Origin of the sequence: Lacrimispora sp. 38-1 (assembly GCF_049890855.1) — a bacterium.
GTDB lineage: Bacteria > Bacillota > Clostridia > Lachnospirales > Lachnospiraceae > Lacrimispora.
In genome coordinates, this window is the sequence record NZ_JBANEW010000051.1 from 1 (window position 1) to 56,966 (window position 56,966).

The 56,966-nt window shown below is 44.5% G+C and carries 61 protein-coding genes and 1 pseudogene (1 of these 62 running past the window's edge); 14 read left to right on the plus strand and 48 right to left on the minus strand.

The features are described 5' to 3' along the window. Positions 1 to 39: 39 nt before the first annotated feature. The 5 genes and pseudogenes from V7D18_RS11015 to V7D18_RS11035 form a co-directional block, all read right to left on the minus strand. Positions 40 to 506: pseudogene (locus V7D18_RS11015) on the minus strand (MptD family putative ECF transporter S component). Positions 507 to 556: 50 nt separating this feature from the next. Further along, positions 557 to 1,888, minus strand: coding sequence for an MATE family efflux transporter (locus tag V7D18_RS11020; protein ID WP_426154290.1), 1,332 nt, complete (start codon positions 1,886 to 1,888; stop codon positions 557 to 559). A gap of 250 nt (positions 1,889 to 2,138) precedes the next feature. After that, complete coding sequence (locus tag V7D18_RS11025; RefSeq protein WP_426154292.1) at positions 2,139 to 3,125, minus strand: helix-turn-helix domain-containing protein; 987 nt, start codon at positions 3,123 to 3,125, stop codon at positions 2,139 to 2,141. A 16-nt stretch (positions 3,126 to 3,141) separates the two neighbouring features. Next, on the minus strand, positions 3,142 to 3,933 hold the full coding sequence (locus V7D18_RS11030) for a class I SAM-dependent methyltransferase (RefSeq protein WP_426154294.1): 792 nt from the start codon (positions 3,931 to 3,933) through the stop codon (positions 3,142 to 3,144). Positions 3,934 to 4,222: 289 nt separating this feature from the next. After that, entirely contained in the window at positions 4,223 to 4,714 is a 492-nt protein-coding gene (locus V7D18_RS11035; RefSeq protein ID WP_426154296.1) for a metal-dependent transcriptional regulator, read from the minus strand. Positions 4,715 to 5,142: 428 nt separating this feature from the next. Between V7D18_RS11035 and V7D18_RS11040 the strand changes: the two genes are divergently transcribed. From V7D18_RS11040 to V7D18_RS11075, 8 genes are all read left to right on the plus strand, one after another. Next, positions 5,143 to 5,799, plus strand: coding sequence for a metal-dependent transcriptional regulator (locus tag V7D18_RS11040; protein ID WP_426154298.1), 657 nt, complete (start codon positions 5,143 to 5,145; stop codon positions 5,797 to 5,799). Positions 5,800 to 5,827: 28 nt separating this feature from the next. Beyond that, positions 5,828 to 6,766 carry a metal ABC transporter solute-binding protein, Zn/Mn family gene (locus tag V7D18_RS11045; RefSeq protein ID WP_426154299.1) on the plus strand — a complete coding sequence of 313 codons (939 nt, stop codon included), beginning with the start codon at positions 5,828 to 5,830 and terminating at the stop codon, positions 6,764 to 6,766. Positions 6,767 to 6,779: 13 nt separating this feature from the next. Then, positions 6,780 to 7,532: a metal ABC transporter ATP-binding protein gene (locus V7D18_RS11050; protein WP_426154301.1), complete on the plus strand. Its 753-nt coding sequence runs from the start codon at positions 6,780 to 6,782 to the stop codon at positions 7,530 to 7,532. Between the two features lies 1 nt (position 7,533). Next, positions 7,534 to 8,457 carry a metal ABC transporter permease gene (locus tag V7D18_RS11055; protein ID WP_426154303.1) on the plus strand — a complete coding sequence of 308 codons (924 nt, stop codon included), beginning with the start codon at positions 7,534 to 7,536 and terminating at the stop codon, positions 8,455 to 8,457. Next, positions 8,441 to 9,559, plus strand: coding sequence for a metal ABC transporter permease (locus V7D18_RS11060; RefSeq protein WP_426154305.1), 1,119 nt, complete (start codon positions 8,441 to 8,443; stop codon positions 9,557 to 9,559). Before V7D18_RS11055 ends, V7D18_RS11060 begins: the two co-directional genes overlap by 17 nt. Positions 9,560 to 9,786: 227 nt before the next feature. Beyond that, positions 9,787 to 10,284: a hypothetical protein gene (locus V7D18_RS11065; protein WP_426154307.1), complete on the plus strand. Its 498-nt coding sequence runs from the start codon at positions 9,787 to 9,789 to the stop codon at positions 10,282 to 10,284. Positions 10,285 to 10,406: 122 nt separating this feature from the next. After that, positions 10,407 to 10,532, plus strand: coding sequence for a hypothetical protein (locus V7D18_RS11070; RefSeq protein WP_426154309.1), 126 nt, complete (start codon positions 10,407 to 10,409; stop codon positions 10,530 to 10,532). An 86-nt stretch (positions 10,533 to 10,618) separates the two neighbouring features. Beyond that, positions 10,619 to 11,107 carry a hypothetical protein gene (locus V7D18_RS11075; RefSeq protein ID WP_426154311.1) on the plus strand — a complete coding sequence of 163 codons (489 nt, stop codon included), beginning with the start codon at positions 10,619 to 10,621 and terminating at the stop codon, positions 11,105 to 11,107. A gap of 83 nt (positions 11,108 to 11,190) precedes the next feature. Here V7D18_RS11075 and V7D18_RS11080 read toward each other — a convergent pair whose 3' ends face one another. The 6 genes from V7D18_RS11080 to V7D18_RS11105 are packed head-to-tail and all read right to left on the minus strand — an operon-like array spanning position 11,191 to position 18,360. Continuing rightward, a complete protein-coding gene (locus V7D18_RS11080; protein ID WP_426154313.1) occupies positions 11,191 to 15,177 on the minus strand; it encodes an acyl-CoA dehydratase activase in 3,987 nt (1,328 codons plus the stop codon). A 29-nt stretch (positions 15,178 to 15,206) separates the two neighbouring features. Next, a complete protein-coding gene (locus V7D18_RS11085) occupies positions 15,207 to 15,548 on the minus strand; it encodes a cupin domain-containing protein (protein ID WP_426154315.1) in 342 nt (113 codons plus the stop codon). Between the two features lie 14 nt (positions 15,549 to 15,562). Continuing rightward, positions 15,563 to 15,895: a cupin domain-containing protein gene (locus tag V7D18_RS11090; protein WP_426154317.1), complete on the minus strand. Its 333-nt coding sequence runs from the start codon at positions 15,893 to 15,895 to the stop codon at positions 15,563 to 15,565. A 12-nt stretch (positions 15,896 to 15,907) separates the two neighbouring features. Further along, positions 15,908 to 16,594, minus strand: a complete 687-nt coding sequence (locus V7D18_RS11095; protein WP_426154319.1) for an ABC transporter ATP-binding protein — start codon at positions 16,592 to 16,594, stop codon at positions 15,908 to 15,910. Continuing rightward, positions 16,581 to 17,345, minus strand: coding sequence for an ABC transporter permease (locus tag V7D18_RS11100; RefSeq protein WP_426154321.1), 765 nt, complete (start codon positions 17,343 to 17,345; stop codon positions 16,581 to 16,583). The genes V7D18_RS11095 and V7D18_RS11100 overlap by 14 nt, the downstream gene beginning before the upstream one ends. Continuing rightward, positions 17,332 to 18,360, minus strand: coding sequence for an ABC transporter substrate-binding protein (locus V7D18_RS11105; RefSeq protein ID WP_426154323.1), 1,029 nt, complete (start codon positions 18,358 to 18,360; stop codon positions 17,332 to 17,334). The genes V7D18_RS11100 and V7D18_RS11105 overlap by 14 nt, the downstream gene beginning before the upstream one ends. A gap of 148 nt (positions 18,361 to 18,508) precedes the next feature. Between V7D18_RS11105 and V7D18_RS11110 the strand changes: the two genes are divergently transcribed. Next, complete coding sequence (locus V7D18_RS11110; protein ID WP_426154325.1) at positions 18,509 to 19,177, plus strand: Crp/Fnr family transcriptional regulator; 669 nt, start codon at positions 18,509 to 18,511, stop codon at positions 19,175 to 19,177. A gap of 179 nt (positions 19,178 to 19,356) precedes the next feature. Here V7D18_RS11110 and V7D18_RS11115 read toward each other — a convergent pair whose 3' ends face one another. From V7D18_RS11115 to V7D18_RS11125, 3 genes are all read right to left on the minus strand, one after another. After that, positions 19,357 to 21,093: an ABC transporter ATP-binding protein gene (locus tag V7D18_RS11115; protein ID WP_426154327.1), complete on the minus strand. Its 1,737-nt coding sequence runs from the start codon at positions 21,091 to 21,093 to the stop codon at positions 19,357 to 19,359. After that, positions 21,090 to 22,841 carry an ABC transporter ATP-binding protein gene (locus V7D18_RS11120; RefSeq protein WP_426154328.1) on the minus strand — a complete coding sequence of 584 codons (1,752 nt, stop codon included), beginning with the start codon at positions 22,839 to 22,841 and terminating at the stop codon, positions 21,090 to 21,092. The genes V7D18_RS11115 and V7D18_RS11120 overlap by 4 nt, the downstream gene beginning before the upstream one ends. Before the next feature lie 81 nt (positions 22,842 to 22,922). Further along, a complete protein-coding gene (locus tag V7D18_RS11125; RefSeq protein ID WP_426154330.1) occupies positions 22,923 to 23,546 on the minus strand; it encodes a TetR/AcrR family transcriptional regulator in 624 nt (207 codons plus the stop codon). Between the two features lie 642 nt (positions 23,547 to 24,188). Here V7D18_RS11125 and V7D18_RS11130 point away from each other — a divergent pair. Next, positions 24,189 to 24,770, plus strand: a complete 582-nt coding sequence (locus tag V7D18_RS11130; protein WP_426154331.1) for a nitroreductase family protein — start codon at positions 24,189 to 24,191, stop codon at positions 24,768 to 24,770. 108 nt (positions 24,771 to 24,878) lie between these two features. Here V7D18_RS11130 and V7D18_RS11135 read toward each other — a convergent pair whose 3' ends face one another. The 7 genes from V7D18_RS11135 to V7D18_RS11165 all read right to left on the minus strand — a co-directional run bounded on the left by V7D18_RS11135 (position 24,879) and on the right by V7D18_RS11165 (position 31,747). After that, positions 24,879 to 25,883: a hypothetical protein gene (locus V7D18_RS11135; protein ID WP_426154333.1), complete on the minus strand. Its 1,005-nt coding sequence runs from the start codon at positions 25,881 to 25,883 to the stop codon at positions 24,879 to 24,881. A gap of 22 nt (positions 25,884 to 25,905) precedes the next feature. Continuing rightward, positions 25,906 to 26,730, minus strand: coding sequence for a C39 family peptidase (locus V7D18_RS11140; RefSeq protein WP_426154335.1), 825 nt, complete (start codon positions 26,728 to 26,730; stop codon positions 25,906 to 25,908). 74 nt (positions 26,731 to 26,804) lie between these two features. Continuing rightward, positions 26,805 to 28,637, minus strand: coding sequence for a VirB4 family type IV secretion system protein (locus V7D18_RS11145; RefSeq protein WP_426154337.1), 1,833 nt, complete (start codon positions 28,635 to 28,637; stop codon positions 26,805 to 26,807). After that, positions 28,630 to 29,325, minus strand: coding sequence for a hypothetical protein (locus V7D18_RS11150; protein WP_426154339.1), 696 nt, complete (start codon positions 29,323 to 29,325; stop codon positions 28,630 to 28,632). Before V7D18_RS11150 ends, V7D18_RS11145 begins: the two co-directional genes overlap by 8 nt. Next, positions 29,326 to 29,970, minus strand: coding sequence for a hypothetical protein (locus V7D18_RS11155; RefSeq protein WP_426154341.1), 645 nt, complete (start codon positions 29,968 to 29,970; stop codon positions 29,326 to 29,328). A gap of 8 nt (positions 29,971 to 29,978) precedes the next feature. Further along, a complete protein-coding gene (locus tag V7D18_RS11160; protein WP_426154343.1) occupies positions 29,979 to 30,350 on the minus strand; it encodes a hypothetical protein in 372 nt (123 codons plus the stop codon). A gap of 251 nt (positions 30,351 to 30,601) precedes the next feature. Next, positions 30,602 to 31,747, minus strand: a complete 1,146-nt coding sequence (locus V7D18_RS11165; RefSeq protein ID WP_426154439.1) for a reverse transcriptase domain-containing protein — start codon at positions 31,745 to 31,747, stop codon at positions 30,602 to 30,604. 143 nt (positions 31,748 to 31,890) lie between these two features. On the opposite strand from V7D18_RS11165, the gene V7D18_RS11170 reads away from it, so the two are divergent. From V7D18_RS11170 to V7D18_RS11180, 3 genes are read left to right on the plus strand one after another with little or no spacing between them, the layout of a single operon-like run. Further along, on the plus strand, positions 31,891 to 33,126 hold the full coding sequence (locus V7D18_RS11170) for a site-specific integrase (RefSeq protein WP_426154345.1): 1,236 nt from the start codon (positions 31,891 to 31,893) through the stop codon (positions 33,124 to 33,126). Continuing rightward, positions 33,119 to 34,099 (plus strand): tyrosine-type recombinase/integrase, encoded by a 981-nt coding sequence (locus V7D18_RS11175; RefSeq protein WP_426154347.1) that lies wholly within the window; start codon positions 33,119 to 33,121, stop codon positions 34,097 to 34,099. Before V7D18_RS11170 ends, V7D18_RS11175 begins: the two co-directional genes overlap by 8 nt. Continuing rightward, positions 34,086 to 35,093, plus strand: a complete 1,008-nt coding sequence (locus V7D18_RS11180; protein ID WP_426154349.1) for a site-specific integrase — start codon at positions 34,086 to 34,088, stop codon at positions 35,091 to 35,093. Before V7D18_RS11175 ends, V7D18_RS11180 begins: the two co-directional genes overlap by 14 nt. 116 nt (positions 35,094 to 35,209) lie before the next feature. Here V7D18_RS11180 and V7D18_RS11185 read toward each other — a convergent pair whose 3' ends face one another. The 25 genes from V7D18_RS11185 to V7D18_RS11305 form a co-directional block, all read right to left on the minus strand. Further along, entirely contained in the window at positions 35,210 to 36,043 is an 834-nt protein-coding gene (locus tag V7D18_RS11185) for a reverse transcriptase domain-containing protein (RefSeq protein ID WP_426154351.1), read from the minus strand. Between the two features lie 645 nt (positions 36,044 to 36,688). Next, positions 36,689 to 37,801, minus strand: a complete 1,113-nt coding sequence (locus tag V7D18_RS11190; protein ID WP_426154352.1) for a hypothetical protein — start codon at positions 37,799 to 37,801, stop codon at positions 36,689 to 36,691. Positions 37,802 to 37,977: 176 nt separating this feature from the next. Beyond that, positions 37,978 to 38,523: a DUF6550 family protein gene (locus tag V7D18_RS11195; protein ID WP_426154354.1), complete on the minus strand. Its 546-nt coding sequence runs from the start codon at positions 38,521 to 38,523 to the stop codon at positions 37,978 to 37,980. Between the two features lie 143 nt (positions 38,524 to 38,666). After that, the gene (locus V7D18_RS11200; RefSeq protein ID WP_426154356.1) at positions 38,667 to 39,203 is read right to left on the minus strand and encodes a hypothetical protein; all 537 of its coding nucleotides are present in this window, start codon (positions 39,201 to 39,203) and stop codon (positions 38,667 to 38,669) included. Between the two features lie 12 nt (positions 39,204 to 39,215). Then, positions 39,216 to 39,617 carry a DUF4320 family protein gene (locus tag V7D18_RS11205; RefSeq protein WP_426154358.1) on the minus strand — a complete coding sequence of 134 codons (402 nt, stop codon included), beginning with the start codon at positions 39,615 to 39,617 and terminating at the stop codon, positions 39,216 to 39,218. Between the two features lie 11 nt (positions 39,618 to 39,628). After that, positions 39,629 to 40,495 (minus strand): secretion protein F, encoded by an 867-nt coding sequence (locus tag V7D18_RS11210; protein ID WP_426154440.1) that lies wholly within the window; start codon positions 40,493 to 40,495, stop codon positions 39,629 to 39,631. A 23-nt stretch (positions 40,496 to 40,518) separates the two neighbouring features. After that, positions 40,519 to 41,451, minus strand: coding sequence for a type II secretion system F family protein (locus V7D18_RS11215; RefSeq protein ID WP_426154360.1), 933 nt, complete (start codon positions 41,449 to 41,451; stop codon positions 40,519 to 40,521). 3 nt (positions 41,452 to 41,454) lie between these two features. Further along, complete coding sequence (locus V7D18_RS11220) at positions 41,455 to 42,324, minus strand: hypothetical protein (RefSeq protein WP_426154362.1); 870 nt, start codon at positions 42,322 to 42,324, stop codon at positions 41,455 to 41,457. 15 nt (positions 42,325 to 42,339) lie between these two features. Continuing rightward, positions 42,340 to 43,695, minus strand: coding sequence for an ATPase, T2SS/T4P/T4SS family (locus V7D18_RS11225; RefSeq protein ID WP_426154364.1), 1,356 nt, complete (start codon positions 43,693 to 43,695; stop codon positions 42,340 to 42,342). Next, on the minus strand, positions 43,680 to 44,153 hold the full coding sequence (locus V7D18_RS11230) for an XF1762 family protein (RefSeq protein WP_426154366.1): 474 nt from the start codon (positions 44,151 to 44,153) through the stop codon (positions 43,680 to 43,682). Before V7D18_RS11230 ends, V7D18_RS11225 begins: the two co-directional genes overlap by 16 nt. Further along, positions 44,153 to 45,025, minus strand: a complete 873-nt coding sequence (locus V7D18_RS11235) for a hypothetical protein (protein ID WP_426154367.1) — start codon at positions 45,023 to 45,025, stop codon at positions 44,153 to 44,155. The genes V7D18_RS11230 and V7D18_RS11235 overlap by 1 nt, the downstream gene beginning before the upstream one ends. A gap of 18 nt (positions 45,026 to 45,043) precedes the next feature. After that, positions 45,044 to 45,895 (minus strand): Flp pilus assembly protein CpaB, encoded by an 852-nt coding sequence (gene cpaB / locus V7D18_RS11240; protein ID WP_426154369.1) that lies wholly within the window; start codon positions 45,893 to 45,895, stop codon positions 45,044 to 45,046. 22 nt (positions 45,896 to 45,917) lie between these two features. Next, positions 45,918 to 46,520 (minus strand): prepilin peptidase, encoded by a 603-nt coding sequence (locus V7D18_RS11245; RefSeq protein ID WP_426154371.1) that lies wholly within the window; start codon positions 46,518 to 46,520, stop codon positions 45,918 to 45,920. 1 nt (position 46,521) lies between these two features. Further along, positions 46,522 to 47,097: an MT-A70 family methyltransferase gene (locus V7D18_RS11250; RefSeq protein WP_426154372.1), complete on the minus strand. Its 576-nt coding sequence runs from the start codon at positions 47,095 to 47,097 to the stop codon at positions 46,522 to 46,524. Beyond that, a complete protein-coding gene (gene dcm, locus V7D18_RS11255; protein ID WP_426154373.1) occupies positions 47,094 to 48,797 on the minus strand; it encodes a DNA (cytosine-5-)-methyltransferase in 1,704 nt (567 codons plus the stop codon). Before dcm ends, V7D18_RS11250 begins: the two co-directional genes overlap by 4 nt. 14 nt (positions 48,798 to 48,811) lie before the next feature. Beyond that, positions 48,812 to 49,135 (minus strand): hypothetical protein, encoded by a 324-nt coding sequence (locus tag V7D18_RS11260; protein ID WP_426154374.1) that lies wholly within the window; start codon positions 49,133 to 49,135, stop codon positions 48,812 to 48,814. Between the two features lie 13 nt (positions 49,136 to 49,148). Further along, entirely contained in the window at positions 49,149 to 49,361 is a 213-nt protein-coding gene (locus tag V7D18_RS11265) for a mercury transporter (protein WP_426154375.1), read from the minus strand. A gap of 13 nt (positions 49,362 to 49,374) precedes the next feature. Further along, positions 49,375 to 50,220 carry a conjugal transfer protein TrbL family protein gene (locus V7D18_RS11270; RefSeq protein ID WP_426154376.1) on the minus strand — a complete coding sequence of 282 codons (846 nt, stop codon included), beginning with the start codon at positions 50,218 to 50,220 and terminating at the stop codon, positions 49,375 to 49,377. Positions 50,221 to 50,277: 57 nt separating this feature from the next. Next, a complete protein-coding gene (locus V7D18_RS11275) occupies positions 50,278 to 50,553 on the minus strand; it encodes a SpoVG family protein (protein ID WP_426154377.1) in 276 nt (91 codons plus the stop codon). Between the two features lie 81 nt (positions 50,554 to 50,634). Then, complete coding sequence (locus tag V7D18_RS11280; protein ID WP_426154441.1) at positions 50,635 to 50,838, minus strand: DUF6133 family protein; 204 nt, start codon at positions 50,836 to 50,838, stop codon at positions 50,635 to 50,637. 170 nt (positions 50,839 to 51,008) lie between these two features. Further along, the gene (locus V7D18_RS11285; protein ID WP_426154442.1) at positions 51,009 to 51,368 is read right to left on the minus strand and encodes an Mbov_0395 family pilin-like conjugal transfer protein; all 360 of its coding nucleotides are present in this window, start codon (positions 51,366 to 51,368) and stop codon (positions 51,009 to 51,011) included. Then, entirely contained in the window at positions 51,358 to 53,622 is a 2,265-nt protein-coding gene (locus tag V7D18_RS11290; protein WP_426154378.1) for a VirD4-like conjugal transfer protein, CD1115 family, read from the minus strand. Before V7D18_RS11290 ends, V7D18_RS11285 begins: the two co-directional genes overlap by 11 nt. Continuing rightward, positions 53,619 to 54,296 carry a hypothetical protein gene (locus tag V7D18_RS11295; RefSeq protein WP_426154443.1) on the minus strand — a complete coding sequence of 226 codons (678 nt, stop codon included), beginning with the start codon at positions 54,294 to 54,296 and terminating at the stop codon, positions 53,619 to 53,621. The genes V7D18_RS11290 and V7D18_RS11295 overlap by 4 nt, the downstream gene beginning before the upstream one ends. A gap of 77 nt (positions 54,297 to 54,373) precedes the next feature. Beyond that, on the minus strand, positions 54,374 to 54,820 hold the full coding sequence (locus V7D18_RS11300) for a hypothetical protein (RefSeq protein ID WP_426154379.1): 447 nt from the start codon (positions 54,818 to 54,820) through the stop codon (positions 54,374 to 54,376). 12 nt (positions 54,821 to 54,832) lie between these two features. Beyond that, entirely contained in the window at positions 54,833 to 55,675 is an 843-nt protein-coding gene (locus V7D18_RS11305; RefSeq protein WP_426154380.1) for a hypothetical protein, read from the minus strand. Between the two features lie 143 nt (positions 55,676 to 55,818). Between V7D18_RS11305 and V7D18_RS11310 the strand changes: the two genes are divergently transcribed. After that, positions 55,819 to 56,127 carry a helix-turn-helix domain-containing protein gene (locus tag V7D18_RS11310; protein WP_426154381.1) on the plus strand — a complete coding sequence of 103 codons (309 nt, stop codon included), beginning with the start codon at positions 55,819 to 55,821 and terminating at the stop codon, positions 56,125 to 56,127. 28 nt (positions 56,128 to 56,155) lie between these two features. Here the strand turns inward: V7D18_RS11310 and V7D18_RS11315 are convergent, their stop codons facing one another. Then, positions 56,156 to 56,839 carry a hypothetical protein gene (locus V7D18_RS11315; RefSeq protein WP_426154382.1) on the minus strand — a complete coding sequence of 228 codons (684 nt, stop codon included), beginning with the start codon at positions 56,837 to 56,839 and terminating at the stop codon, positions 56,156 to 56,158. An 11-nt stretch (positions 56,840 to 56,850) separates the two neighbouring features. After that, positions 56,851 to 56,966, minus strand: partial view of a hypothetical protein gene (locus V7D18_RS11320; protein WP_426154383.1) — the 3' end only. The gene runs 556 nt beyond the window's last position; 116 of the gene's 672 nt are visible here — the last part of the coding sequence; its start codon lies beyond the right edge, outside the window — the gene reads right to left on this strand; its stop codon occupies positions 56,851 to 56,853.

A 56,966-nucleotide genomic window follows, 5' to 3' on the forward strand; every position in this document is an offset into this window, starting at 1 on the left:
TTATTTATTCTTTTGTATTAATGTATTTTTCTGCCATAATTATACAATCCCTGCTTTCATAAAATGCTTATGTAATACTTTTTTGCCTATCATTCCTCCAAGCAAACCGCCTAAGAGAGCTCCTGCAATCACAACTGGCAAAACCCAGTTAGAGGTAATCATTTCAATTATTTTTGAATAAGTTATGCCTCCTGCTGCTTTCATTTTATCCAAAACCCAATCTCTGTATAACCAAATTGTTAACATTGCACCCATAGACCAGAAATCATAGCCATAAGTATTCCAATTAGAAATGCCATACTAATAATCATTCCTTTTTTCTTGACCTTTGTAACAAAAAGCATATAAATTGTACCACATACAATTCCAATAAAGGCAGGCATAAATAATATTAAAACAGGGATTATTTTAACGACTGCTCCCGTTATAAACATAGCCACAAAATAAAGAGCGGTAAATAGCCCGATATTAATATAATCTTTTATTTGAAGCGAATTGTTTTCCATAAAGACCTCTCTTTTCTCATTATTTTTTCATAAAGTATTTTTTGCCGAAGCTAATCCCATGACAGCATTGATTTCTTTAACCTAATACCAAAATATACTGTTAGCAGTATTGTAAGCAGATCAGCAATCGGCTGAGAATAAATAACTCCGTTTAAACCTAATAATGTTGGTAAAATTAGTACAATCGGTATTAAAAATATACCCTGTCTTCCAAGACTTAATATTAAGCTCTCCCTTCCTTTTCCCAAAGCTATAAATAGTCCGATATAAATTGTTTGAAAACCAAAAGCAGGAAACACAATACTGTATACTCTTAAGGCATGAACACCTATCTGAAGAACGTTCGCTTCCTTCGTAAATATTGATACGATTGGATTCGCAAATACGATTTCAATAATAGTCAAAAGTAAGCAAAAGCAAAATGTCCAATTTAATGACTTACGTAGTATCACTTTTAACCGCTCATACTTTTTTGCACCATAATAATACCCTGCAATCGGCTGAAACCCTTTTGAAAATCCTATTATTATATAGCTTCCTATGGCAAAGATTCTATTTACTATACCCATAGCCGCCACTGCTGCGTCTCCATATGGCAACGCTGAGGAATTGATTAATCCAATCGATACTCCTGACAATATCTGTACAACAAGATTTGGAGTTCCTATTTTGACGATATCAAATAAAATCTGTTTTGATAGTCTAAAATATCGAAAAGATATTTTAATAATGCTTTTGCTGCTATAAAAAAAACGGAGTAATAATATTGTAGAAAGAATTTGTGATATTACCGTTGCAATTGCCGCCCCACCAATTCCCATATGAAATGTGTATATAAAGATAGGATCTAAAATAATGTTTAACACAGCTCCTATTAATAAGGTGTTCATACTTGTCTTATTAGCCCCTTCTGCCCTGGCCAAATGGTTCAATGCGATATTGATAACATTAAATACAGACCCTGGAATAAAAAAGTACATATATTCTTTTGCAAAAGGCAATATCGTATCGGTCGCTCCAAAAAATCTTAAAATTTCTTCTAAAAAAATCATGCAGGGAATGATTGCAATTAGACCCAGAAATGTGCTTCCCCAAAATGCAATTGCAGACATCACATTAGCCTGCTTAATATCACTTTCGCCTAACAGTCTGGATACAAAAGATGCAGCACCACTTCCTAAAATCAAGCCTATGCCTATGGTAATCATAGATATTGGGAATGCAACCGATAATGCTCCCATTGCGCTCGTTCCCAGTCCACCAACAAATATAGCATCTACAAAATTATAAACAGCAGTTATTAGAAATCCTACAATTGCAGGTATACCAAATTTCAATAATATTTTAGAAACGCTTTCTTCACTCATTAATTTTTCATTCATATAAAGTCTCCTCTTGTATTATAATAAGACAGATTATCTTTTTCCTGTTGTCAGTCAAAGCGGATATTTGCAATCCGCATACGCTACTTGCTTGATAAGGTTAAATAAGCTTCTGGTAAAAGATAAATCAAGAACTAGTTCCGGCTCTTTTTTCGAAAAAAGAAAGCTATAACACTACTTAGTTAGTTTGTTCTAACCATATAGTATTATAGCCTACTACCTTCTGCTCATCTACTCCATTTATTTCATTTTAATCCAAAACAGGAAGCGAATGATTTTTCCTGTAATAAATCGGTGTAACTCCCATGACATCACAGAATGCTTTGGAAAATTTACTTGCATTCTGGTAACCGACCATTATGGAAATATCTCCTATTGTATAATCTTCTTTTTGTAATAAATCTGCAGCTTTTTTAATCCGAAATTCTTTTACAAAAGCATAATATGTTTTTCCATATATTTCCTTGAAGCATTCTGAAAACGCCTTAGCACTGATCTGGTATTGGATAGCTATTTCTTCTATCTTTACATGTAGTTCTATATTTGAAGTTACTTCGTGTTTAATATGTTTCACTTTGTTTACCATTTGTTTATCATAATATTTTTTATTTGTTTGCAATTCCATATCACTATTCATTAACAACAAGATAAGTTCAGCAAATTTCACGATAGCCTTCTCTCTGAAAAATTCCTGATTGGATTGGTTTATTTCCTGAATAATACTTTTTATTTCAGAATGATTTGCTAAAACAAAATATCCTGCGTGCTCTTCTAATTTAATAAGCAATTTACTACTTGTCATTTTCGTGCTTGGAAATATTACCTGCAAAAAATGATCTAATTTCTCTTTCGTTGTAATAATCGAAATGCCGATATAATTGCCGAGTGGAAAACAGTGTTTATACTGTTTGCTTTTTAAAAGGGCAACAATAAAATCTTCAGCTCCAATATAAAAAACTTTACTTTTCTTATAATGTAATTCACACCTTCCGGAAATACAATAATTTATCTGTATAAAGCCGTCTCTTTCTAACGGATATAATTCCGGTCTGTTCAGTACTAAATCATGATATACTAGCCATATTCCATCAAAAATTTCATATTGTGTTGTTTTACCAATTATATAATTCCTATTATAAAAATAAATGATGCCACCATCTATCACCTGTGTGCATTCAATCATATCGTCATAAGAAAGGGAATATTTTGTATCTGCAAAAAAAAGCTTTTTATCCATTATGTTTTCACCTTTTTCATTGTAACACCAGCTTTACTATCTTGTTATTTTTATTTCGAATAAACGGAATATTTCCTGCTATCCGAAACATAACTCCTCTGCTTTTAAGTTCATCAAAAAGATTCCATTCTTTCACAAAATGCAGTCCTTCACAAAGCTTTTCCATAGCTTTTCCCGAACGAGTCCCCCACCTGAATACGGCATCTGTATGCTTTATCGTATCATGTTGTTTTGAACAACCTGCAATAAAAGGATGCATGATTTCAACCAGTATCGTACAATTAGGAAAATGATTTTTTATCATACAAAACAACTGTATCACTTCGGGTTCTGTGAAATACATAAGCAGTCCTTCCATAATTATCAGCACTTTTTTATCTTCTATATAAATATCATCGTTCCAGCTTATATCAAGCGCAGATTTTCCTATAAAATGCACATTCTTATTTTCATAAATCAGTTTTTTTCTAAGAGCTATCACTTCGGGAAAATCAATGTTATACCACTGTACCTGATTATACCTGATTCGATAGTACCTCGTATCCAGTCCACAGCCAATGGAAATGCACACCACATCTGGATATTCATTTACAAACTTCTGCGTTTCACGATCCAGTATCATTGTCCGGGCAATCACCCCTTCCTTGCTCATCTTCCGATCAAATTTGCTAAAATCATATTCTATTTTTGATACCATCTCCACAGCTTTTACATCTTTTATTCTCGGATTTTTACTTTTTGTTTCAAAAGCCCGTGCAGCTAATGGAATTAATAAAGTTTCCTGTACACCCTTTAATTCTATCTTCATTTGAATACCTTCTTTTCATATTTTTGGTTAGTTCTCGCTAACCATTATATAACAAACAAGCGCATTCGTCCATAATGACCGAGTGCGCTTATTTAATTTCATTATAAATGTTCTTTTATAAACTGTATTGCTGACTTAATATGTCAAGTTATAACTTCTCTAACTAATCGTTATTATATATTAAAGAATAAAAACTTGTAGCAACGCTCCTATTAATCAGAATAAAAAGTGCAGTCAGCTATTTACCTGTTCGCCCGGTTTGGTGGTCATCAAATAGTAGAGCTGCTTTTTAGATCTCAGGAAAAACAACTGTATCCCTGAATTTCTTAAACTGTTTTTCAATATCCGGATTTTGCGTAAAAAACTCAAGCAGTGCCTTTATTTCCAATACTGTCAAAGTGCTCAGCGTGTGTTCAACCAACTCAGCTTCTTCCAAAGGGTTGGGGCTTCCCACCATAATAAAAAAGCGCTCCACAGTATTATGGCGTTCCAGCAGATAAGCGCCGGCTGTTCTTCCCTCTCCGGTCAGCAGAATACTCTCAAAGCTGTCGTATTCCAGATAGCCAAGCCCAACAAGCCTCGCAACCATCTTCGACGCAGATGACGGGCGGACATGCAGCCGCTCCGAAAGCTTGTTCACGCGGGTATAATTTTCTTCCAGGCATAATCGGTATGCCATTTCAAGATAGTCCTCGAGAGCAGGCGTGAGCCCGCTCTTGTTTTGTTTTTTCAACTGATATCCGCGAACGGTATGGAATTCGTGTGTGGGAAACTGGCTCATAGTCATTCGTCCTCTTCTTTCCAGATTTTATATATTATATTCGTAACACTTTCCTCTTAGGCATCATAAATTAGTCAAGGGAAACGTTATTTCCCGCCCCTAACAAAGTGATATGGTAAAACAGTTAATTTCATAAAACTACTTGCACTTCTTGACATTTAGGCATATAATATAATAAAGTTTAGGTATCCCTAAACTTTGAGGCAAGTACAAATACAAAGGGAGAAAATCATGGATGCTTATACGAAACGGCTTTTTCGCCGTAAGATACCTACTTTGATTGTAACTGCTCTCGTCCTATTGATTGGATGGCTTGCGAAGACGTTCGCAGGATAAAAGCACTTGATAGCCGGGCTGCTCTTCACACAACATTTTCGCTGCCCACATCAAATCATGTAGCAAGTATACCTAAAACGGAGGAAAATAAAATGACGCCAAATAAAGAAGATTATTTAAAAGCCATCTACAAACTTGGAGGAATGGAAGAATTGGTGAACAATAAGCAAATTGCAGAGGCTTTGCAGATTTCACCCGCTTCTGTTACAGAGATGCTGGGAAAACTAAAACGGGAGGGCTTGATTCATTATGAGGCATATAAAGGCTCCCGCCTGACACCTGAAGGAATGCGTGCTGCCATTTCGCTGGTGCGGGGACACCGACTCTGGGAGGTGTTTCTAATGCGTCATCTCGGTTACTCGTGGAGTGAAGCGCATGAGGACGCAGAGCTGCTGGAACACATCACTCCCCCGCGTCTGACGGCCCGGCTGGATAAATTTCTGAATTATCCGGCGTACTGTCCTCATGGAAGCGCGATTCCTCATCCCAATGGCCAGATTGACCGCGCTCCGCTGCAAACATTGAACCTGCTTCCCGTCGACACAGCTTCCCATATCCGGCGCGTAACGGAAGAAAAGGAATTGCTGGACTATCTGCAGGAAACCGGAATCACCATCGGGAGTCCGGTATGCGTTATGAAAGCCGCGGCATATGAAGGGCCCTTAACGCTTGACCTTGAAGGGAAGCGTGTTCAAATCAGTTATAAGGCCGCCTGTCAAATCTATGTAGACGAGACAGCAGGGTTATAACACCAAATATATTTTTAGGAGGTTTCTCATGAATCAAAAAATCAAAGGCCTTTTAGGCACAATCTTAAGTTTAACATTACTGCTTGCGGGCTGCTCTGCTCCTGCGGCAAACATTGATTCTTCAAAAGATAAAATAAATGTCGTTGCTACCACCACCATGCTGGCTGATCTATCTACAGTAATCGGCGGAGAACGGGTTGCGGTGGACGGTCTGATGGGACCGGGTATCGACCCCCATTTATATCAGGCCAGCGCGGGTGACGTTGCCCTAATGCAGAAAGCAGATGTAGTGGTTTACAACGGCCTGCATCTGGAAGGCAAAATGGGTGAAATTTTTGAAAATCTAACCGAGCAGGGATCTACTGTCATTTGCATTGAAGATGGACTGGACGAATCCCAACTCCTTGCGTGGGAAGATAACAGCTCGGTGCATGATCCGCATATCTGGTTCGATGTTTCTTTGTGGAAGGCTGCTGCTAAAACCGTTGCGGATGGATTAGCCCAAGCCGACCCCGATGGAAAAGCAGATTATGAAGCCAGTTTGGACGCCTACCTGAAAGAGCTGGATGAGACGGATACATACATCCGCAACCGGGCGGCAGAGCTGCCCGAAGCACAGCGCGTACTGGTCACAGCTCACGATGCGTTTCAATACTTTGGCAAAGCTTATGGCTTTGAGGTGCGGGGTCTGCAGGGCATCAGTACTGATGCAGAAGCCGGTACTGCGGATGTAAGCGATCTGGCCAATTTCATTGTAGAACGGCAGATCAAAGCAATCTTTGTGGAATCCTCCGTGCCGCCGAAAACCATTGAAGCCTTGCAGGCTGCGGTAAAAGCGAAGGGCTTTGATGTTGCCATTGGTGGCGAGCTTTATTCCGACTCCCTTGGCGACGCGGATTCCGGAGCCGATACTTACCTCCTGACCGTCAAGGCAAATATTGACACAATAGTGGATGCTTTAAAGTGATGGGAGGAGCCATATGGAGAGAGAACAAAACTATGCGGTGGAGGTAGAGGATCTTACCGTAGCTTATGACGCCAAACCGGTTCTTTGGGATATTGATCTGAAAATTCCCAAAGGGAAACTGATGGCGGTGGTCGGCCCCAACGGAGCCGGCAAAACGACCTTAATCAAAGCCATGCTGGGGCTTTTGAAGCCTGTCACCGGAGCGGTTCGCTTTATGGATGGAGGCGGTGACGTACGAACGCTAAAAAAACGTATCGGCTATGTACCCCAAAGCGGCAGCGTTGACTGGGATTTCCCCGCTACCGTTCAGGATGTGGTGCTGATGGGCTGTTACGGCAAGCTGGGGTGGATTCGTCGCCCCCGTAAATCGGATATAGAGCTTACGAATCAGACATTGGCTAAGGTTGGTATGCAGGAATATGCTTCCCGCCAGATCAGCCAGCTCTCCGGCGGCCAGCAGCAGCGGGTATTCCTTGCCCGCGCTCTGGCCCAGGAGGCAGATGTCTACTTTATGGATGAACCGTTCAAGGGTGTGGACGCACAGACGGAACGAGCAATTGTTGCACTGCTAAAAGAGCTGAAGGAGCAGGGTAAAACCGTTGTGGTGGTTCACCATGATTTACAGACCGTGCCGGACTATTTCGACTGGGTGACCCTGATCAACCTGCATGTGGTTGCTAGTGGACCGGTGGAGGAAGTATTCCACGAGGAAAATCTGAAGAAAACCTATCACAGCTCCGGCGCACTTCTAAGGAGCGTGGTATGACATGAACAGCGTAATCGCCTTATTCTCAGACTACACCTTTCAAACGGTAGCCCTCGGCTCCGCTCTTTTGGGGCTGATCAGTGGGGTACTTGGCTGCTTCGCAGTACTTCGCAAGCAAAGCCTTTTGGGGGACGGCGTATCTCACTCCGCCCTGCCCGGCGTGGTCATGGCCTTTGTTCTGCTGGGCAATAAAAATACAGAGATACTTTTATTGGGCGCTCTTGTTTCCGGCCTGCTGGCAACGCTTTTTATTATCAGTATAGTGCGTCATACCCGTATTAAGTTTGACAGCGCGCTGGCACTTACGATGTCGGTATTCTTTGGTCTTGGCCTTGTACTACTCACCTATGTGCAGAAAATACCCAACTCCAATCAGGCTGGACTCAAGCGTTTCATATTCGGGCAGGCTTCCACGCTTTTGCAGCGGGATATCATTCTGATGAGTGTCTGCGGTCTGGTATTGCTAGCGTTAGTACTGCTTTTCTGGAAGGAATTCAAACTTTTCACCTTTGACTGCGATTTTGCCCAAAGCCTTGGCTTTTCTCCCAAGAAGCTCAATCTGCTATTGTCGTTTATGATTGTGCTGGCAATTATCATTGGGTTACAGACGGTAGGCGTCATCCTGATGAGCGCGATGCTGATTACTCCCGCTGTGGCGGCCCGCCAGTGGACAAATAAACTGTGGGTGATGGTAATACTTTCCGCCCTGTTCGGCGCAGTGTCCGGTGTCGCGGGAACCGCCGCCAGCTCTCTCGTTTCAAAGCTGCCGACCGGTCCGGCAATTGTGGTATGTGTCAGTGCTATTGTATTGATTAGCGTGCTGTTTGCACCCGGCAGAGGCATATTGCATAGGTTGTACCGGCACAGAAGAAATAAAATTCTATACAAATTGGAAGGAGGTGCACCAGATGGCTCCACAAATTGAGATTCAAATCATTGCTATTATTGTGGCAGTAGCCTGCGCTCTTCCGGGAGTGTTCCTTGTGCTCCGGAAGATGTCCATGATGTCCGACTCCATCACCCATACGATTCTGCTTGGCATCGTGTTGGCCTTCTTTGTCACCCATGACCTCTCCTCCCCTCTCCTAATTGCGGGTGCGGCAGTGATGGGAGTTGTTACCGTTTGGCTGACAGAACTGCTTAGCCGAACACGGCTGTTGGCAGAGGATGCCGCTATTGGGGTGGTATTCCCATTACTCTTTTCCGTGGCCATTATTCTGATTACCCGCTATGCCGGCTCGGTGCACCTGGATACTGACTCCGTGCTTTTGGGTGAACTGGCTTTCGCACCCTTTGACCGTATGATCGTAGGCGGAGCAGATATTGGCGCCAGGGCCATTTATACCACTGGGATACTTTTACTTATCAATCTGGCTGCCATCATCATCTTCTTTAAGGAATTAAAGGTGGCAACCTTCGATCCCATACTGGCCGCCGTACTGGGCTTCTCTCCCGCTTTGATGCACTATGGGCTGATGACTCTGGTATCGCTTACAACCGTAGGCGCATTTCAGGCGGTCGGCTCGGTTCTTGTAGTGGCTTTTATGATTGGACCGCCTGTGACAGCATATCTGCTAACCAACGATCTCAAACGTATGTTGATTCTAAGCGGCGCTATCGGAGCAATCAATGGAATCCTCGGATATCAGGCCGCAGCTGTTTTGGACGTTTCAATCGCGGGAAGCATGGCAGTAATGACGGGGATTGTTTTTCTCGTAGTATTCATCTTCTCACCGCACCGAGGCCTTATCCATACTCTGCGTAAACGCAGAAATCAGAAAATTGAATTTGCCAAGGCGACACTTCTGTTCCATTTATCCAATCATGAGGACAGCGAAGAAGAATCGGCAGAAGCAGGCGTTAATACTATACAAATGCATCTTCACTGGAGCATTGACTTTACTGCTAAAATCATTAAATCACTGGAACGTGAGGGGTATATTCAACTCTTTGATGGTTTGGCAAAGCTAACAGATGAGGGACGAGATGCCAGCATACGTAACTACAATGCACTTTTTTCAAAATAACGTGTTTCTTATAAAATCCAATGGTGTTCCCCTCTGTTTTGGATAATGCCATTGGATTATCATAATCGGTTTTTCTGTTTAGGCGCATTGGAATTACGTCGCTTTTTCTGCCTTATATCGCTATAATATTATCGTCAAAACGAATGATGATTGACAGTATTGATTATTATATCTAAGCTAATGGTTAGTTTAAGCTAATTAAATATTGGAATAAGGAGGGTTTATAGATGATATTATTTATTCAATGCTTGATACTATGTATCCTATTTACGATTCTGATTCTGCCTGCACAATATCGAAATCCACTGTCTCAATTTGCGTCATATCCAATTGCGATAAAGAAACGCGTTTATGAATTACCGCAGTATAAAGATTTTATAACTTCCGTGGAACACAAGAATTGGAAACGAAAAATATTGGGCACATTGCTGATTGCGGTGCTTTTAGCTGTATTGGTATATTTTTCAGGGAAAGGGACGTTTGAAACGGCATTCTTTCATGTATTCGTATTATTTATAGTGGTAAATTTGTACGACTTAATTGTTTTTGATTTAATTATTTTTTGTCATAGTAAAAAACTAATGATTCCAGGTACTGAAGATATGAAAGAAGAATATCGAAATCCAATGCACCACATTATAGGAGCGTTAAAAGGATGTGCAATAGGTACCCTTGTTGCATTCATATCAGCTTCACTCGTTTTCATTATTGGGTTATTCCGATAAAAGAATTCCAGTTTATTTGTAGAAGTATGAACGTAATTTACATCATTAGAATCCCAATTTATCGAAAACACAGATAATATCTCTTCAATGATAAATTTTAAAACAAAGGAAGGTGCCGCGAAATGAATATCATAATTGATGAAAAAGACCATATCAGTTTTTTCGCTGATTATCATTCACCTGAACGGCACAGCCATTTTGCAAAGCATTTGATTTTTCAGGTGACGGATTCTTTCATTGTACTGTAAACGATAATTGCTTTCAATGCACTGGGGTTTGCATTGGTTCCGGAGCAGTTCATACCGTCGAACATAAAAACGGAGACTTGTTCGTGATGTTAATAGAAGAAACAAGTTTTCTTTCACAAATACTAGAATATCGTTATCTGTCGGAGAAATCTTATGCTGTTATCAATGAAAACCCTTTAAAGGATACTAAACAGATTGAAGAGGCGGATTCCAAAGTGCTTAGTTTATGTGCTCCGGACATACAGATGAAAATTAATTACGATGAAAGAATCGTTAAGGCTCTGTTTGAAATAGATTCCTACGAAAGCATTGACAACCATACAATATCAAAACTTTGCTCCGCTGTTCATCTATCACAGAGCAGATTGTCTCATCTTTTTCGTGATCAGGTAAAGACGTATTCTTCAATATTATATTTTCAGTTATATCTATCATTAATAACTCCTTTCAAAAGTCATCATTTACTAAATATTCTCATGACATGGAACATTATAGGCAGCAAAGTAATACCTTCTTTAAAATATAAGTTAGTTTTTGCTAACCATTATACAACAAACAAGCGCATTCGTCCATAATGACCGAGTGCGCTTATTTAATTTCATTTTCTTTTCCGGAGATGATGTCAAATCCAAGTATATTTTTTCTTTTGCACTTTTTATTAATGGCTGTCCATATAAAAGAGAAATGAGTCTAATCTCTCTTTTAAAGCGGCCTCATTTGAGCCTTCAAAGCTTAAAGTAAATGTTTTAATTTCTCTTTTTACACCTGCTAATTCTAATATGGTCTGCGTGTTTTCATACATAGATGCTATTTCTATGTAAGCTTTATATTGACCCTTCAACAGCGTCCTGGCAATACGGTATCTTCCATTTGCACCCGCAAACTTCGGCAGGATTTGGTTTCCCACTTCGAATAAATGATCACATTCTCTCGCAAACGGACTATTTTCGCCCATTGCTTCTGAAATCTTTTCCATCCATGCTTTGAACTTAATAAGCTTTTTCTTTTCTATTTTTGTCTCATACCGGTAAGACCAAAGATAATACATATATTCTGAAAAAGGCATATATAAAACATTTCGGTCTTCTTCCATTTTTTCAAATAAACCGTAATTTAGAAACGGATGAAACAGTATATAAGGTTCTCCAACTAGCATAATGGCTTTTTCTCTTGTTTTTGCATAAATACCTTTTACTAATTCCTGCAGGAATTCTACAGATAGCTCTTTGACATCTAAAATGCTTTTTAAAACACTTTCACGGTTGCTTTTATTTGCAAAAAGTACAATATCACCTGCCAATAAACATAAAAACAGTTCTTCTGCAAATGCTGACGAAAACGGCAGTGTTTCCATTGTCGGTGCTACAATTCTTATCTGCTTCTTTTCTTTATCCTCTATCATATCGTGAATTACTCTGGCATACATCCCATCAGCCTCTGATCCTTCTGTCTGCGGAATCAGGAACTGGGCATTTTCTGCAGTTTGTGCTTGACGCAGAACATCTCCTGCAAGAGCTGCAAAGGATAAATACTCCTTCGATACTGTTTTGCTTTTTCCAAGAGCCAGGGTCTTTTTATCTGTCACTGGCAGTACCTTCGCCTGATAACCCTTTTTACAGAGCCTGTCTGCCACAATCATGCTATAGGGCGGAAGGTATGGCAGATAAAGAATTTTGTCCTTCTCTGCTGTCTTCTGTATAAAAACTTTCTGCTTTGGAAGGTTTATAAAATAATCCCTGCCATTTGCAGAAACCGGCTTCCTGCTGTCCAAGCTGTTTAAAAAGGCCTCTATACGTGTAATAACCCCAACCTTAGAGAAATGTTCATCTACTTCCATACTCAAATAAGGTTTATCTCCCATTTCCGTTCTGAATAGATGGGATAGCATGGTATCTGGTACACAGCCATGATTGGTCAGATAGACTGCGTATAGATTTGGGTGGTTGCGAATCAGCTTTGCTCCCGAAATAATGTGTTGTCCAAAAGGCCAGTACAAGTTTTCATATTCTCCCGAAATATCCATACTGTGGGCCGGTAAATGGGAAAGGGTGATTACTTTATATCCTCTTTTTAACAGTTCTTTCGGGATCTCCATGTTGAGCACAGGATCTTCAATGCCGTAGGTTCTGGTTATTAAAACCAGTACCTTTTCGTCCGGCTTTAAACCTGCAAGCAGCTCTTCTCCTAATTTTTCCACCTGAGCGGTATGTTTTCTAACTGCCATTGCGCCTTCTAAAAGTGCTTTGCCGCATCTTAATTTGCTTTTTCCGAGAGATATGCCTACTTCTACCATTGCCGCTGCCATTGCCTGTTGTCCAAAATCCAGAGAGAAGGACGGATTTAAAAGCCTGATCCCCTTCTCGTTAAGCTTCATGCTGTCAAATACCAGCTTTGGAGCCGTCTGCATATAGACACAGCCGTAATTATGATAGACGTGAGAGCACTCATGCTTCATGGTAAGGATGCTTGGAAGAAAAATATAATCCACCCTTTTGTCTGCCAGCTCTGCCATGTGTCCATAAATCAATTTGACCGGATAACAGGTTTCTGCCTGTGCATGCTTTTGTGACAGGGCAATGGTCCCTTCGTTGGTTTCTGAAGATAGAAGCACGTTAAATCCCAATGCTTCAAAATAGGTACGAATCATTGGAAACAACTTATGTACTACAAGTACATAGGGAACTCCTATCGTTTCTTTTTTAGAATCCTTTTCTCTTGTATAATCTCCAAAAAACAGTTTTTTAGATTGGTCATAAAAATTCATATTCTGAGCTATATGCTCATGATTCTTACTAATATTCTCTTTGCTGTCTTCCTCTTCCGATACGGTAAATCCTTTGAACTGAGTGTTCTTATCTCCTATTTCCTGTGCAGCCAGTAAAGAAACGCCGTAGGCTCCGCTTACGCTAAAGTACGGAGAAACCGTAATCCTTTTACCATATACCGCCTGAAAAGCAGCCACTACCGCAGGGTTATAACAGACCCCTCCCTGCAATACGATATGTTCACCAATTGGCTTATTTCCCACGACTTTAAATAGGTAGTTATGTATCACTGAGTGGCATAAACCTGCTAAAATGTCAGCTGTCTCTACTCCTTTTGATAAACAATCAGAAATGTTGCTTTCAATAAAAACAGTACAACGCTCTCCTAAATCCACCGGCTGCTTTGCCGACAGCGCTATCTTTCCATACTCTGTTAATGGTACATGTAGTCTTCCTGCCTGCTCTTCTATAAAGGATCCTGTTCCCGCTGCACAGATTTTATTCATCTGAAAATCAACTGCTTCTCCATTTTTCATGGAAATGTATTTTGAATCCTGACCGCCAATTTCAAAGACAGTATCTACTTTGGGATCTGCATAAACAGCTGCCCTTGCCTGTGCAGTTATCTCATCTTTAATTATATCAGCTCCGACCATCTGACCAATCAAATACCGGCCGGAACCTGTTACACCAACTGCATCAATAGCAATCCTGTCTCCATATTTCTTTTGGATATTAGCAAGTCCCTCTTTCACAGCTTCTTTTGGATTGCCTTTCGTACGTAAATATTGAAAATCTACGATTTGCCCCATTTTATCTATTAATACAAGATTCGTACTTGTAGAGCCGACATCAATTCCCAACGAGCAATGGGTTTTATCAATCACCTTCCTGCAAATGGGATCACTCAAAATTGTTCCTTCCAAAAGTGACAGCCGCTGCAGCCGTAGCAGACCTTCAGCAAGAATTTTTTTATTATTCTGACTTTTTAAGGTTTCTTCCAACTCATTTATAGAAATAGTATACCTATTTTCAAAAGCTATGGCAGCGGCTCCAATAGCCTGTATGTAATTCGTATCCTCCGATACAAAAAGCTCCCCATCTGTAAGTTCAAAAATCTCTTTTACAGCACGGATTACTCCCTGGTTTTTTGTAACACCTCCGCACAAAGCCAATGGTTTTTCTACCGGCATATTTTTTACGATGGTAGCCTTAAAATTTTTAATCGTGGCATAGCAAAGTCCTAACAAAATATCCGGGGTACCCACTCCTTCCTGCTGCCTATGAATAATATCTGTTTTTGCAAAAACAGAGCATCTTCCCGAAAGGCGCGGAACGGATTCTGCTTGTTCTATCAATTTAGAATACTCTTCTATATCTAGTCCAAGACGATACATTTGATCTTCGAAAAAAGAACCGGTACCGCCTGCACAACCTTCATTGACCGCGAAAGCAGGTGCACCGGTACCAGATAATCCGGTCAAATACCTTGCATTTTGCGACCCTATTTCTATTGCCGATTTGATATCCGGACATAGCATTTTTAAACCCTTGTCAATGGCAGGAACATCGCTTACTTTTTTATAATTTTCATGAAGCACTGCAACATCGATTCCTGTAAAGGCTCCATAAGCAATTTTTTCTTTGGAAAATTCCTTTTCTATCTCCGATAGAATTTCCTCCAAAACAGAAATCGGGCTGCCATAATGCGTAATACACTTTTTGTATTCTATTTCCTTTTTTTCTGAGAGAACCACGACTTTTACAGAGGTGTTGCCCAAATCAATTCCAATACTTTGCATAGAAACCTCTTTCTGCTGCGAACCCTCGAATCTGGGCAACAGCACAAATTTGCCGTGTGGAAAATCTTTATTTTCCACACTATCTCCTAACCACATAATTTAGAAAATTATGTTTTTTTTACAACCGTTAGCAGCATTTTAAAGCGGGTAACAGCTTTTACCGCATGAGGAATTTCAGCCGGCATAACAATTCCTTCCCCTGACTTAACCAGGAATTGCTTTCCATCAATAATAATTTCCGCTTCACCTTCAAGAATCACTGCCATTGCATCTCCCGAAGCAGCATGAGTGCTTACTCCTTCTCCTTCATCAAAAGCAAATACGGTAATGCCTGCTCCTGCTTGCTGGGCAAGTGTCAAACTGGCAACCTTTCCTTTTTCATATTCCACCAGGCTTCCAAGATTGAATGGTACTGCATGTTCTATATTTTTTATGAATACTTCTGACATAAATTTATTCTCCTTTAATCGTTTACTGTGATTTGCAATAGTTTAAAAGAACCCTTCCCGCCGACCGCATGAACAGTGCGTGCCGGAACCATCAGGGTATCTCCTTGTTTTAGGTGGTGCTTTTCTTCCTTTTGGGTAATAAAAGTTTCTCCCTCGATTACCAGGTACATAGTATCTCCGTAATATTCTTCCTCACTGACCGTTTCCTGGTCAGCGAACGTAAATAATGAGATTTGCAGATGGTCACTTTGCGATAAATTCATGCTGACAATTTGATTTTTCTTCGGTGTAATCAAGGAAGCCAGTTCCTTAGCTGCTTTCGTTGGTAGATTTCTAAGACATGCCATTATTCTCTTCTCCTATTCCATTATAAGTGACAGAATTTCTTTTCTAATATCATGTAAACCCAAGTCCATGGGATCTCTTCCTTCCTCACCAGGCAAAACATATTCTTTTACTACCGAACCCGGTCTGCCTGAAAGCACTAAAATTTTACTTGCCAGGGTTAATGCTTCTTCGATTTCATGGGTAATAAGCAGTACACTTTGTTTGTTGGATTTCCAAATCTTTAAAAGCATTTGCATCATTTCTCTTCTAAGGCTATAATCCAGTCCCTGAAAAGGTTCATCCATCATCAGCAGCTCTCCCTGGTAATAAAAAGCTCTTGCAATACCACAGCGTTTTTTCATACCACCGGATAATTGTTTCGGATAATAGGTCTCAAAACCCTTTAATCCAACCGCTTCAATAAGTTCCTGTATTCTGACCCTATCCTCCTCTTCCCGTACAAGAGAAATATTCTCCCATACATTTCTCCAGGGGAGAAGCCGGTCATCCTGAAATACGCAGGCTATCGTACGCTCTGCTCCGGATATAACTCCCATATCCGCCTTCTCTAACCCAGAGATAATGTTTAGCAGGGTTGATTTTCCACAGCCGGAAGGTCCTATAATAGCCACAATTTCCTTATCCCCTACTTCAAAATTAATGTTTTCAAGGACGATTAGTTCCTGAAAGTTTTTTGATATCTCTTTAACACTTAGCATCCCTTTTATCCCTCCTGAAAAAAAGCATAGACAACAAAAAGTCAGACAGATAAAATAGTATGACTATGACAACAGACCATGCAATGATATTTTCCGGCTCAATATTTAGTCTCGCCAGCTTTATCATCCCTCCGATTCCATCACTGGTAGTTAGTACCTCCCCCATTACTGCTATTTTCCATCCGGTTCCTAACGCAATCTGAAAAGCAGAATTAAAAAAGGGTGCAATCGATGGAAGTGTTACATGTCTTAGTTTTTTAATTTCTGAAAAGTGGTATACAACCGCCATTTGCAGAAGATTTCTATCTATTTTTTCAATTCCCTGACAGATGCTGATCCCAATGATAGGTATGCTGGAAATAACAACGATAAAAACAACCGGTTTCCCATTAAATCCAAACCATACCAATGCCAGTACAACCCATGATACCGGTGGAATTGTCTGTAAAATACCCAGCATTGGTATTAAAATTCCCTTCACATGAGAAAAATACCCCATGATAACACCAATCAGCATTCCAAGGGAAACACCAATGGCAAGACCAATAACCAGTCTTACCATTGTGATTCCAACCGTCCTGTACAAGGTTCCTGCCGCACATATTTCCACCAGCTCTAAAGCAACGCTTTTTATGGTTGGCACAACAAGCGGAGAAAAGAAAAGTGTAAGCGTTTTCCATGCAGACAAAACCAGAAAGATTGCAATCAGTTTATCCGTAAGTTTATTTTTCCTGCCTTTATTCTGCATCATAGTACATAGCTTCATCAGGTACCTTTCCACCAATCATTTCAGGGTTAAAACCATTTAAAAGATTATAAAACATATCCAGTTCTTCTTTGGAATCTACTGCTGTTTGAAACGACAGTCCCATCGTTGGCAGAGCTTTTTCTATTAATGCTGCCTTTAATCCCAGATATTTTTCTGCAAGCGCTCCTGCTTCTGCCGGATTTTCATTTACCCATGCAGCTGCTTCTTCATATGCCTTCTGGAAAGACAGCGTAAGCTCCGGATTTTCATTAATAAAGGTTTGTGTCGTGCCAAATCCGGCATTTGGTATTTTAGTTTCCGTATGATTGACTCTTTGCCATTCTTTTTCAAAGCTATAAGCGACTCTTACATTCGTATTTTCTAGCATCACTTTGGTTACCTGTGGCTCAATCAAGGTTGCATACTCGGCTTCTCCTGATGCAAGCATAGTGGCCACTTCTGAAGTAGATGCGTAAATAATTGTCACATCTTCACCAACCGTTAATCCGGCTTCTGTTAAGAAATATTGTGTTAAGGCATCCGGAGGTGAGGATTGTAAAGGAACATACAAGGTTTTTCCTTTTAAATCACTCCAGGTACTAAATTCCGGATCCGAAGTCATAAAGTAAGTTACACCCCAGGTATTCACATTCATCAACCGAACATCTAACCCTTTGTTATATAATTTTGAAATAACGGTCAGCGGGAATGCAAAGAAATCGTGATTTCCATCCTGAACCATGGCAATCAATGTCTCCGGCTCATCCCAAATATCAATTTCGATGACAACATTGTCTCCCAATGCATTGGTATCCATCATACGAAGAACCGGTAAGGCAGGTGGCGCTGTTGGTACACCTATCTTTAAGGTAATTGGTTCATTTTGATTAACTGACTCCGTGCTAACCTCGCTAATATCTGTAGCATCGGATGTGTTTTCCACTTGTTTACTACTTGTACAAGCCACTAGAGAAACGCTTAAAAATGTTGCAAGCAAGCATAATAATAATTTTTTCATTGCAAAATCTCCTCTTTAAGAATATAATCTCATTAGTTAGAAGCAACTAACTGTCTTATAAAAATTTAAGTTAGCTTTTGCTAACCTCTATTTATTTATATCATACAAATCCAAATAATTCAGTTGCTATTGCAACGAAAGGAGAAAAATGAATGATTATATTCCTCTTTTAATAAAAATGCCTCTTTTTAGGAATATTCCTTCTGATAAATATGATAATGTTTTTTCTTGTCTTCATGCTCGGGTCAGGGATTTCGAAAAAGGGGAAACCATCTGTGGAATGAATGAACCTGTACATAATGCCGGGATAGTATTATCTGGAAAAGTTAATATTTCTTTACTAAACAAAGCAGGCTCTGAACATAGTATACGCCAATTCAACGAAGGAACTTTATTTGGTGAAGCTCTGGCTTGTGTACCTGAGGAATACAGCACTGTTCAAATTGTATCCGTTGAAGCAAGCAAAATACTTTTTCTTTGCTTTTCACAGCTTTTTTCTGAAAAAGCAAAAGCCTGCCCTTACGCCTCACAGGTAGCGCTAAATTTATTACATGAGGTTGCTAAAAAAAATATTTTTCTCAATAAGAAAGTAGAAATTCTAGCACAAAAAAAGATTAGGGATAAAATCAGTATCTATTTTCAATTAATGTCAGAACATAGTGCTTCTATTACTGTTCCCTTAAATCGGCAGGAAATGGCTAGTTTTTTAGGGATAGACCGAAGCGCCCTGTCAAGGGAGCTTTCTTTCATGAGAGAGGAAGGACTGATTGAATTTAGAAAGAATGAATTTGTGCTTCTTAAATCCAGTCTTATATAGCCAATAGATTACTTCAATTAATCTCGTTAGATCTGTACAGATTTAAATAGTTTTTTATGTGGGAGTAAAGGAGTTTGCAAATAGAAGCCTTAAAACTTGCTAAATAAAGTCAGCAAACACAATATTTTTTGTTGGCTGACTTTATTTGTATAGCTATTGATTTCGTTACAAGCTGACTATCAATTGATAACTCCCCAGGAAACTGCCTCTTTCCTTTCACTGACAAATCGCTTATAGATTCCTTCTTCCTTGATTAATTCTTCATGTTTTCCCTTCTGTACGATACGTCCGTCATCGACTACCAGTATCTGGTCGGCATGACGTACCGTCTTTAAACGGTGGGCAATCATGATAATCGTCTTATTCCTGGTCAGTTCTTCGATTGCCCTCTGTAGGTGATCCTCATTTTCAGGATCTACATTGGCTGTTGCTTCGTCAAAGATAATGATAGGTGCATCCTTTAAAATTGCCCTGGCTATGGATACTCTCTGTTTTTCGCCACCTGACAGAGCGAAGCCATTTTCCCCGATTAACGTATCATAATCCTGCGGCAGAGACATGATAAACTCATGACAGCAGGCCTTCTTTGCCGCCGCAATCACTTCCTGTCTGGTTGCCTTCGGATTTCCAAAACGAATGTTATTCTCAATGGTATCTTGAAACAGATATACACTTTGAAAAACCATACTCATCTGATTCATCAGGGATTCCAAAGTATATTCCCGTATATCCGTTCCTCCGATCGAGATTCTTCCCTTATCTACATCCCAGAATCTTGCAATGAGGTTACAAATCGTCGTCTTTCCGGAGCCACTCGGTCCAATAATTGCTGTCATGGTCTTATCCTTCATGCTGATACTGATATCCTTTAAAATCTGACGCTGATCATATGAAAAATCAACATGCTCTAAAGTGATACCATGTGACATTGGTGAAAGTTCTTTTCCCTTTTCATCCATAACCGGCGTATTGTCCATCTGATTTGCCTGTTCAATGGAGCTTCCGCAAACACGAAGAATTGCTATTCCGTGTCCTGCAGACTCGATCTGTTCGAAGATAATAAAGGATACCACAATAAACATAAGCGCATAGGTAAGCTCCATGGTTCCCTCAAAATAAAATAATAATGCTGCTGCCATCATGATAATACTGAAAATTCTTAACACAGATTCCTGCATAATGTTATAGGGGGTTATTAACTGTTCCATACCAAGATTCGTCGTTTTACTATTTTCAATGGCCCGGTCAATCTTCTTGTTATCTATTTTCGTTAGATTAAACGACTTTACAATACTCATTCCCTGTATTGTTTCTAATACATTTTCTACAAGCTCTGCCTGCGCCTTCTGTCTCTTTGGCGCAGTATTTCTTGACTTTTTCTCCATGGAAGAAGTTACCATACAAAACAGTATGACTCCTATCGCAGCAATCAAGCCCATTCTCCAGTCAAAGATCAACATATAAGTGGTAAATACCACAGTTGTGATAAATCCACTTAAAGTCAGTACCATAACCATTGGTGCAGTCATCTCCACATCCCCAAGGACAGTTGTACAGATACCTGTAATGTTTCCAAGACTGCTTTGATTAAAATAACCCATTGGAATCAGTTTCATCTTGCTGCCAATATAAACTCTTTTATTTGCAGCCATAAAGTATCCTGCATGGGTCTGTTGAAGCTGTGAAAAGTAGTTTGTAACAATCTTTCCGGCAATGCTGACGATCATCAGCCCCAGAATATACCATATTTCTTTTTTATCACCATTTCCTGATACCAGAGTCTTTATCGTCAGGAAAATTGCCCCAACCTGCAGCATATGGAATATTGCATTCACGAATCCAACAATAACGGATTTTTTGATGTTCTTTTGTTCTTCTCCTGCAAACTGCCAGATCTTTTTAAATATCTCTATCATGCCTGTTCACCGTCCTTTACTCCGATATGGGCTTCCCACATTTTCTGATACAGCGTTGATTCTGCAAGCAGCTCCGTATGGGTTCCTCTTGCACTGATTTTTCCCTGATCCACCAACAGAATATGATCTGCATTGATTATAGTTGATAGTCTATGAGCTATCATAATTAATGTTTTCCCTTGTACCAGTTTAGAAATTGCTTTCTGAATGATTGCTTCATTCTCAGGATCAATATAAGCAGTCGCCTCATCCAAAATTACAATGGGTGCATTTTTCAGCATGGCTCTGGCAATGGCAATTCTTTGTCTTTCTCCGCCGGATAAGTGTGCTCCCCCGCCTCCTACCATTGTATCGTAGCCATGCTCCAGCCTGCGGATGAATTCATCACAGCCAGCTTTTTTCGCAGCCTCTTCGACCTCTCTGTCCGTAGCATTTTCCCTGCCCATACGGATATTTTCCCGAATGGTGTCGTCAAACAGAAAGTTATCCTGAGATACGTAAGCGATATGATCTGAAATCTGGGCAAGCGGAATCTGCTTGATATCCTTTCCTCCGATTCGAATACTTCCTTTTTCCACATCCCAGAATCCGGCAATCAGCTTTGTAACCGTTGACTTACCACTACCGCTTGGTCCTACAAACGCATTCATGGTTCCCTGCTTGATTGTAAAACTAATATCACTTAATACATTACCCTTTTCCTTTTCATAAGCAAAGGAGACATGTTCCATTTCAATATCCGTTCCTTCCAGTTTTACATACTCTTTCGGATGATGCTGCTCTTTTGCCTTAAGGATTGTCTCTATGGATTCTATGATTGTTCCTGTCTGCGCAAGAGAATCAATAAAGCTAGAAGCAGCTATGATTGGTCCCACAATACCCATAGACATAATCACGACCATAATAAATGCTGAGGAAGATATGCTTCCACTTAAATAAAATGCCAATCCCGCAGGTAACACACCAACCAGAACAGAAGGGCAAATGTTTTTATAGCAGGCCATGCCAAACTGAGAACTTTTCATCCAGTTATAAAAAAATCCGGCATTTGCATTGACTGAATCCACATATCCAGCATAAGCTTCTTTTCCCTGATTAAATGCCTTTATCACTTCAATTCCATTTACATATTCCACAATGGAATCATTCATTTTCTTGCCAATCTGTACGGATTCCTGATACTTTTTCGGGTATGTCTTCATGGTACTCATCATGAAAATCATTCCTATCGGTAATGTTAAGATGGAAATCAATGCAAGTCTCCAGTCAATCCCAAAAAGCGCAATCAGCAGCACGAGCGGAGCAAGGATATTCGATGTCATCTCCGGAAGCAGATGTGCAAGCGTCTTTTCCATGCTCTCAATCTGATCCACCAGAATACTCTTCCACCGTCCTATGGATTGTTCCTGTAATGTTCCCATAGAAAGATTCGATAGCTTATGTACACATTTATTTCTGACCTCTGCCAATACGGAAAACGTAGCAATATGGGACTGTGCGGTGGAAAAGGTGGTCAATAATACCTTTCCTAAACTTCCAACCAGGGCCAGGATAAGCCAGGGAATACATCTGTCCATATCCGCTGTCCCATCAAGCAGCATAATAATGATTTTTCCTGCACAAAAGTACGGAATAAATCCTGACGCAACACCAAGTACGGCCAATCCGATCGATACCTTTAATCTGGTATGCTGGGACTTTGCCAATGCCCATATTCTTTTTAAAGGGCTTTCTTTTTTCTGTTCCATATATCCTCCTTTTAGGTTAGTTAATGCTAACCTATAGCTTAAAAAAATTGCGGGCCTTACCCGCATTTTTACATGCTGATCTTATTCATGCCAGCCATAGATTTTTGAAAAGCCTGCATAGTAAAACTCTCTGAGCTGTTTTGCATAAAGCATGCCATCCTCTTTTTTCATATCATGACGCACCATTTCAAAAATACCTGAGTAATAAGCGCTGGTTACAATGTGGAGAAATTCCTTGCTGATATTGCCGTCTCTGATTGCATCATCTCCCGTACACTCCATAAATTTTACTGTGTAATCCATTTCAATTTCCACCATTTCATTTAAAAAATCGGAAAATTCAGTACCCTCAGCGCACTCAAGAAGCAGTTTAAAGATATCGTAATGCTCATATATATACACTACCAGCTGCTCTGCTCCTTTTCCACTGTTCTCAAACATCTTCTGTCTCTGATATTCTGCGTCCTTATGATGGAACTCTTCCTGAACACCCAAAAACCAGCTTCTCAGTCCCTCTACTACCGGAGAAACTATGGCATGAAACAGTCCTTCTTTATTATGAAAACGGGTATAGATAGAACCAGTGCTGGTACCTGCTGCCAATGCTATTGTGCGCAAAGATGCATCCTTGAAGCCTTTACTTAAAAATTCTTTTTTTGCGCATTCATACACTTTCTCATAAACTCCCTCAATCTGTTTTGCCATAACGTTCCTCCTTTCGATTTAAAACAGCGTTTCATAACACTGTTTTAAATGTATAACTATCTTACTGAATTGTCAATAGCTATATAAGAAATTTTTTATTATTGATAATTTATTTCATCTTACACCATTGCTATATAATCTGGCGAAAGATACCAGGAATGCATAAATGCCGGTTTTGTACTCCTAAATGTCATCGATAACCACTTATCTGCAAGATATGATGATATTGTAACATTTTGAGCAGTTTAAGGAAACTTTGTTTCCTGCCACTAACTAAATAAAAATTTGAGCACCGATGTCCGGCTAAGAAAGCTGTTCTGAGAGCAAGGGAATTGGTAAAGCGAGGAGCGGATACAATTGGTTACCCCTGTCCATTCGCAAAGAAAATGAAAGAACTTATTGTGAACGATTTGCCAGATGGCATCAGATTAATTGATTATACTCATTAAGATAAACATAATAGAAACTTACAGGTTCCGATTTTATGAGCAGCCAGACTCTCTTAAGGCCAGACTTGCTCTGCCTTTATTTACATACCCAAAATAGACTATACCATATTTGCATAAGGACGATGGAAAGCAATGGTACCTTGCGGTATAATGGTAAAAAACAGAAATTTGATTGCAAGAAAGGATGACAAAAATGTTACCAGCCATAATAAATAGACGCAGTATTCGGAAATATAAAAGTATAGATGTACCTAAACCCATGATAGAGGAAATTTTACAGTCGGGAATGCTCGCGCCATCCTCGAAGAATCGTCAGCCATGGAAATTCATTGTAGTGACTGGCAGTGCAAAGAAGGATATGCTTGCAGTTATGGGTAGAGGATTAGAGCGGGAAAAAGAATACCCGCTTCTTCCGGAAAGTGCACAGTATCTCAGCAGTGCGGAAAATACCTTAGAAATCATGGAACAGGCACCCATTATTATTTTTATTTCTAATTCGGTTGGAATAGATATTCATGCTTCCTTGAATCCCGAAGAACGCATTAATGAAATCTGTAATGCTCAATCAATAGGTGCAGCAATTGAGAACATGGTGCTTACAGCTACCGAACTTGGGCTGGGCAGCTTATGGATTTGCGATACTTATTTCGCATATAAGGAACTTTGCGCTTCGCTAAACGTTGATGGAGAACTTTTTGCAGCAATGGCCGTAGGATATGCAGACGAAACCCCTTTTGCCAGGCCAAGGAAAGATGTTATTGAGTGGCGTGATTGAATTGGATGATTATAAAATGTTCAAAGAGAAGGTCGAACCGTCATGAATGATCCCAGCCTGTTCTTTCACAAAAAAGTGTAATAAACAGCATAGCCCTACGTCGGGGCGTTATGCCCCAGCGATGTACTTTGTCATCATAGCTTTATATTGATTAGCATTGCACATACCGTCCGTAGGTTCAGGCTGATATTCTAAAAACAGCATCTTATGAAAATCACTCTGTATAATAGCAGCATAGTCGCTTCTTACTTTTTCATGAGTAAACGGACAAAGCACATAAGCGTCTGTGGTTTCCAGTCTTTTGAGCAGAAGCATGGAGTGCGGAAGCTCATAGGATTTTGTGCCACACACCAAAATTAGCAGATTGGCGTTTTTCGCCGTTTCATCCAGGTCAGGCAGATACCCAAGGTCGTGAATAATAAAATTTGCGGGTTCATCGGAAAGTTCAGTACGATAATGTACTCCATCCAGCAGCCAGCCGTTTCCGTCCGGTTCCATATCATAGTCGGCCGCCATAGCGTACAGGATACCACCTTCGTTTTCCTCTATGCAATACACTGTGGCTCCGACAGACGCAAGCCACGCCGAAAGCCCGAAAGCCACCGTAGTAGCTCCCATTCTCGGCTGTGAAGAAATAACAGCAACAGAAACGTTTTCACAGTCAAATCGATATTTTTGAATACCGTTTGTTTGTTTTACTCGTTCCTTGGGATGATACCGCGTCATACCCTTCTCACTCAGGCATTCGGTAATCTCCCTCTGAATCGCTTCTATCTCCGCAGCACAGACGATATTGCCCACGCCGCTGTCCAGCAACGCTCGAAATAAAGAGCTGTCCTGCGGCAACCCCTCATAAATGACTGTAATGCGAGGGCTGTACATGGTCAGAAATTCTTCGATGGCTTCGGCAAATTCTTCATCGCTGTCTCCGAAAGCAATGCGATCCAGAACCACCTCTGAAAAGTGGGAGAAATTGCGCATATCGTAGATGATAAATTGTTTGAGGACAAAGCTGCCCACCATTTTTTTGATAGGCATTTCGCTGTTCGTATCATACCAGCCAGTGAAATCCAATAGGTTTGTGTGCTGTGTAGATGAAAGATATAAAATCATGTCGTTTTCCTCCTGTTAGCTGTTAGTTTCCTATCGCCCAAAAAGGGCCTCCTGCGGAAACGCCTTTCCGAGCTTCATTCATAATCAGCGACAACTCCCACTCCTGCTGGCTGCGCTTGTGGCTGGCAGGGTCGGCTACAAGAATTTTCCCCTCACTGGTGACACCCCGCAGGACGATAAAGTGTCCGCTTGAGGTAAAATTCCCCTTACTCATAATGGCAACCACCAGCTTGCCGGAGGAAAGGGCGTCCACAATTTCCTGCGCCGACAAATTCCCTTCGCAGGACAATCCGTAGCCTTCAGCGGCAGCCGGTATCAAGCTGTGGTAGGAGCCGTTTCCCTCACAGCGATGTCCATTTGCCACAGACCACTTGGAAAGCTCTATAGGATCATGGACCTCACCGGTCAGGGTGGATATGACGATGGACATGGCGGTGGGGCCGCAGCCCGCCTCCCCAATGGTGCTGGACTGTCCGTACATGACATTAGCCCAGCGTTCGTCAAGCTGGTTGTAATAGGTAACTTCTATGCCGCCGTCCGTGAACACCACACCGTCATAGCTCTGTCCGCTTCCTTCAATGTAGTCCTGTTCATAAATGCCGAGAGTCTGGTTATATCCATAATTGATCTGCAAGTCCTCAATGGCATCCAGTTCATCACCCATTGCCCACTCTGCGAAAACGGATAATGGGCTTGTCAGGAAATAAAGAATCAGGGAAATCAGCAAAAGCAAAGCAACTGCCGGGCCTAAAATAATAATGAGCAGGCGTTTTCGCGCCTGCTCATCCGTTGCGGCTTGTGCCGCTATGTGTGCCAATAGTTTGGCTGTCAATGGGTCTACTGCCATGGTACACCTCCAATTCTCGGTAATCAAGGGAAGCAGACCGGCTATCCGCATGGACTAACCGATCTGCCGTTATCTTATCGCCCGCCCGCTTTTCCCATATACAACAGCTTATAATCAGGGATTTCAAAATTGATGTGCAGGCGCTTGGCGCCCACCATAAACAGAGCGTGGCCGCGCTTCCTTGCCAGCAAAAGTTCCTGTTCCGCTTCGGTCAGGTCGTATAGCTTTGCGGTTTCTTTCAGGTTTGGGCCGTCTGTTCCCATCAGAAGCTTGTAGCACGGAATATCAAGCAGCGCCTGCCCGTACTGCTTGATGCTTTCGGAAAGAAAATCAATAACGCTGTGAGAAATAATGCCCAGCGCCGCCTCATATTTTCTTGCCCGTTTCATGGCATTGCGGAGATAAACAAGGGACTGAGGTACCTTTTGGTCAATCATCAGATAAGCCTCGTCGCAAATCAAAAGTACCCGTTCCTCACGGTTGCGGCTCATCTGTTCCCAGCAGTAGGTTAGAATATTGAAATACTGCGTCCGCTTGATACTGTCACTGGTTTCCTGCAAGGCGTTTGTGTCAAGGCAGATAAACTGGCTATCGCTGGTAATGGTGCTGTGTCCGTTCCAAATGAAGCTGTCCGCACCCTCGGCAATATCGTAGAGAAGCAGGGATAGGTCTGCGTATGCCTGCCTGTCCTGTTCGGTATCCGCTTTTTCTTTAATAAGCTGATACAAATCAGAAAATATCGGAAAGTCCTTTGGCTGCAAAGCGGCAATATCAGTATCCCATGTGATACCAAACTTTCGGTATAGCTCCACAAGGCATTTCTTCAATACTGCCTTTTGCATATCCGTGAGGGACGGAATATATAAGCTGAAAAAGATTTCAAGGTTCTTCATATGCAGGGCCAGGTCATTCATGCCGTAGCCTTCGTCCCGGTACAGGCGGTCGGCTTCCTTTTCCTGTTCATCATCACGTGGGGACGGTCGAACCTGTAATGGGTTAATTATGCCTGTGGAACCGCCTACTGCATTGATCCAGTCACCGCCGAGATTGTAACAAAGGTCTTTATACTCTGACTCCGGGTCTGCCACCAAGATCTTTGTGCCTTTCATGTATTCTGACATGATGATGTGCTTGATTGCCGTGGACTTGCCAACACCGGAATTACCCATAATGACAAAATTGCTGTTGGTGCGGTCGCTTCCGCGTTTCCATACATCTACAATGACAAGGCTCCCACTGGCGTCCTGTGCAAAATAGTAACCTTCGCCATCATTGAAACCGGAGCTGGCAAAGGGAAAGCCGCCCACAAAGGTAGATAGGGGAACGATTTTTTGCAGGATGCTTTCTATCTTCCCATTGGACGGAAAGGACGGAGAAATATGCTGAAAGCCCTCCTTTTGCAGATTGGGAATGACCCTCATCTTGCACTTTAACACGCTTATCATGCTTTCCGCGCGGCGGCAGACCTTTTTGAAGGTGCGGTCATCCTTGGCAATGGGCATGACCGATATGTTCATAAGCCCTACGGTTTCACCCTCACGGTCGATCTGCATGATAATCTTCTCGCCGTCCTCGGCCGCTTTTTCTGCACGCTGGCGGGTTAACGGGTCTTTAGCGCCCTCGGCAAACCCACGCTGCTGAACCACGCTCCGGGAAATAGCGTTGATCAGCGTGGCATTGTCTACCGGCTTAAAGCCAATGGATACGATAGTGGAAGGAATATTTGTAATTTTAGAAAGCCATTCCACCTCAACCTTTTGCGGGTAACGGATCAGGCCGTATACCTTGCCAAGATTTTCTCCTACGGAAAGGCTATTCTTGGTAAAATCCAGTCCCATAGGGGTAACGACATTGAGCAGGGCGTTATTAGTGATATTTTGTTCCTGTACTGCTTGTTTTTTAGGCATAAATGTCCTCCTTTAGCAGGGGAATGCCGGCCTCAAATTCCGTATCCTCCAAGTGGGTGTATGATGGATTGTTTACAAGATTCAAAAGCCGTACAATTTCCTTTTCCGTCAGCACATCACAGCCGATCCCGTTGGTGGTAAACTTCTCCGCCAGCAAAGTTGCGCGTTTCAGCAAGTCCTTTTCCACGCCATCCTCGTACCGATCCCAAATGGAAACATAAAACTGGCGCTCCACAATTTCACCGGACAGGGCGTAGCTGCTCATCTGCAAAATCTCCTGCCGTAAAAGCTCCTTGCGCCGGTCATCGGCGGTTTTGAGCATTCCTTGCATATCGGAGATAAGCGGAGAAATATCCACGGGCCTGCTAACCGCCATAAACTTAAATGGATACTGAATGTCGGACAGCTCGGCGGTAAGCTGCTTAATCAGGCTGTTTTTTTCCGCTTTGCTGTATAGGTCAATGCTGATTGCGTGGACACGCAAATAGGTCAAAACCAATCCATCCTTGGTATACAGGTATTTGTCTTTTACATCCCGCACATTGATAAACTGTTGTGCGGTCTGCATGGCTCTCGTCACTTCGTCTGATACCGGGCGCTTCTTGGCCGTTTTCAGAAACAAAAGCAAAAAACCGCCACCCATAAGGGTGACGGTCAGCATAATAATCGGGAATAAAAGTCCCTGCATCTATCGTTCCTCCATTTCTTCGACGGTTTCCTCGTCTAATTCCTGCTGATGCCCAAACAGCCGCCAGTAACGTTCTCTGTTCTCCTGTGCTTGCGGAGAATCCAAATATTCCTCAAAGCGCATATAACCACGGGCAGACTCCAGCTTTTCCTCAAGGCCGGTGCTGCGCTGGTAAATGGCAAGCAGCCTGCCGAAATCAGTGATGCCTCTTTGCTCCGCATGAGCAAGGAGTTTTTGCACGTTTTCCAGTCCCACATCTAGATCGATGGAAAAACTGCCCATGGTGCGATACCATGGGCAGTTGGGGTTGTATTCCATCATGAAGCAGTTCTGGTCAAGGTCAAATACCATGCGCATTTCAAATTCACTGTGTTCTGCGTAAGCCTTGTTGTATTCCGGCATTTCAGCAGAAGGGATACGTTTGCAGAACATATCCGCATCGTCCAGCCGGGGATTTTGATAGGCACCGTCATAATCCAAATGTTCAAAAATATGGCTGATGGATCGCGGCTGGGAAAGGGATTCCTGAAGGTTTTGTGCCTGAAACATCCGCAAAAGCGGCGACAGGCCGTTTGCCCCGTGATACACCGAAAAGATGTTATTTTCTCCGTTTTCCCGAATGATATAAATTGCACGGTTTCCCATAAGCCACCTCACTTTAACGGACGGATATGCCAATCGCTGAAAAGTGATTCACGAATGGTCAGATCGTCCGTCAGATTGATTTGCAGCATCCCGGCGGGCGTCCATGCGTCAAGGCATTCCGCATAGGTTGTGTATCGCCCGTCAGGGAACCACACCGGCGAAAAATGACAGGATTGCCCGTAGGTGCTGTACTTGTTTTTCTGAAACTCAAAGGTACTGGAATAGCCGGTATTCAGACGCTTTAAGAGCCTCCAGTAAGTTGAGTAATTAAATTCCGGAAAGTAGGCTACCACATTCTGTATTCCGGTGATGTGGCTGCTGGGTGCCGAGGAACGGACCTGAGCTGACACATAAGCGTTCAGTCCATATCCGCTTTTCATCGTTTTCTCGGAAGCGGTAGGAACTTTTTTATCCGGCTTGGTACTCAGATTGGCGGTCAGGCTTGCCGAGTAAGAGAGCCAGGCATATTCAAACCAGCCCTCATCCTATAGTGATAGGTAAGTCTTTGATGTCATCTCTAACTTTTCCCCCACTCCACACCGTACGTGAGACTTTCACCTCATACGGCGTTCCATCAATATAAATTTCAACTTATCTAATGATACTTTAACTAAACACAAAGTGATTTCCTTTACAAACAGGGGAGTTCCAGCATGGCTCTTAACTTATTGATTTTAGACAGTTGCTTCTTGTCCGGATTAATAATGCTTCTGTAATGCTCAATTGTTTCTGCTTTTGTTGCATGAAGCAATCTGTGAACATCAGCAGTAACCCACACCAAATTTGAGTAACTGTTATCTTTTCTGATACATCTTGGAATTTTATGATGACAATGCATACTTTCCATTTCCAGCGGTTTACCTGTGATAAAGCACTTTCCATTTTGACCGCTGTATAGGGAAATTCTATTATTGTAAAATTCAGCATTTGTACCTTGAGGTACATTTTCCATCAAATAGTGAAGAATTGAAATGTCCATATTGGCAAGCTTCTTATGAATTTCTGCTCTGCCTTCTACGGTATAACTGTTTACACTTCTTTTCTTATCCACTGGAATGACGAATTGCACATAGCTAATTGGCACGATTGCTATATTCCCGATAAAGCTAACTTGTACACTGCCACCGTATCTGTCCTTGATATATCCTGTTGCTGTTCCTGTTCGTTTGGGTTTAAGCCTGTGTTTTATGGCTCTCCTTACGAGAAATGCGATACTACCAAAATCTTTGCTACACCCTGTGGCTATCTGATAGTAATTGTGATATCCGATTGCCTTGCTGTTCAGCAACCACAAATCCTTATTAGGACATCGGGAGCGTTGGGCTTGCTTTACTTGCTTTACATATTCTGTAATGATTTTCTTTCTCGCCTTATCTGACATATGACTTTTAACAACCTGTTTATTGCTTTTTGAATGCAGCTTCAGCTTAAACCCCAAAAATATGGTGTAATTTTTCTTGAGGTTTGTTATCGTGGACTTTTCAGGACTAATATCGAGGTCAAGCCTCTCTTTTAGCCATTGTGTTACCGCCACAAATATTTTCTTAGCCGTATGGTAATCGGTTGTAAAAATCTTAAAATCATCAGCGTATCTCACACTATGCATTTCTTTGAGGGTGGTTTTGCTTCTCAACCTTTTGTATTCGCCGCCCCTATCACGATTGCCCCGCTTATTGAACTTCGGAGTAATTTCTTTTAATTCCTTGCTACTCCATTGGTTGCTTATCCACCAGTCCAATTCATTCAACACGATATTGGAAAGCAGGGGGCTGATTATCCCGCCCTATGCAAAGAAAGTAACTATGCAAAGTGAAGGCTGTTTTTTACCAAATTTAAGGCTAACTTACTTGTTCTACTTTGCATAGTCTCCGACGATATTTATGAGAATTATCTCAAAATATCAAAACGGAGGTACTCATTATGGAGAAAAAACAGTTAAAAGACCTGCTCTCGGATCTGGAGCAGGAACTTCTACGCCTTGGTTACACAGAAGGTAGCATGAAGTTTTACCGCAGACGATGGGAGCAGCTGAAGGATTTTGCCGAGAACCATGGTGAACTTTATTACACCGAACAGCTTGGAATGGATTTTGTACTTGAACGCTTTGCCATTACCCAAGACGATTTTGGAAGAACACTTCCACAGGCACAAACGCAGGAGCTTCGGGTTATCCGCATGATTGGTGATTTTCAGATGCACCATGCCATCCTTCGGAGATATCTGAAGCACCGCCAGATACTGACGGATTCCTTCTTCATTGAAACAAGCAACAGATTTCAGCAATTCTGTGTCAAAAAGGAGTATTCCAAAGTAACCACCGAGCATTACGTGAAGCAGTCCGCTTATTTTATGGATTATCTGGCGGCACAGGGAATCCACAGATTTGATTCATTGACGCTTAATATCATCAATGCCTACATTCGCACACTTGCTGGATTTACTCACAAAACTGTTGAGCAGAACATCTGCTCACTACGTACCTTTTTTCGATTCCTTTATCAAGAAGGTACTGTTCCTACAGACTTTGCAGAGAAAATGCCAATGGTAAAAGCTCGGAAACAGACGACAATCCCTTCGGTATGGACACATGAGGAACTGCAACAGCTGATTGGTGCCATTGACCGAGGAAGCCCGAAGGGAAAACGAGATTATGCCATTATACTGATTGCCTGTCGATTTGGTATGCGATGTTCGGATATCAAAAATCTTTGCTTTGACAACTTCAACTGGGCGAAGAATACACTCTGCTTCGTACAGTCGAAAACGAAGCAACCGATGGAACTCCCGCTTGTTCCTGATGTGGGCTGGGCTGTTATTGACTATCTGAAATTCGGAAGACCCAAGGTGGACAGCCCGCGTATTTTTGTACGGCATATGGCACCCTTTCTTCCGTTCTCAGAAGGGGATCATCTGAATCAGCTTATCCGAGCTTATATGGAGAAAGCACACATTTCTATGTTAAAAAAGCGCCGTGGAATGCACAGTCTTCGCCATACCATGGCAAGCGTCCTTCTGGAGAAAGATACCCCACTCCCAGTCATTTCAGATATTATCGGTCACTTGGATACGAATTCTACCGCCGTATACTTAAAAGTGGATATGAATCGCTTGGCTGAATGCCCTCTCGATTTTGAGGAGGTGATCCGCATTGAGTAATTCAGTTTTTATGGGACCTTTCAAAAAGGAGATGGAGGATTTTATCTCGTTAAAAAGAGCAGTCGGTTATAAATACAATACAGAACCAGGCATACTGAAACGGTTTGATACTTACCTTGTCATGAATTATCCCTCTACCGGCATCCTTACGAAAGAAGCTATCACCGGATGGTGTGCAAAAACTATGCATGAAACACCGGCTAATCATTGCTCTCGTTCATCTGTTGTCCGCCAGTTTGCGAAATATCTGGACAGCATCAGTGTACAAGTCTGGATCCTACCAAACAATTACTATCCATCAGGCCAGCAGTATGTTCCGCATATTTATACACCTGATGAACTCAGGCGTTTCTTTACAGAGACGGATAAATGCCGTTACTGTTATGAACATCCTTACCGCCACCTGATTATGCCTGTTTTCTTCCGATTGCTCCTTTCGTGCGGCCTACGCTGTTCAGAAGCACGGTTGCTAAAAGTCGAGGATGTTGATCTGGAAAGCGGAGTGCTTTCCGTTCTGGATTCCAAAAACCATAACAGCAGGCTTGTTCCTATGCCAGATTCTATGACTACACGGATGAGGCAGTATGCGAAGGAAGTACATCTGTTTTCACAACAGGAGCGGTACTTCTTCCCGGCTTTTGGAGAAAAACCCATGACTGTCGGAAATATATATAAAAACTTTCGGCGCTTCCTTTGGCGTGCGGGCATATCCCATACAGGCGACGGACCCAGAGTCCACGACTTTCGCCACGCCTACTGCATTTATCGTCTGAAAGAATGGGCAGAGCAGGACAGGGATCTCATGGTCTTACTCCCAATGATGAGGACTTATCTGGGGCATCAGACCTTTAACGAAACCGCTTATTACCTACGGCTCACGGCAGATGTGTTTCCTGATATACGGTTAAAACTGGAACGTCATTACAAGGACATTATCCCTGAAATGGAGGAACTGTTTTATGAAGCCGACTGATTTCTCCAGATACATTACATGCTTTCTTTCTGAGTATCTTCCTGCACAGAAGAACGTCAGCCGGAATACCATAAAGTCCTACAGGGATACATTTAAGCTGCTTCTCCTCTTTTGTGAGGAAGATGGGCTCCCTGCAGAAAAGGTAACAATGCAGAAGCTGTCAGCTGACCTGATGGGAAGATTCCTTCTTTGGCTGGAAACAGAGCGGAAAAACTCCATTTCTACAAGAAATCTCCGTCTAACGGCAATCCATTCCTTCTTTCGGTATGCCCAGTCGGAATCACCCCAGAACCTGTACCATTACCAACAGGTGCTAGCTATCCCAGTAAAGAAAAAGCGACAGTCTATAGTAGAACATCTGTCACCTGATGGTATCAAAACCCTCCTGGCGCAGCCAGATAAAAGCACTACAAAAGGTCGGCGTGACCTAGCCTTGATGAGTCTCATGTACGACAGCGGGGCAAGAGTTCAAGAAATCATCGACTTGACAGTAAAAGATTTCACTGCAGGTAGTAATCCGGTACTGGTTCTCACTGGGAAAGGAAACAAAGTGCGCAGAGTTCCAATCATGAAGAATACCTCTACCATCCTTGAAAAATATATTTCCGAAAACAAACTGGATTTGCTGCATAAAACAGAATACCCTCTGTTTAGTAATAATCAGCATAATAAGCTTACGAAGGAAGGTGTTGCATATATCATTGGGAAATATGCCAATGCTGCCCATGAGGTATCTAATAAGGTTCCTGCCAAAGTGAAATGCCATATGCTAAGGCATTCGAAAGCGGTTCATCTCCTTCAAGCTGGCGTAAATCTGATTTACATCCGGGATTTCCTTGGACACAGTGATGTAAAAACCACTGAGATTTACGCAAGGGCTGATACAGAACTTAAACGTAAGGCATTGGAAAATGCTTATCCGGAACTGGTAGATTCTAATCTACCAGACTGGAATGAAAACAGTGACCTGATGGAATGGCTGTCAGAGCTGTAGCAGTTCTTAGCAGAATACTATGCAAAGTACAGTTGGGTGCAATACCTTATTTTCAATGGAAAATACCACTTTCTTTGCATAGCGTACTACTTTGCATAGGGAGGCCTATGCAAAGCTTAGCATAGCCCGCCTTGCGGTGTGCCTTTGTCGCTTTTGATAACCTCACCGTTTGGCAGAACGACTTCGCTGTTTAGAATTTTCGAGATAATGCACAGCAGTTTTTTGTCCCTTAGTCCTAAAGTCCACATCTGTTTGAGCAATTTCCCATGATTAACATTGTCAAAGAAGCCTTTAATATCAACATCTACGCAATAGTGCATATGCTTTTGCTGCATACAGTTCATCGCTTTTGATATTGCATTTCCACAGCTTCTGTTGGGTCTAAACCCATAACTGTTGTCACTGAATTTTGCTTCACAAATCGGCTCTAAAACCTGTAAGATACATTGCTGAATCAGTCTGTCAGAAATAGTTGGTATTCCAAGCGGTCTAAATTTTCCGCTACCGTCCGACTTTGGTATTTCTACCCGTCTGACTCTTCCGGGGCAGTAGTTGTCGAACATTTTCTGCACTTTTTCCACCAAAATATCTGTATTGGTTTCATTTATGCTTTTGATGTTCAGATTGTCTACACCACCTGTTTGACTGCCTTTGTTCCCTTTTATATTTCTGTAAGCAAGTAAAATATTGTTTCTTGATGCAATGCTTTCAAGCAATCTGTCAAATGATTTTCCTTGTGCGGACTGCCTGTATAGCCTGTCAAAAATGGATTGCATATCGTAGTATTCATTGTTACGCAGGGATTGCTTTTTGCTGACTTTGTGTTTTACAAACAAGTCTGTTTCCTCCTTTGCAGGAGTACCGCATCTTTTAGTCGTAAGAGAACCTTGTTTAGCATCGTTGTATTTGTTTTCATTTATATTGACTGGTGGCTGTTGCTTCATTGCCATTACAGCAACTTCATCGCTCGTGCCACCGCTTTCAGTTAGATAAAGGCAGATTATATTAATTTAACAATTTTCTCTGCCAACACAGATATAGCAATCACTTTCCCACAATTATTTGTGTTCGTGTTCTAACTTTCCCTTGTTCCGTAACTTTCTATCTTTGCATATATCCTTAGGTGTATCCTATGAGCCTGTGTGCTTGATACCGCCTGTAACGGCATAAGGTATTTCATGGGTGGGAATTTTACTTTACCTCACACACCAGCAATTTGCTTAGTTGCCAATTAGACAACTTCGGCTTTTAGACCCTTTCATTCAGATATTCGTCAGAGATTTTCTCTCATTCTCACCATAGATATTTTATAGACCCCCGACCTATCACCCACAGCCTTTTATAGCTTGTTTTTGCCATAACGATGTGTTTCCACTGTCGATATAGCGAGTGCATACAGCCGACTTCACCGAGCTTTTAACACTGCATATGCTATTATGCAATGCTAATCGGAGTATTAGGGTAGGTGTTTCAGGGCGTTACTCCATCATTCCACCTATAAATAGTTACAGTTAGATAGCATTGCCATCCAGCTTTTTTAGCACTATACGGTCTTTCGTCCATAGGATTTATTCCTATAGAATAGTGTTTGTAAGCTAACAAGTCGCACCCCACCAGCCGTCCTCATCTTCATCCCCGCTGTGCCATACCCAATGCTCATGCCACCAACAATCCCATTCACCCCAAGTTAAAGAGGTCACATTTGGCTTGCTGGGTGCAGACGGAACAGAAAAACTATCGTTGCGGTCGTTGGCCTTCGGATCGGGTGGCGGGTTCTTATCAAGGTCTACAATCTGCGCCACAATCTCATTGCTGCTCGCGGAACAGTTGCTGGTAACGTTAATGGTGATGTATCCCGGCTCCTTGGGAGTGTGCCATTTGACCCATGCAAGCTGTGAACCGTCCTCCGGAATATAAATATCATTGTGGGAGTAGGTCTTTCCGTTGATGGAGAACCTTGCGTATGCGGGATTATCCGACGTTTTCTGTGAGCCGGTCGTAAGTGTAACGGCTGTAATGACCTCTGTATCCGTGCGGTAGGTCACGCTGCTTTCCTTGGGAGGTTCGGGGTCAGGTTCAGAGAAGCGGATAATGCCCATCCCTAAGTATGTGATAATGGTTTCGTCGCTCTGCGCCTTTGTCGTAGAACCAGTCCATGCCGGGAAACCCAAATCAGGAGTTTCAAGGAACATGGATAAGGGCAGATTCTTATGGGACAAAGATACCATTTTACTCCGCAGGCCGTTTCCAACCTGTTTGTTGTACAAAGCCGCTTCAGTGGCGGTCATGGCAAACATGACGCTGTTGTACTTAAAATACGCTACCGGCTCCAATAGAATCTTATACTTACCGTTTATCAGGGTATCGTAATCCAAGCCTGTGGCATTCGCTATATCACGGATCGTTCCCTCACGGCAGAAATAACTTCGGATAGCTGCAATATTGCTGCTTCCATTAGAGCTGACAATGTGGGGCATAGCTTGACTTGGCTGATAACAAGCGTATTTACTTGTGTGGGGAGTAAGCCCTGTACCGGTACGATAAGATATTTTGCTTACCTTCCCAAAATGTACAGCCATATCACTGTTGGAACCATTGGAAAAATCAATCGGCGTTGATACAGGTGTGTTGTCACTGTCACGGACAACCGTAATCCGCACCCCGTCACGCCCCGGCGTCCATGAATTCTGCCCGGTTCCCTGACCCATACCGCCACCGCCGCCATCAATGTTCGGGTCGGCGGCAAAGGCAGGCACAGCCAAAGAAAAAAGCATTGCCAGTAAGAGCAATGCACAGATCAGCTTTTTCAATTTATCACCTCCGAAAAAAAGAAAATGGGATACAGCCGCAAATGACTGTATCCCATCGGTTAATTTATTCTGTTTTACATATCGCCAACCGGTTCACCGGTTCCGGCATTCGGAGCTTCTTGCACATCAGATCCGCCGCCTTCGTCCTCAATCCAACCAAATCCCGGTACATAGATTTTCCCGTCCTGCTTTTCTCCGCCCTGCGGCTGTGTGCTGTTAGAGCCGTTTTCAGAACCTTGATTCGTTTCAGCAGGAGGGTCAGATGGCGGTGTAGCTTCTGTCGGTGATTTTGGTTTTCCGTCAGATGGTTTGCTTTGTACCTGTCCTTGCGTTTCACTGCCGGCAGGCGCAGCGGCTTCCTGTGATGTATCAGACGGGTTTTCTGACGGGGCAGCATCCGATGTGCTGCTATCTGTCTGCGTCGTTTTCGGTGTTGCTTCGGGTTTGATTTCCGGCAAAACGACCTGTGATTCCACAGGAGCCATACTTTCAACAGGTGTTTCCTGCGGCTGTCCGCCCATAGTGCCGGTATAATAGAACAGTCCTCCGGCAAGGCACACTGCCACAATAGATAATGCGGCGATTGCCGCTTTTTTCTTGGTGCTGTAATCCTTTTTCATAACTCGGACCTCACTTTCATTGCAAATGAATGGTTAAGCCCTATATACCCATTTCGCTGTATTTACCCAACTCAATTATATCCTGAAATTTCCTGCGCGTCCAGACATTTTGTGAAAACAAACTTCATACGGAGCGCAGTCTGCTAAAACTTAGGCATATAGGCTGATTTTGTGCGTATCTCCATCGTAAACGGAGGGAGCGTATCCCAGCCGAAGGACAGAGGAATTTCAATAGTAATTCGGGCGTCCGCTTCAAAGTTATCGTCTGCACTTCCCGGTGTCAGAGGTGCATTTACAATGTCCACCGAAAGCCCGGAAAGACGGTATTCATAGCCGCCTTTGACCTCTTTCATGTGATACCCTCCGGCTTCCGTGGTTCCAAGCAGATTGTCAAGCCTGTAATACACATCATCATAGTCAAGGTTTTCTTGCCAGCTTTCGCCGGACAGGGCGTACCCACCGGAGTAGCCCTCACGCAACCCGTTATAGGTTTCGTCATAATTGGTGGTCGCTACGGTAATAACGGCCTGCTGGAGTCCGTCACGCACACCCTGTACAATGATTCCCAGCCTGAAAAACTCGGAGATAGCACAAATCAGAAGCAAAAGCCCTAAGATAAGAGCAATGGTAAGGGGCGTGGAATGCCCTTTCCGGTCTTTCAAAATATTTCGCAATCGCATGATAACGCCCCCTTACTTATAGTAGACTTCGGATTTACCCGTTGCTTTTGCCTGAATGTCAATCGGGAATGAGCCAAAGACAAAGAATCCAATGTCTACCGTATCCGTCAGCCGGACCTCAATATCACCGTTTAGCTGTACCTTTTTTCCACTGTAATAATCACAGTCCCAGCGAATATCCGGGTCAAGTCCGGTCTGCTCCCGCATATCGGCAATCCGGGAATCCACACTGGTGCTACCTTTGATTTCAGCTTCCCGCACGATTTCCGTGGCGAAAATATCAAGCTGCTGTTTTGCAGTGAACACAGGAAACAGTTGTACGGCAAAGGCTACTACCAGCAGCAGGCAGAGGATGCCGATTGCAACATCAATATAGCCCTCGCCACGCTTTGTTTTTAGTATTTTTTTGAGCATAGCCGCACCTCCTAGAACATTCCTGACATGGCGCCAAGAATCTGATACCCCATAACACCCATGTACAGGAGAAGCATACAGCCAAGAAGCAGAAAGGAATACTTGCGTATTTTAGGCGGCCGTTCCATCGCCAGCCTTTTAAGCCGCTGCAGTTCCAACTGCTTCATATCGTGGGAGAGCATTTGAAAAAAGGTCACGCCGTCATCTCCGCGTAGAACGCCGATCAGCCCCCGCACCACATCAGAGAGCATGGCGCTGGAAACTCTGGCCTCAAGGCGTGTCAGTGCACCCTCGTAGTTGCCCGTGCGCATATCCGCAATAGTAATAGACAGCTCATTTTTCAGAGATTTTCCGGCATTTTTCTGATAGCTTTCCAAGATGGAAAGCACATCACGAGTTGCTTTTAGCTCCTGTACCAGCGTTGCTACAAAGCGGGGCAATTCATATTCAATGTCCTGCCGTCTTGCTGTAATAAGCTTTTCCGCCTTGCCGCTTTCGGTAAAATAGACAGCGATTCCTATGATGATAAAAGCCGGGGACAGAATAGGAACAATCAGCAGGCAAGGAATTACCCCTGCAAAAATCAGACCGGCCTTTACTATCGCCTGTGCTGCATACACCTCGGCGGTCATGGGGATTTCTGCGGATTTCAGCACAGCCGTGAGTTTGCGTTTCCGATATTCGTCCATAGGCAGGACCCTTGCCAGCTTTGCCGCCAGTTCCATAATAAAGGCATCCGAATCCCGTGCCTTTTTTCGCTCCCGCTTTCCGATACTGAGGATCGCCTTGGTTGCTTTATAGGTCGGAACACTGAGAAGTTCCGCTGAAATCAGATAAAGCCCTGCTGTCAGAAACAGGGCAAAGAGCAATAATATCATATTTTGCACAGTCAAAACACCTCCTATCGTTTATATTCAATTGGGCGCGTGTGTTTGGCAACAGCGGCCACCGACAGGAAAATCACACCAGCGCAGATTGCCAGCAGCACCTTTCCAAGCTCGGTGAACATCAGGGTATGATACCAGTCCTTATTAAGAAAATACATCAACGGGATACTGCCCAGCAAAAGCACCACCATGGCGATGTATTCTTTCACCGGTTCAAACAGGAGTAAATCCAGCTCCGCCGATACCACACGCATATCCGACAGCTTGGCGACAATGGGCGGCAGGGTCATTTTCAGGTTATAATCATCCTGACAAGCAATCACCTCATCCACCCATTCATGGAATACCGCGTTATCGATCCCGGTCTTTAACCCTGCCAAGGCTTCCTTGGTGTTTGAGTTGATGAGCTTGGCTTGTAAGAGGAAATTACGGAACACCTCCGCCACCGGCGGATTTAAGTAAGGCTGGTTTTCCTCAATGGCACGAATGATGGTGTTTTTGCCTCTCAGGTAGCTGGTGGTGATGATGGACAACGCCGTTTCCAGTTCGGTATTGATTTGTCTTTTATGCCGCCCTGCCGTCAGCTTCACATAATAGAAAGGTAAAAGCGCTAAGCCTGCCGCCATCACAGGCACAAGATAACTGTTTTTCATGGTGAGGGAAATCATGGCACCCACCACAAACAAAATAAGGGATAAAATGCACAGTGCGGCAAACATACCACTTTTTCCCGTAATACGCAGAATCTCCTTGGTTTCCAGAAAGAGCAGCTTTAAGCCTTTGGGCTGCTTATTCTTCCGGCTTTTTTCAATTCTGCTTTTCATGGAGGTTTTCTGCGGACGGATATAGGCCGCCAGCCCCTCCAAAAAAGTAAAGGGCGATAACGAAAGCAGGATAAAGCTGCCCGTTACCGCCAGTAAAAACGCAAGTGTTACAAGTATTGTCAATGTTTAAGCCTCCATTTCTTCTAAATCTTCCATTAAATCTTCATAGCTCTTGTACCGGGTTACGGTGTCGGATACCTCATGCAGATGGTCAACCATATCCCGGTGGCTTTCCGGCAGACTTTGGGAAGCAATCTCCTTTTTCATATCCGAAAAACTCCCCAAGAAGCCCCAGCAGCTATCGGTTTCTTCTCCGTTTTCATACAAACGGAAGCCGTAGCACTGCCCGGAAAGGTAATAGTCGTAGCACTCCACCTCGCTTTTCAGCAGCGCTTCGGCCTTTTCATAGCTTTCCGGGGTCAGACTGCTGTACTCCTTTTCAATATCCTGCGGTGTAGCGTAAATCCAGCCCACCTGACCGGAATCCCACTCGGCATGCTGCGTCCGTCCGAGAAAGGAACTGGTGGACATACGCAGCATGGAATGGTCGTACAGGTTCAGGGGCAGGATGATATTTTTCTCCGCAGCCAGTGTGTAGAGATCGGAATTAAGCAATGTGTCCACAAGGCTTTCAAAAATCTCCTGCCTGTTTGTGTCCAGCTTGCCATGAAAGGAAGCCTCATCATACCACTTCTTAAAATGGGTATCATAGCTTTGGTTTTCCCAGCTTCCGGCAGAGCGGTTATATTCCAGTTTTACTCTGTCCGCCTTGCCGGATTTCACAAAGTCTATAACCGTATCCGGGGAAATGCTGCTCCGTACCAATTCCTTTAGCAAATCATTGCTGTCCTCAAAGCTGTGTTCGTCCCCAAGGCTGTATCGTCTGTGCCAGCAAACCATATGTCCGAAATTGTCCCAATCGGTACGGGGATTCATCGGCTCGTCATCCAGCATGATTTGAAGCAGATATGGCGCTTTATAGGTAACCATGCTCATAAAAACACACCTCCTTTATGCGCTTAAGAGCCGCTGCTGCAATTTCAGCGGCATACCGTTTTCACGAAGCCGCTTGCATAGGCTTTCCGATGGACCGTTGACCTTTTCATAATGCCCTATGATTTTGGCCTTTCCATTTTCCATAAGATTATCGGTGATATTAAAGCGGTACAGGGTACGCATAATCGGCACACCGGACTTCACACCCACGCACTCGGCAATCTCCATCAGGCGGCGGCTGTTGTCCTCCAGCTTCTTGGCAAATGCAACAATCGGGAAACCCCTTGTGGCAAGTCCCATCAGGGTGGCGTCATCCATCGAACTGCTCTCCTTGCACAATGCCGTCATGCGGTAATAGGTATCCTCGCAGCCGTTGGCGTGGATGGTGGTGAGGGAGGTATGGCCTGTGTTGGCCGCTTTGATGGCTTGCAGGCTTTCCTCGCTTTTCATTTCAGCCACAACAAGAAAATCGGGGTGCATGGTGAGTGCAAGCTCCAAGAGTTTAACCATGCTTACCACCTGTTTTGGATCATCAGACTCCTTGGTGATAAAATGAATGACATTATTAAGGACCCTGCCAAGCTCGTCACGCTTTACGCTGTCAAACTCACGGCAGCCCTTTTCAATGGTGATCAGCCGCTTGTCATTGGGTATCTGATCCAGAATCCAGCTCATCAGCGTGGTTTTGCCGGAGGAAGTTGCCCCGGTCATGCACATGGAAACACCGTAATTAAAAAACACCGAAAGCATATCCAGCATTTCGGTGGTGGCTGTGCCATAAGCGACAAATTCCTCTTTTTTGAGCTTGCGGGGGTTGACAATACGAATGGATACGGACAATCCCTTATCCTCGTCCACGATACCCGGAGAGGTGGCCGTAATACGGATTTTGTTGGACAAATGACCGATTACATAGGGCTTGGCGTTATCCAGTATCATGCCGGACTTATGAAGCATACGCTTGATGACATCAAGGGCGTGCTGGGGTGAGGTGAAATGTTCCTTGGTGGGCAGCACCTCGCCGTTTGCGTAAATGACCTTAGTGTCATCCCACTGGTTGATATTCACTTCCTCCACATCATCACGGTACAGATACTTTGATAAAAAGGAAAACCCGGTCATTTCTCCATAAAGAAGTTCTGCTAGTTCATCCTGCTCCGTACCCTCCACACCGATCCGCTGTTCCTCAAGGTATTTTCGGATATAACTGTGAATCAGAGCGCGGCTTTGGTCAGGATCGTCCTTTAGGGTTCCGGCGTAGTTTTTGCTGATATGCTCCTGTACTTCCTTTAAGACCTCAGCAAAGGGGCGCAGACGGATTTCACCGCCCATCAGCCCGGCGTTATTATGGATATTTAAGATGTTCTGCAAGTTTCGTCCTCCTTTCGGACCAGGATAATTTCATACAAATGCTTCGGACAGACCGGAGCGTTATCGGTTCTCGGTCTGCCCGGCTGGTTCCAGCTCCCGCCCCTGTTGGTGTAACAATAAGAAAAGCCGCTTGCCAAAAGGCTTTTGCCGTTTTCGTTCTCTAAGATGTAGGTGATAAGCCGTTCATAGCCCAGTGCCCTTGCCGCGCGGCGGCAGGCTCCGTACAGCTTGGAGCAGACATTTTTTGTGCCGTCCGTGCAGAGCCGCAGAACCTCCACGGTCATATGCTGGTCGATACGGCGGGAGCGCGGCCTGCCCACAATGACAACGCCGCACAGTCTGCCGTTCTCATAGCAGGCAAGGGAAAACCGGTGTCCCCGCACCGCTCCGTGATGCCGGTGGTTCGCTGTCACATAGGCATTGGCCTCTTTCAGCTCTATGTGGCTGACGGTGAGCATCAAAATTCCCCCCGGTTTTTGGCAAAGGGCAGCCGAAAGGCCGGTTTTCCTTTCGGTTTTCCTTTCGGTTTTTCTTGCCGCTTTACTCCGGCTGTATCCGCAGCAGCGGAAGGGGCTGGCTTTACCTTGGATTTGCCTGATTGCATCCCTAAAAGCTTTTCGATTCCTGCGGTATATCCGGCGCTCTCCGGCTGGGTCAGAGGCGTCAGCAACGCCAGCTCATCATACTGCTGCTCCAGCTCCGGTACATAGGGCAGTATATAATCGGCGCCGCCGTACTGTTGGGATACAGACTCCCAATCCTGCCCCGTTTTCAGATTTCCGATTACGTTTTGATGAGTATCCTTTCGGAAACGGCTGTCCGCCAGCATAGGGCTATGGGTCAGGTAATAGGAAACGCCTTTTAAGTTGGCCGTTCCCAGCCGTAAAACCCTGTCCGCAAGCTCTATTGCCACAATAGATGCGGGATCAGCCTCAAAGGTAGCGGTACAGTCGATGATGATGTAATCTGCTAAATAACGAAGCAGGACAAAAAACTCCACGGCCTTTTCCCTTGTAATTTGCGGGTACATCATCAGGCTTTCTCCTACCTGATATCCTAAAAAACTGATGTACTCACTTTTTTCCGTTGGCACACAGGCGTTCAGAATGGCAGCCTGTGTCAGCGCCGGGGCTGTCATAAGGCTTCCCAGCGAAGTGTCATGGTTTATATCTGCCGGTAAGACTATGGGAATCACCGGCGTAAATGGATCGCAGAATACCACAATCACATTCTTTTTTGCTGCCGCCAATGTAAGAGCAATTTTAAGGGCAGCGGTGGTTTTTCCGCTGCCCGGACTGCCCATGACGGCAATTACCTTATCTTGTTCCATCTATTCAGCCTCCGTTTCTCAGTTCTGCTCATCCGAAGCAGTGCCATTTTCTGTTTCGGTGTCGGAGGAATCATCGGCAAACGATGTTTTTGTGCTGTTGTCAGGCTGGCTTTCATAAGTTATTCCCTCGCTTTTGACAGGATAAAGCGCTTCCAGCACTTTCGTCTGTTCATCCAAGAACTTCTGCGCATTCTCCGAACCGCCACGGTAAACAAGGGCGGCGTGGAGCTTTCCGGTTTGCTCCAGTTCTGCAAGCAAGGTTGCCTGTTCAGGGGTAGCAAGAACGGTGATGGTGCTGGCAAGCTCCGTATCCTCGCTGTCTTTCGGCTGCTCCTGAGTATTGCGGTCATTACCGCTGCTGTCGGTGGTGGCAATAATTTCAACATATTGCAGCTCCGTGGGAATCAGTGTTTCGCGCATTTCCCCCACATCACTGGCAATCAGAGAAACAATGTCACCGCGCTCCAGTTTGCCGGATAAGCCAGCCGCAAAGCTTTTGATGGTAATGGAAATGGCTCTGTTCTCGCCATTGAGCTTACTTAAATATTCATTTTTCAGCATAGGCGTGTCGGAAAGCTTACTTTGCAGTATATAGTCACCTTTGTAAAGATCGGCATTGGCGTATTTACCAACCACATCTTCGGCCTTATACACCACATCAGAGGGGAGATTGTAGCCGCCTGTTTCCACGGTGGTAATCATGCCTGTCGTTATCTGATCGCCTTTTTTGATTTCAGAAGTGACACGCACAAGCTCCACCTTGGATTTGAGCGCGTCGTTAAACATAGGGGTCAGCCCAAAGCAGATGATAAGGGCTGTGATGATGCACAGCAGCCCCACGACTATGCGATTTTTCAGTAAATTTTTCATTTTGTTTTCCTCCATATCAGTTTTAAGTTGGCATAAGTGCCATGAAACACCCAAAGGAAAGAAAGGGTGCAAGGGGCAGGCTTTTTTCCCCTCTGCGGTAAGCACGGTTCCAAAGCAGTGTCGCCGTAAGCCCCCATATCATCATCCAGATACCTCCTGTCACACCGAGGGCAAAGCCACATGCTGCCATGAGCTTCACATCTCCGCCGCCGATTTTTTCTGTTTTCAGGGCGGCAATCAGGAAAGGCAGAGGTACAAGCAGGAAGCCCAAAAACGCCGGCAGGGGCTGAAAGTCAATCAGCCCCGCCATAGCGATAAACAGGTGTAATGGATCAGGAATTTCATAGGTCGCAAGGTCAAAGCTTCCTGCGATAACCAGCACTTGACAAAGCAGAATACAGCGAAGCGCTAAAGGGGTAAAGCCGTATAAAGCAAGAAAAACCGCCGTCACAATCATGCTGTAAACGGCAGTTTTCGGTATTCTTTCCTGTTTTATAAGCCTTTTTATCGCCATATCGCAAAGGCAGCCCGTAAAAAGAGCGAATAATACGCAGGCCAGGAAGGGGCTGATACAGTCAGCGTTCCAGTTCATCAAAGGCAGGGAAAACCGTTCGTCAAATACCATATCATTCCTCCGTTTCTTTCAGTTTCGCAATAGCCTCCCGAATATCAAGGCCATCAATTTCATTGCCAAGGCATACCCAGCCGTCATACTGCCGCCGTGCAAACAGTTCCGCACGGGGAACTTCTCCCATAAGCAGCTCAATACGGCGGCGTACCTCGTCCGGCTTTTTACTGTGCCGTTCCACTGGTGTATCCACAATGCAATGAACCGCCTTTGATACCCGCTTCGGTCTGCCCTTCGTGGCAATCAGGCACAGTTCCGGGTTGGCTCTCGTCCAGAAGCCAAGTCCCCAAAACCATTTGTGCGTCTGTTTCTTACACCGTTTGACCCAGCAAAATCCGAGGGTTTTATAAGTGAAATTCCAACGTCGGATCGCTTCCAGCCCCTCCAGCAGACAGGGGAACGTTACCCATAGAAACAGCACGCAGTCCTTGTCCGCAATGCCGTCAATATCAAGGCTGTAAATATCCTCGGCGCTCATGGTATGGTAATGGTTCTCGGCGCTGCGGCCTTCGCCCTTTTTGGAATAGACTTTATACGCCCATGGAGGGTCGATCAGTAATGTACCGAACCTCATAGGCGGCCTCCCGGCAGGCGTACTCCGATTTCATAGACAATATTGACAGTCACTGCATTTCCGGCCTGACGATAGAGCTGGGCGTCACTGACTCCCGCCGCTTTCGCCCGGTCGAACAAGAAATCCTCGAATGCCTGTAACCGCCATGCCTCTCTCGGCGTCAGCCTGCGGATGCGGCAGCACAAAAGAACCCCCATGCTGCCGCTGGTGAGCAGGGTCTGTGCGCATTGTCTGCCCACACGCCCTCGGCTGACGTTACTGTTGGGATAGGAAAGATTGATGCCGTCCCCATGATAGGCCATGGTGTGACCGTCCTTTTTCGCCTCACGGATAGGCAGCCCTCCGTCATAGCAGCACAGCAAAATACCGTGGGTATCCTGCGTGGTAAGGGTGAAGCTGGGTTCGCCCGGCTCCTTGATCCGCCTGCCGTTCTGCCGCTTGTTCTCCCGGTTCGGGGTAATGACCGCCCGCACACAGTCCGGGTGTCCCTGGCAAAGAAAAACACCGGAGGTTTCCCCCCGGTGATTGCCGATTCCCGAATGATACCGCGCCTTTAGGCAACGGGCATGTTCCGTCAGCTCCGTACCCCTGTTTAAGTCAATAAAGGCCGCGCAGGGCGGAGCCTGCGCGGGAACCGTGAGCTTTATTCCTTCTCCCTTGTTGGTGGTAAGCGTTGGAGAAAGCCCCTGTGCGCTGTACACGTTTCCATTCATACCATTACCGCTGGGATTCGTATTACCCACGCAGACAATGCCTTGTGCATGGCCGCTCTGCCCGGTATCCTGATTGAAACCAGTGAACGCCTCACAGGGCGGAATTTCTGAAAGCACGGCATTCTGATCCTGATTCCGATTCAATCCCCTGAAATCACTGGCCGTCAGGGTATGGGCGTGTTCGATTTCTCCGGTCAACCCGTCCTTCCGGTTCACCGATACGGCATACAGCCCGGTTTTACCGCCAAAGCCTCCGGCTTCGGCTACCATGGTGACGGACACGCCGCTGGGGTCATAGACCCGGTTTCCCTGTGAGCCGTCTATGATTTGTCTAACAGCCGCAGGGTTTGCTCCGCCGAGAGGAAATACTTTTCGTCCACGGATTCCTCCAAGATGTCCAATAATGTACACCCGCTCCCGGTGCTGGGGGACCCCGTGGTCTTTTGAATTGACGGCCTGCCACTCACAGTCATACCCAGCTTCCCATAATTCAGTGAGAACGGCGGTAAAATTCCCGCCTCTCTTAATTGACAGCAAATGCTTAACGTTCTCAACGATAAGCCGCTGGGGTCGATCTTCGGGACTCGTGCTTTTGAGCAGGCCAGCAACCGTAAAAAAGAGTCCACTTCTGGCTCCGTCAAGTCCGAGCTGCTTATTGTTTGAGATAGAGATGTCGGTACAAGGGAAGCCAAAAGTCCAGATTTCAGCCTTTGGTATTTCTCCTGCTCGGATTTGTTTAATATCCTTGGCGTACCATTCGCCCTTGCAGTTTTTTCCGTCACAGTTTTTCCTCACCTCCGTTTTGCACATCATTAATGAATTAGAGCCTGCACCGTTCCCATAGGGGCAGGGCGCAAGCTCATACATTGCCATATAGCTCTTATTTGCGTATTTATCAATTTCGACATGACCCACACAGGTATGTCCGCTTCTTTCGAGACCTCTTCTAAATCCGCCGATTCCGGCAAAAAGGTCAAGAAATTGCAAGGTATCCTCCTCCTTTACTTCATGCCCCATTCCTCCTGCATACGGTAGGGGTAAATCTGCTGACTGCGCTGAAACCGTATCATGTCACGGATTTGGTCTACCACGCTTTGATTGTTCTGATCTTTTGTACACATCATCACCGAACCGAATATGCCTGACAGAGCTGCAACGACCGTCAGGGCAACGTTCCCGGCGATCAGCCACAAGAACGCCGCTACCGCGCCTCCGAACAGTGAACCAATGACGCTCTGGAAAAGTTCTCGTTTCCCGAAGCCGTTAAACAACTCGTTTTCGGCTTTTACACCAGTGGGAATGTACAGGTTTATTTCTGTATTCATAATCTAAGCCCCCTTACGCCCCATAGTAGTAAAAAATGATCTCTTTGATTTGCCATATACACTCGGCTATCACATAAAACAGCACGGTGTTCTTCGCCCGTTTTTTATACTGCGCCTGTTCTTCCTCGGCGCTTTGAAGCCGAATCATGCAGTAAATAAAGCGGAACACCGCACCCAGGCGGATGATGGAAATAACCGCCACGGAAATATCGTCAAGGGTTATCATCTTATCACCGCCCTTATTTGATCAGCCCTTTTGCCATACCAACCAACCGGACGGAATGGTATACGTTGTTGATAACACCCGCACCGCCTCCACCGGTCGGAACCATAAATTCACTGAGGAACCGCGGCGTTTTGATGGCAAGTACGATACAGGCGATCCCCCAAAAGATATTCATATTTACGCCTACATTCATCATCATACCGACTCCCAGCTTGCACAGGCATATCTGTACCACCACGGCGAGAGTGGACTGAAAGAACTTGTTGATATAGGTCTTGAATACGCCCTTATCGTTATCCAGCAGCCCGACACAGGCAAGGGGCAGGCCGATACGCAAAATCATTATTTCAAGACCGCGCATCAAAAACTGGAAATACAGTACAAAGTAGCAAACTACAAAAATCAGGCCGAAGATGGCCGTTACCAGCCCAAGGGAGCTGATACCATTTACCCACGCCTGCCAGTCATAATTGGTTGCGGCGCCGATAGCGGACATCAGCTCATCCGTCAGGTTTTGGGTGATTTCCGCGAGCCAGCCATACATGACCGGAAAGCAGACCGCTACGGCAATAGCCTGAATAAAGCGAATAACAAGGTGGGTCGGCTCCACATCCGGGTCGCCGTCCGTCCACATAACGTAGCACTCAAAGCCTTTTTTCAGGAATTTCAGGATAATCAGCGACACCCCAAAGCCCAGTAAAATATCAAACAAAACGGATACCATGCTGCCGCCGCCTGCCGCTATCATATACTGGTCGGCGTTTAAGGTCATAGGAACGAGGTCGGAAAGCATTTCATCTATAAAGGCCACCGCACCATTCAAGACCGCCACGATAAGCAGTACAAGGATTATTTCCAAATAATTTTCACCTCCTTGCCCTGCGGGATCTCCCGCAGGGCGCATACTGCATACTGCTTAATCCGATTCATCTGCTTGTGCCGGTTGATTTTGATAGGCTTCCAGCACCGCTTCCTTAATGGTTTTGTGAAGCAGCGGGGTAATCGGAAAGCAGATGTCCCGGTATTCCTCATTGTTGTTTCTACGGCTGGGCATAAACACGCCAAGCCCTTTTTCGCAGTCCACGATGCGGACCCCGGTAATCAGAAATTCACCGTTCAGGCAAACGGTGGAAATGGCCTTAAGTCTTCCCTTATCGGTCAGATTGGCAACTATTTTTGCTGTTACTTTCATGTTGGTTCCTCCTTAAATGTTTGGGTAATTAAAGCGTCCGCCCCTTTCATCTAAACTGGAGGGGCGGACCGTTTTTGCCTTTTAGCCCTTATAATTGAAAAGACTTTTAATACGCTCAGTCAGAGTCGGTAAGATCGTATCATTAAAAAGCATGTAAAGACCGGCAAGCAGCAGAGCGCCCACGACAACAGAAATTAAAATTTTCAGCGCCGTATCAACGAAGCCTTCACCGGACTGCTGGCAGAGGACTCTGCCGGTGTTCGCTTTCAACTGCTGGAACTTCATTTGTGTGTGGAACACGGCTGCTTTCGCTTTGCCCGCCATGCCCTGCGCCTTGGAAACAATTGTGTTCATAAGATTTTTCATAGTGTTTATTCTCCTTTTTAATCATGGATTTTTGGTTTCAACAGAAAAACCGCAGGGGGTTCCTGTGGCTTCATACAAGGGTTTCCAGCTTACTGATAGTAGCCGATAATGATGTTAAGGGTGGCGCTGCCCAGCACCGCGCCGATACAGGATACAATGGCAACCACAATACGGTTGTTCCATTTTTTCTGATCCATTTCGTCGGCCGCGCTTCTGCGAATACAGAAATAAATGATAAGCAGTCCCGCCACGACCGGAGCCAGCACCATGAGCCAAGTGGTGGCGTCCTGAATAAGCTTTTCCGTGCCTTTGGCAATCTGGCTGTTGCCGATACCACCAGCGGCGTAGGCAACCGTGCTGTTTTGGAGCATTAGAAAAGCGGTGAGCAATCCTGCGCCCACCGCCTTGCGTCTGGCCTTAATTGTTTTGGCCAAGTGTTTAATCGTCATCTTCACTCTTATTAGAACCTCCTTTCCGAAAGCCTTTTTCTGAAAAAATTGCGCCCATTTGCGAAGCGAAAGCCTGTGACTTCTGCTGGGCTTCTTTTAGCTGCAAATCCTTGGTATAGTACACCCAAATGTTCCACAGAGGAATATCGCCCTTCATCTCGGAGAGTACCGGGCGCGCTGCTTCTCTGGCTTCACGAACCTTGCGGTTATGCTCTTTTCCACCCAATCCACACATCTGATTAAAGTACCACTGTGATAAATCGGGAGCGTTCATCATGGCCGGATGGGAACGGCTGATGACGATCTGCGACGGACGCTGTATCCTGCGGATTTCGTCTGTGGTCAGAAGCTCCCTTGCCACAAGGCTGATGCTGTGGGAACTGGAGGGATTCACGTACCGCCCGTGCTGGCTGGATAGCTGATAAGCACTGGTGGTGTATTTGCCCAGCTTGTCGCACACATCCTGCAAGGTTTCCTTATCGTCCGCTTGCAGATAAATCCATGTCTGACAGTTGGATTTGACAATAGCCGCCGTTTCTTTATCGTACTTTTGGGTGAGCTGTTCAAAACTTTGCAGAAACAGGTTGAACCGCACCCCACGGCCGCCTGCCACCGTCAGTTTGTTGGTGAAATCGGTGAGCTTGGTAAAATTTCCAAACTCATCCAGCACAAAATTGACCCGGCGCTCCAACCTTCCGCCGCGCTGGTCGGACTGGCGCACCAAAAGCTCATAGAGCTGGGACACCATCAGGCTGGCGATAGGATAATAGGTGGTCTTTTCATCCGGCAGAATCATGAACAAGGCTTGTTTCTTGTGCCCGATTTCGGATATGTTGTAGTCGCTCTTATGTGTGACGGAGTAGACGGATCGGCTGGTGAACAACCGCAGGGTGGTCAGGGCAGAGGTGTCAAAGCTGCCCTTAGTACGGCTGGGGGCAACCTCGGCTATGGACATGAGCGCCCGTGCCGGATGGGAGCTTGGCAGTTTCTTCATGTACTCACTCATGGGCGTTTTTCCGCCTACAGTCTTGGACATTTCCGCGATAAACCAATACACGTTGGTCAGGTTCTGATACTCCGGCCGCTTTTTGTTGTCCACCACCACACAGAGAATTGCCGCTGCTATGGTGGATTTCTCGCCGTTCTCCCAAATCTTTTCGTTGGAAACATCATCTCCCACAAGAATATTGGTAATGTCCCACGCATACATTTCCGCCCGTTCCATGTTACCGGCATTTACTGCATCAATGACAGGCTGCAACAGGTTGTAACGGGTGCTTTTTTCTGGATTCTTAAAATCCAGACAGATGACCTCATAGCCCAGCTTTTTCAGAAATTCTGCGGTATAGTGAAACAGTTCCGCTTTTGGGTCGCTGATGACAAGGCTCTCCCCGGCAAGCCCCAGCAGACAGATGGATTGGATTACCAAGCACCGGGTCTTGCCTGAGCGTGTGGCGCCAATGGTCAGGGTATGGGTATCCTCCGAAATATAATAAAGCCGTTCCGGTGATTCTCCCAATTCCTTGCCGCCGATTCTATCCATTCCCACTACAATCCCACCCTCGGAAAATAGCTGATAGGGGTCGGCTTCTTTTTCATCTGATTCCTGTTCCGCCGAAGCAGAATCCGGCGTTTCCTTCGGTGGCTGGATAAACCCGGCAGCCGCAAGGTCATAATCTACCGTTTCAAAATCTTCATCCTGAACAAGACCCTCCTTTTCTTCTTGCTTTTCTATGGCAACGGGCGGCAGTCCTGCAGTTTCGTCCTGTACCGCCGTACTTTGCCCGGTGTCTGCCTGTACGTCCTTTTTCTTCTGCATGAACGGCAGATCAGAATATCCGGTGTCCAAAAGCTCCCGGATAAGCTCATTTTGGGAGCTGATTACCTGTGTGCCGAAAACCTTTCTTTTTTCGGTATCCCGCAGCCACCTGGCCGATCCGTGCTGATACTGTCCCACGGGGGCAGGCGTGTAAATATCCTCGGCTACCCGCACAAGCTCACTCTGATAAGGCCGGTTGTTCTGTACCCAAAAAAGCACACCGCACAGGCAGATAAAGCCCTCAAAGGATAAAAACAAAAGAGACTGCTGGCGCTGGGTGAAAAGCCCTGCGATACAGTCCCATAGAGGCAGCAAAGTAAGTGTGGAATACCGGCGCGACAGCAAGCCATGCAGAGCAGCGGTAAAAAACAGATTGAATATTGTACCGATGCCGAATATTACAGCGCTTAATATGAGCTTTTCCTTTTTCTTCATCGGCAAAGCTCCCCATCCTGTTCTGCGGCAGGCTGCATAGCGGCATCAAATTCTGGATAAGCCTGTCTAATACAGTCCATCATTTCAGACTTGGGAACGCCCCACACATCGCCGCGTCCTACCGCCATATAATCGCCGTCCACCGGATGCCTCAGATGAATGGTATCGCTGTGGATATAATCAGGCCGGCAGCCGGGGCCGTGGGTAACAAGCCAAATCTGATTGCGGGATGTCCTAAAATCCGCCTTTAGGTGTTCATGCCGAAGCACCACAAACTGTTTCTCATAATTACTGCGGCTGCTTTCCGGAACGCAGTCAAACTTGGACAAAAGCCGGTTTTCATCGGCGCTGACCGGGTATCCCTCCGGTTCAAGAGGGTTTGTGATATGGTAAGCCGGAATGCCGTGCTCCATGGCAAAGCTGATTTCGCCCCGCATACCTTCGCTGATTTTTTCACCCATAATCCAAAGCTCATCGGCTTTTTCAAGCAGGGCAAGACCAAGCTGCAAACCCTGTTCGCGCTGCTTCGGAACAGTGTCATTGCACCACTGGCTGAAAATGATATGAGGAGCAAGGGGCAGTACGCCTCTCTCCCCGGCAAGGCGGCAGTATTCCACCGCATTTTTTATATTGGTGTTGTAATCCCCTCGCAGGGGACTTGCGATATACACCATTTTCAAAACTTCTCACCTCCAAAAAAGAATGGGCGAAACCAGCTTCCCGGTATTCGCCCATCTTTTAATAAAACAAATCAATCGCTATGAAGTTCTTGCAAGAGTATGTTCTTTGCGGCTTCCTCAATAGAAGTGCCTTGGGTTTCTGCCAGTAAGTTAAGCCGCTCCCACTGCTCGTCCGTAAGTCGCATACTTATGTCTAATTCCTCTGCGTAATCCGGCGGTACATCTAATGAAGCAGCATTGTAAATCAATCCCGACATTCCAAAGGAGTAAACTCTCCAATTTTCCAAGGGAATACCGGAAACGGGATCAGTAGGTGCATTTATCAGACGATAGGTATCCCTGCCCACATGCTCCAGTTGAATCTCAGGCATATTAATAATATCATAGCGTTCCTGTAATGTACGCCTAATTATATTTTTCGGAGAATTGTACTGCTGGCTTACCACGATAAAGCAAATTAAAATTAGTAATATGCCTGCTAACTGCAAATTCTCTTTGTTCAGCTTCTTTTTAACCATCTCACATCTCCTTTAAGGCTCAAATCCAAAATCTTCCGCTTCCTCACCAAAGGTCAGGGGAATCAGGTTGCTTTTTATCTCGGTATCAGCGGAGTGATCCGGTTCCTGTGCCGCCCGGTCAAGCTGCTTTTGCAGAAAAAGGCATATGGGAGCTTCCATGGGAGGGATTTTCGCTTCCTCCTGCACCAGATCATTGTAATAGGAAAAGTAGACGCCGAAATTCTCATTCAAGGTGGCAAGCAGGCTGTCCTCCGATACGATTAAATTATCGACCTCATCATAGATTTGGCGCAATTCAAACAGAGGAATGGCGGCAGCGTTCAGATCATAGAACAGGTATTCCCCCTGCTTTCTTCCAAACGCTTCGGCTATATCCGACATAAAATTGTCGGCTACCGATTCATGTACGGCAAAATAGTCCTCACCCTCTGAATGGACAAAATAGATGCCGTTGCGTACCCGGTCAAGCTGTTCCGGGCAGTTCTTGTCCGCTTCAAAGGGCGGGGCGCACTCTCCGAAATAATCCGTAAGGCGCAGGCTGCCGTCACGCCTGATTTCCTGCATCATTTCAATGGCCTTGGTTTCCATACGCTTGCAGGCGGCGACACGGCGCTGAAGCATTTCATACATGGGAATGTCCTTGGTATCTTCACCATAGCAAAGCCAGTCACCGTCCTGCTCCGCCATGGAAATGGCTTTCTGTGAAAGGACCTGGCTTGCCTTGGACTTTGGAACCATAATGCCCTCACGCTCCAAACCGTTTTCATCTTTGGCAGCTATCAGGTAAATGTTCATGGCGATTTCAACAGCGGTGTTGATGTTTCCCCAAATCGATTCTCCGCTTGGGTGGTTCATAATATCACTCTCCAATCTTTAAGAATAAGGTCTTACCTGTACATAATACAACTATATATCCGTATTATCAACAAATATTGTTGTCTTATATTTTGTTGTATTATGCACCATAATAGTAAATAGTACAGGGAAGGAGGATTAAGATGGATTTACCAGTCAAATTTCGGACGCTCCGAATACAAAAGGATATCAGCGTCTACAAGCTGTCGAAGGATACAGACATATCGCAGAATTACATCCGCAAAATTGAAAAGGGAGAAAGCCAGCCGTCCGTCTTGGTGCTGGAAAAACTGCTTGCCCGCCTTGGCACTACGCTTGCTGAGTTTTTCAATGACAGTGAAAATGTGCTGTATCCCACAGCCTATGAACGAGAGCTTGTGGAAGCAGTCCGGTTATTAGAGGAAGAAAAAGCTTTAGCGGTGCTTCACATTGCGAAGCTAATGGTAAAGTAGCGACTGCCGCCCTTTTGCGGCAGTTTTTTTATTCCCGTTCAATGCCGCGCTCCATGCTGTTAAAGAGCCACGAAAAATCAAGGGCCTTTTCTTTTTTCTGCAATTCCGGGATAATATCTTCAATTTTATCCACCAACCGCTCCACGGAATTAAGATCATCCTGCGTCAGATCGCTGTCAATGGTACGCATCTTTACAAGACCCGCATGAATAATCTTCAAATCCGTTTCGGAAAACAGCCGTTTTTCATCAATCAGGCCGCTTCGGGTCGCAAAACTCTCAAAGGCGGCATCCTTGTTGTAAAAATACTGCCGCTGGATGGGATTTTTGTTTTCATCATTGCGATAGGTGCAAAGTACATACTCAAACAGCGGATGGTGCTTGCAGGCCAGCACCACGCCGTTATGCTCGTTAATTTTGCAGAGCTGGTTTGGCAGCTTTACGGCAGTTTCCTCGTCGTAAGGCTTATCCGAACAGATCCCGCAGGCTACCGCCGTAGTCTTGGCAAGGGTCTGAACCCTGTCCATCAGCTTATCCTGCACCTCCACAAAGGGGTTTTTCATGACCACGTCATTCTTGGTAAAAAAGGCGATCAGCTTATCCTTATGATAAATATCCGCCACATAATCAGGTGAGGTGGAGGGCTGGACAGTAAAGCCCTTCTTTTGCAGAGCCTCAAAATAGCTCTGATAAAACTCGGTTTTGCTTTTCATAGGATTCTCCTTTACATTTCATTCTGGAAATAGTGCCTTGGGGAAATTTCAGGCTGGGTCGGCAGGCTTCCTTCAATCCTTGCCATCAGCGCCCGGATACGGCTTTCGTTGCCGCTGTCCAGTTCGT

What these genes read in the sequence shown, in the direction of transcription:
- V7D18_RS11250 (WP_426154372.1), bottom strand. Translation starts at nt 47,097, where the DNA reads ATGAGGTTCGGTACATTACTGATCGACCCTCCATGGGCGTATAAAGTC.
- V7D18_RS11305 (WP_426154380.1), bottom strand. Translation starts at nt 55,675, where the DNA reads ATGAACCACCCAAGCGGAGAATCGATTTGGGGAAACATCAACACCGCT.
- V7D18_RS11185 (WP_426154351.1), bottom strand. Translation starts at nt 36,043, where the DNA reads ATGGCAATGAAGCAACAGCCACCAGTCAATATAAATGAAAACAAATAC.
- V7D18_RS11310 (WP_426154381.1), top strand. Translation starts at nt 55,819, where the DNA reads ATGGATTTACCAGTCAAATTTCGGACGCTCCGAATACAAAAGGATATC.
- V7D18_RS11280 (WP_426154441.1), bottom strand. Translation starts at nt 50,838, where the DNA reads ATGAAGTTCCAGCAGTTGAAAGCGAACACCGGCAGAGTCCTCTGCCAG.
- V7D18_RS11295 (WP_426154443.1), bottom strand. Translation starts at nt 54,296, where the DNA reads ATGGTGTATATCGCAAGTCCCCTGCGAGGGGATTACAACACCAATATA.
- V7D18_RS11195 (WP_426154354.1), bottom strand. Translation starts at nt 38,523, where the DNA reads ATGAAAAAGGATTACAGCACCAAGAAAAAAGCGGCAATCGCCGCATTA.
- V7D18_RS11045 (WP_426154299.1), top strand. Translation starts at nt 5,828, where the DNA reads ATGAATCAAAAAATCAAAGGCCTTTTAGGCACAATCTTAAGTTTAACA.
- V7D18_RS11180 (WP_426154349.1), top strand. Translation starts at nt 34,086, where the DNA reads ATGAAGCCGACTGATTTCTCCAGATACATTACATGCTTTCTTTCTGAG.
- V7D18_RS11035 (WP_426154296.1), bottom strand. Translation starts at nt 4,714, where the DNA reads ATGAGCCAGTTTCCCACACACGAATTCCATACCGTTCGCGGATATCAG.
- V7D18_RS11160 (WP_426154343.1), bottom strand. Translation starts at nt 30,350, where the DNA reads ATGAAAAGCGGATATGGACTGAACGCTTATGTGTCAGCTCAGGTCCGT.
- V7D18_RS11210 (WP_426154440.1), bottom strand. Translation starts at nt 40,495, where the DNA reads ATGATATTATTGCTCTTTGCCCTGTTTCTGACAGCAGGGCTTTATCTG.
- V7D18_RS11265 (WP_426154375.1), bottom strand. Translation starts at nt 49,361, where the DNA reads ATGATAACCCTTGACGATATTTCCGTGGCGGTTATTTCCATCATCCGC.
- V7D18_RS11285 (WP_426154442.1), bottom strand. Translation starts at nt 51,368, where the DNA reads ATGACGATTAAACACTTGGCCAAAACAATTAAGGCCAGACGCAAGGCG.
- V7D18_RS11075 (WP_426154311.1), top strand. Translation starts at nt 10,619, where the DNA reads ATGTTAATAGAAGAAACAAGTTTTCTTTCACAAATACTAGAATATCGT.
- V7D18_RS11235 (WP_426154367.1), bottom strand. Translation starts at nt 45,025, where the DNA reads ATGGAACAAGATAAGGTAATTGCCGTCATGGGCAGTCCGGGCAGCGGA.
- V7D18_RS11245 (WP_426154371.1), bottom strand. Translation starts at nt 46,520, where the DNA reads ATGGTATTTGACGAACGGTTTTCCCTGCCTTTGATGAACTGGAACGCT.
- V7D18_RS11135 (WP_426154333.1), bottom strand. Translation starts at nt 25,883, where the DNA reads ATGATTTTATATCTTTCATCTACACAGCACACAAACCTATTGGATTTC.
- V7D18_RS11290 (WP_426154378.1), bottom strand. Translation starts at nt 53,622, where the DNA reads ATGAAGAAAAAGGAAAAGCTCATATTAAGCGCTGTAATATTCGGCATC.
- V7D18_RS11095 (WP_426154319.1), bottom strand. Translation starts at nt 16,594, where the DNA reads ATGCTAAGTGTTAAAGAGATATCAAAAAACTTTCAGGAACTAATCGTC.
- V7D18_RS11275 (WP_426154377.1), bottom strand. Translation starts at nt 50,553, where the DNA reads ATGAAAGTAACAGCAAAAATAGTTGCCAATCTGACCGATAAGGGAAGA.
- V7D18_RS11120 (WP_426154328.1), bottom strand. Translation starts at nt 22,841, where the DNA reads ATGGAACAGAAAAAAGAAAGCCCTTTAAAAAGAATATGGGCATTGGCA.
- V7D18_RS11150 (WP_426154339.1), bottom strand. Translation starts at nt 29,325, where the DNA reads ATGCAGGGACTTTTATTCCCGATTATTATGCTGACCGTCACCCTTATG.
- V7D18_RS11020 (WP_426154290.1), bottom strand. Translation starts at nt 1,888, where the DNA reads ATGAATGAAAAATTAATGAGTGAAGAAAGCGTTTCTAAAATATTATTG.
- cpaB (WP_426154369.1), bottom strand. Translation starts at nt 45,895, where the DNA reads ATGAAAAATTTACTGAAAAATCGCATAGTCGTGGGGCTGCTGTGCATC.
- V7D18_RS11205 (WP_426154358.1), bottom strand. Translation starts at nt 39,617, where the DNA reads ATGCTCAAAAAAATACTAAAAACAAAGCGTGGCGAGGGCTATATTGAT.
- V7D18_RS11070 (WP_426154309.1), top strand. Translation starts at nt 10,407, where the DNA reads ATGAATATCATAATTGATGAAAAAGACCATATCAGTTTTTTCGCTGAT.
- V7D18_RS11200 (WP_426154356.1), bottom strand. Translation starts at nt 39,203, where the DNA reads ATGCGATTGCGAAATATTTTGAAAGACCGGAAAGGGCATTCCACGCCC.
- V7D18_RS11125 (WP_426154330.1), bottom strand. Translation starts at nt 23,546, where the DNA reads ATGGCAAAACAGATTGAGGGAGTTTATGAGAAAGTGTATGAATGCGCA.
- V7D18_RS11105 (WP_426154323.1), bottom strand. Translation starts at nt 18,360, where the DNA reads ATGAAAAAATTATTATTATGCTTGCTTGCAACATTTTTAAGCGTTTCT.
- V7D18_RS11110 (WP_426154325.1), top strand. Translation starts at nt 18,509, where the DNA reads ATGAATGATTATATTCCTCTTTTAATAAAAATGCCTCTTTTTAGGAAT.
- V7D18_RS11085 (WP_426154315.1), bottom strand. Translation starts at nt 15,548, where the DNA reads ATGTCAGAAGTATTCATAAAAAATATAGAACATGCAGTACCATTCAAT.
- V7D18_RS11030 (WP_426154294.1), bottom strand. Translation starts at nt 3,933, where the DNA reads ATGAAGATAGAATTAAAGGGTGTACAGGAAACTTTATTAATTCCATTA.
- V7D18_RS11170 (WP_426154345.1), top strand. Translation starts at nt 31,891, where the DNA reads ATGGAGAAAAAACAGTTAAAAGACCTGCTCTCGGATCTGGAGCAGGAA.
- V7D18_RS11300 (WP_426154379.1), bottom strand. Translation starts at nt 54,820, where the DNA reads ATGGTTAAAAAGAAGCTGAACAAAGAGAATTTGCAGTTAGCAGGCATA.
- V7D18_RS11230 (WP_426154366.1), bottom strand. Translation starts at nt 44,153, where the DNA reads ATGCTCACCGTCAGCCACATAGAGCTGAAAGAGGCCAATGCCTATGTG.
- V7D18_RS11050 (WP_426154301.1), top strand. Translation starts at nt 6,780, where the DNA reads ATGGAGAGAGAACAAAACTATGCGGTGGAGGTAGAGGATCTTACCGTA.
- V7D18_RS11055 (WP_426154303.1), top strand. Translation starts at nt 7,534, where the DNA reads ATGAACAGCGTAATCGCCTTATTCTCAGACTACACCTTTCAAACGGTA.
- V7D18_RS11065 (WP_426154307.1), top strand. Translation starts at nt 9,787, where the DNA reads ATGATATTATTTATTCAATGCTTGATACTATGTATCCTATTTACGATT.
- V7D18_RS11040 (WP_426154298.1), top strand. Translation starts at nt 5,143, where the DNA reads ATGACGCCAAATAAAGAAGATTATTTAAAAGCCATCTACAAACTTGGA.
- V7D18_RS11145 (WP_426154337.1), bottom strand. Translation starts at nt 28,637, where the DNA reads ATGCCTAAAAAACAAGCAGTACAGGAACAAAATATCACTAATAACGCC.
- V7D18_RS11260 (WP_426154374.1), bottom strand. Translation starts at nt 49,135, where the DNA reads ATGAATACAGAAATAAACCTGTACATTCCCACTGGTGTAAAAGCCGAA.
- V7D18_RS11060 (WP_426154305.1), top strand. Translation starts at nt 8,441, where the DNA reads ATGGCTCCACAAATTGAGATTCAAATCATTGCTATTATTGTGGCAGTA.
- V7D18_RS11115 (WP_426154327.1), bottom strand. Translation starts at nt 21,093, where the DNA reads ATGATAGAGATATTTAAAAAGATCTGGCAGTTTGCAGGAGAAGAACAA.
- V7D18_RS11190 (WP_426154352.1), bottom strand. Translation starts at nt 37,801, where the DNA reads ATGGGTCAGGGAACCGGGCAGAATTCATGGACGCCGGGGCGTGACGGG.
- V7D18_RS11220 (WP_426154362.1), bottom strand. Translation starts at nt 42,324, where the DNA reads ATGAGCATGGTTACCTATAAAGCGCCATATCTGCTTCAAATCATGCTG.
- V7D18_RS11130 (WP_426154331.1), top strand. Translation starts at nt 24,189, where the DNA reads ATGTTACCAGCCATAATAAATAGACGCAGTATTCGGAAATATAAAAGT.
- V7D18_RS11090 (WP_426154317.1), bottom strand. Translation starts at nt 15,895, where the DNA reads ATGGCATGTCTTAGAAATCTACCAACGAAAGCAGCTAAGGAACTGGCT.
- V7D18_RS11140 (WP_426154335.1), bottom strand. Translation starts at nt 26,730, where the DNA reads ATGGCAGTAGACCCATTGACAGCCAAACTATTGGCACACATAGCGGCA.
- V7D18_RS11155 (WP_426154341.1), bottom strand. Translation starts at nt 29,970, where the DNA reads ATGGGAAACCGTGCAATTTATATCATTCGGGAAAACGGAGAAAATAAC.
- V7D18_RS11100 (WP_426154321.1), bottom strand. Translation starts at nt 17,345, where the DNA reads ATGATGCAGAATAAAGGCAGGAAAAATAAACTTACGGATAAACTGATT.
- V7D18_RS11315 (WP_426154382.1), bottom strand. Translation starts at nt 56,839, where the DNA reads ATGAAAAGCAAAACCGAGTTTTATCAGAGCTATTTTGAGGCTCTGCAA.
- V7D18_RS11025 (WP_426154292.1), bottom strand. Translation starts at nt 3,125, where the DNA reads ATGGATAAAAAGCTTTTTTTTGCAGATACAAAATATTCCCTTTCTTAT.